This window comes from Bacillus cereus (assembly GCF_002561295.1).
GTDB classification, from domain to species: Bacteria; Bacillota; Bacilli; order Bacillales; family Bacillaceae_G; genus Bacillus_A; species Bacillus_A cereus_S.
Genome location: NZ_NTUG01000036.1, coordinates 1 through 57671, shown reverse-complemented (window position 1 = coordinate 57671; position 57671 = coordinate 1). Strand labels below are relative to the sequence as shown.

The following is a 57671-nucleotide window of genomic DNA, read 5'->3' as shown; positions in this document are numbered from 1 at the left end:
AGCCAAGCAATAAAAGTAGGAGCTCCATTTATTTGCCAAGGCAATGGAGATAGGGCAAACATTATTACTCTATACGGCATCTGTACAATTAATTCTGGTAAACTGTCTGCCGTACCAGAAATATAAGCAGTGTTTCCTGCAGAGTATGAAGCTCTTTCAATTAAGTCCTCAGTGCTTTCTATACTAGAAAATTTCTGAGTAATTACATCTGAAATTGGTGTTAACCATATAAATAAAATCAAGAAAATAGTACCTACTAATTTAATTGGATTTATAGACATCTTACTTTTTTTTACATCATAGACCGAATTAACAATCAAATAAATAATAACTAATCCAATCATCCCAGAATGAAATGCAGAAGCAATTAGACTAAATATTATAGAAAAAATAAAAAAACTATATTTTTTCCTAAAAATAAATAATAGAAAAAAATATAAAGACATTACAAAAGACCATTGAATTGGCATCTCTCTAAGGACAGTTATTGAAAAGATAAATTCTATTGGCCAGATGAATACAAGAAGACTTGAAATATCAGCAATTTTTTTACTTTTAGTAAGTATATATGAAATTTTGTGTGTATACTTGATGGTTAATATTGATATAATTAATATAAAACAGTTTATCAATGCAAGATGTGTACCAAAAATATAATAAATAATTGACATTAATCTACTAAACAAATTTACATCTGGTAATATTAACAAATCATAAAATCCCTTTGATTCAACTAACAAATTTATAGCATGTCTATTATAACCTTCCCAGTCGTTTCCACCCATAGGTAGATTTTTATACTTTGCTTGATAAACTAACATGAGGAATTTAAACAAAAAAATCATAATAAAAATTATTTTTGACTCTTTGTTACTAAACTCTATTAATGTAAACAATACCACTATTAATAATAAACTTATTGGAATTACTAGATTTAAAAAGGGAATCTCCCAAATTATTGATACACCAAAATTAAATAATACTAGTATCGCTATAATAGTAATGCTTTTAATTGAATCTTTAATTTTAAATCTTACATCCATCATTACTATTCACCTGCTGTTTTTAATGATTCTAAATATATTTCTGTCTGAAACTTCACAACGTTATTCATCAAAACTAAACTGTACTTCCTTAATTTTTTTGATATTGAAAACTTAACTAACTCTTTTTTTAGAAATTAAAATTATTTGTTTGCTTGGCAGCGAAGATTTAGTATAAATCTTCGCGATCTTAACCTTATCCCAACTCTCAAATTTCAACTTCTATTAGAGCTGTAATAGTTCAATTTTAACTTCTGATAATCCTAGCATAATTTAAATCTCCCCTAATATATAACCTATTTTTTCATTAAAAATTTATAATCCTTACACTGATTATCAAGCATTATCGATCTATCAAAGTATTTCTCAGTTCTTTTCCTTGCATTTAAGCCTAGCTGATTACATAAATATTTATCTGTCATAACCTGATCCATAATTTTATAAAGTGATTTTTCGTCTCTAGCTTCTGCTAACAAGCAGGATTCCCCATTTTCCATTACTTCTGAAGCACCTGGTATGTTCGTTGTGATGATTGGGCATTCCATAGCTGCAGCTTCTTGTAAAACCATGCCAAAACCTTCTCTATATGTTGGATGTACATAACAGTCAAATGCAGCATAGAATTTAACTAACTCTTTTTGACTTTTACGTCCAGTAAAAATGACATTTTCACTTTTTTTAGCCCATGTAAGTAAATCTAAAGAAACATTTTTATCTATTTCCATATCTCCTATAATAAATAGCTTTGCTCTTGAAATATTGACTATATTTTTAAAAGCAGTTAATATTTCATTTGCTCCCTTATCTCTAGATAATCTACCTACAAAGCCAAAAACAAACTCGTCGTTTATTTTGTACTGCTTTCTTATCTCATCTCGGTATGCTTCTTTCTTTGATAAATCATATAGACTTAAATCAACCCCAATGGTTCCACCTTCACCAATAACTTTCACCTTTTCCTTTATATATAATTTTTCATTTAAGGCAAACTCAAGGTTCTTTTTACTTACAGCACGAATGTCTGTTGACAAAATACATACTATCTTTTCTATTAATCTAAAAATTTTCCTGGAAAAACCACTCATACCAACATACCTTATACCCCACTGACAATATAATCTTCTTGGGGAATGAGCCAAGAAACTTGAAATACTTGCATATAGTGACGCATTAGGTGTAGCATATTGGACTAAATCAAACTTTTCCTTCCTGAATAATAAATACATCTTTAAAATTGCTAATATACCAGAGGCATTAACACCTCTTTTCATTTTGATTGGTATATAATGAATATATTCTGGTAAACTTTGAGCAAAAGCCTCGTCTTCGTCACATATAAATGTAATATCTACATCTTCGTTATCATGAAGGTATTTTGCCGTTTCTAAGACAAATGTTTTAAGAGTAATAGGTACCGTTGTAATAAAACAAACTTTCATCATAACTCACCTACTAACCGTCGTGACCAAATTTATTTTTTGTTCTAAAATTTGATAATTTGTTTCAAATTGTACTTGTGAATAGAGAGATGCTTCTTTTTCTTTTTGGCGGATATTTTTTATCCCCTCTTTAAAAATCTCAGATACCTTATAAGGATCCTCGACTATATTTGCGTCGCAAAAACTTCTTGATAATATTGCCAAACTTGAACCTAATCGATAATGTTCTGTAATGATATACTCTGCCGGAACCGAACCAAATCCAACTCTTGCTATGCCTCCGAACCCATAGACATAATTTTTATCTTGAAGTATTTTACATAAACGTTCTACAGTTCCATCAATAAGAAGTTCAAACATGAATTTCTTTTTATATGCTAAATGTAAATCATTTAATCCAATGTGGACTTCATCAATGCCCTGAGCCTCCAATATTTCTTCTATATTCTCTGCAGCCTCTTTTGTTTCAAGTAAAAGTACAACTTTAGCACGACCATCCACATATTCAATAAACTGTTCTACTTCTTGTTTCGTTTTAAACATTGGTAACATAATTGCATCGGCACCATTTCTAACTACATTTTCAACCTCAATTTTTGAACCTTCAAAAATTGGATTGACGCGAACCAGAAGTTCTGAACTACTTAAAACCGATTTTATTAGACTAACATCATCAATTGAATGCTTTGATTTAACTGTATTCAATCCAGCCTGACGTTCTTCCTTTCCCATGTACTCTAAATCAACCCATATTCGATCAACACCTGCAGCCTCGGCTATTTTTGCTATATCTGGTTTGTTTGTTATATACATTAATGTTAATGGCATTATTTTTCTCCTCTCAACTTTTTAAATAAATCTAATATTTAATATACTAAGCCCACTTTACTTGAAAATTATCCATTAATTCTATAATTTTTTTATACTTTTTGCTGGAACCCCAACGTAAGTTCCTTCCTCTGTTATATCCCTAACCACCACAGCACCCGCACCAACTTTGCAGCCTCTGGTGATGTTTATGTTATTGCTTACTAAGCTACCAATACCTAACCACGATCCATGGCCAACTTTCACTGTTCCAGCTAAATGTGCACCTGGTGATATATGGATATAATCTTCAATTACATTATCATGATCTATTGTAGAACCCGTATTAATGATGCAACCTTTCCCAATTGTAGTACAGCAGTTAATCACAGCCCCAGCCATGACCACAGTACCTTCTCCCAATTCAACTTGTTCTCCAATAACAGCACTCGGATGAATTAAAGTAGGTAAGCTTGCACCCTCAGATTCAAGCTTACTCTGTATTCTTTCTCGTATAGAATTATTACCAATACCTACAAAAAAGTCATAATCATCTACATAGTTAAAAGCATCAGCTGATTTACCAATTACTTCTATGCTCATTGATGATTTGACACTTTCACTATCATCTAGAAAAGCAATGCTCTGCCATTTATTTATTTTTAACGCAATATCAGCAACGACTTTTCCATGGCCACTGGCACCTATTATAAGAAGTCTATTTTTCATAGCTCTACGCTTCCTTTTTTATTTCCTCTAAACGGTTCCATAGTTGCAGCGGTATCTGAATTAATACCTTCTCTAACAAAAACCTTTTTTATAGTTAGAAGGATAATCTTCCAATCTCCAATGAAGCTCACATTATCCACATATTCTACATCCCGATTGAATTTTTCTTCCCAACTAATAGTGTTTCTACCACTAACTTGAGCTAGACCAGATAATCCAGGGCGAACCTCATGACGACGCTTTTGATGCTCATTATATAGTGGCAGATACTGAACTAGCAAAGGTCTAGGTCCAATAATTGACATATCACCTTTAAGAATGTTAAAAAGCTCAGGTAACTCATCCAGTGAAGTAGATCTCAAAAATTTACCGAACCTCGTAAGTCGCACACTATCTGAAAGTAATTCCCCATTCTCATTTCTTTCATCTGTCATTGTCCGAAACTTATACATCATAAAAACTTTCTCATTTAACCCTGGTCTTTCTTGTTTAAATAACACTGGGCTACCCAACTTAAATCTTACAAGGACAGCAACCACCAAAAGAACTGGACTGAGAATTAGAATAGCAATTAAAGATAATGTAAAATCCATCAATCTTTTTACAAAGCTTCTATAGATGCCACCTTTAGAATTTTTCATTATTTCAACCACAATCCTTTAATAATTTCTACTACTCTAGCCAAATCTTCATCTGTCATTTTTGTATCACTTGGTAAACAAATACCATTCTCAAATAGTTTTTCCGATACATCCGTACCAACAAAATTATACTTCTCAAAAAATGGCTGCATATGCATTGGCTTCCAAACTGGTCTTGATTCAATATTCTCGTTCTCAAGAGCTGCCATAACATCAAGAGGCCTTATTCTCCCATTCAACGTCATACTACTTAACCAATAATTAGGTTCATTCCACTCATTACTTGGCATAAACTTGACACCATCCAGTGGACCTAATTCCCTTTTATAGAATTCAAAAATATGATTCTTCTTTGCAACTCTCTGATCTAATACCTTAAGCTGCCCTCTACCAATTCCTGCAACAACATTGCTCATACGATAATTAAAACCTAATTCGCTATGTTGATAATGTCTCGCTTGATCTCTACTCTGAGTAGCCCAGAATCTTACCTTTTCAACACGCTCTTCATTATCCGAAACTAACATACCACCGCCAGAAGTAGTGATAATTTTATTTCCATTAAAAGAAAAAATGCCATAATCTCCAAAAGTACCAGTATGCTTACCTTTGTAATAAGTTCCTAAAGATTCAGCAGCATCTTCTATTAAAGTAACATTATGTTTCTTACAAATTTCAACGATTCTATTCATATCTGCAGAAAGGCCATAAAGGTGTACTACTATTACCGCCTTTACATTTGGATATTTCTCAAAAGCTTCTTCCAATGCTTTAGGGCACATATTCCAAGTCTCATAATCACTATCTATAAAAACAGGAATAGCATTTTGATAAATTATCGGATTAGCCGTAGCTGAGAAAGTAAGTGTTGGACAAAAAACAATATCGCCTTCCCCTACTCCTGTTGCTCTAAGGGCCATATGAATTGCAGCTGTTCCAGATGATAATGCCGCTGCAGTTTTGGAACCAACCTTCGTAGCTAATTCTTTTTCAAAACCATTCACATTTTCCCCAAGAGGCGCAATCCAGTTTGTATCAAATGCTTCCTTAACATATTGCATTTCATAGCCCTCATCACTCATATGTGGTGATGAAAGGAATATTCTTTCTCCCATTTCAAAGACTTCCTTCCACTGAATTAATTTTTAATGCCAACTTTATTATTTGCAATTTCTAATAATCTTTCCCTTATAATTTCTTTGCTTAGTCCCTCAAAATCATCCATAAACTTTTGTAGAATATTCCGATCCATTAAAACAGCTTTTCCAATATGAATTTTAGGGAATATTTGTTCAGGATGAATTTCTCCTTCATTTAAGAGCTCCTCGTACATTTTTTCTCCTGGTCTTAATCCAGTAAACTCAATCCCGATTTCTTCAATAGAATAACCCGAAAGGGTAATAAGATTTTTTGCTAGATCAACAATCTTTACCGGATCCCCCATATCGAGTACAAATAATTCTCCGCCCTTAGCCAAGATACCTGCTTGAATAACTAAACGTGAAGCTTCTGGAATCGTCATAAAATAACGCACCATATCAGGGTGAGTAACTGTTACAGGCCCACCTTTTTGAATTTGCTGCTTAAATAGTGGTATTACACTTCCCCTACTTCCAAGGACGTTCCCAAATCTAACAGCAACAAAACGTGTACTATTACTATTCGCTGCCATATGCTGTACAATCATTTCTGCAAATCGTTTTGTTGCTCCCATTACATTTGGAGGGTTTACTGCTTTATCAGTAGAGACCATTACAAACGTATTTACTTTAAATGTATCAGCTGCTTCCGCGACATTTTTTGTACCAAAAATATTATTTTTAACAGCTTCTTCAGGATTTCGCTCCATTAAAGGTACATGTTTGTGCGCTGCTGCATGGTACACGATATAAGGACGATGTTTCTCCATTATTTCAAATATTTTATGCCTATCCTGTATATCGGCAATTTCTGTCGTAATTTCAACAGTGTCTTTATAAGTAACTCTCATTTCCATTTCAATATTATAAATACTGTTCTCACCATGTCCTAAGAGAACTATTTTTGCTGGCTTGTATTTCATTACTTGACGACAGATTTCTGAACCAATAGACCCTCCAGCACCTGTTACTAAGATTGTTTTATCGGTAATTTTTTCACCGATACCAGTGTCATCCAACTTTACAGGCTCTCGCCCCAATAAATCTTCTACTTGTACATCACGAAGTTCATTCACAGAAATTTTCCCATCAAGAATATCTTCTAACATCGGTACAATTTGTGTTTTGGCATTCGTTTTTGTACATTTTTCAAAAATCCCGTTTACTTCTTTGCGGCCTAATGAAGGAATGGCAATAATGATATGTTCGATTTGAAACTTATCAACAACTTGTTGAATATCTTCTGTTGTTCCTACAACTGGAACATTGTACATTTCTAGCTTTTGTTTTTTTGGGTCATCATCGACAAATGCTACCGCTTCTAAATGTGCCCCGTGATTTTTTTGCAACTGGCGTACAACCATCGTTCCTGCTGAACCAGCGCCAACAATTAATGTACGCGCTTTATCTGTTTTCTTTGAAATATATGTATCGCGGAAAACGCGCCATACGAATCGTGAACCACCAATTAGTAACATATGGAACATCCACGCTATCGCTAAAATACGGAAATAAATATCCTGATTAATCATTTCTTGAACAATTGCAGTAATAATAATTGAAAATGTAACTGCTTTAAAAATATTTTCTAATTCTCCTATACTTGCATACTCCCAAGCTTTCTTATACAACTTATAAAATGCTGCAAAAATATGATGGCTAATAAGCAATGTAATTGAACTAATAATAAGTGTGATTGGAATATTATGTAATGCATCTGGATGAATAAACCAATAACTTAAGTAAACAGAAGTTAATACAATAAAAGAATCTAGTAATACTAAAAATGCGAGTCTTTTTTGATAACTCAAGATACATGTTCCTTCCTTTTATATAATTTAACAATAAGAGTTCTTCCCGCACCTAAAATTTTATAAACCGTACCCTATATTTCTGTATAAAAAGTAGCCGACTTTTCAGTCACATAAAGAGTTCTCTATTTCTATACGTTTAAAGATTCTTTTTGTACAAATTCATCCATATACTTCACAAGTTCATCTTTCAGCTCATCATGCTGAAGCGCTATTTCAATCGTCGTCTGAATAAACCCTAACTTCTCTCCAACGTCATAGCGCTTACCTTCAAAGTCATATGCAAATACACGTTGAATTTCATTTAATCGTTGGATCGCATCTGTTAGCTGAATTTCCCCGCCTGCACCTGTTTGTTGGTTTTCTAAGAACATAAAGATTTCTGGTGTTAATACGTATCGTCCCATAATTGCTAAATTCGATGGAGCTGTTCCTTGCGCTGGTTTTTCCACAAATGTGCTCACTTGGTAGCTGCGTCCTTTTTGTTCAAGTGGATCGATAATGCCGTAGCGATGTGTTTCGTTTTCTGGTACTGTTTGCACACCAATTACTGATGATTTTGTTGTGTTATATTGATCCATTAATTGACGTAAGCAAGGCGTTTCTGCTTGCACAATATCATCACCAAGTAATACCGCAAACGGCTCATTCCCAATGAATTTACGAGCACACCATACTGCATGTCCAAGTCCTTTTGGTTCTTTTTGTCTGATGTAGTGAATGTTGATTTTGGAAGATGCTTGTACTTTTTCAAGCATTTCGTACTTCCCTTTTTCAAGTAAGTTTTGTTCTAACTCAAAGGAGTGATCGAAGTGATCTTCAATTGCACGCTTTCCTTTACCCGTTACGATGATGATATCTTCAATTCCAGATGCAATTGCTTCTTCTACAATGTACTGAATCGTCGGTTTATCAACGATTGGTAACATTTCTTTCGGCATTGCTTTTGTCGCTGGTAAAAATCTTGTCCCCAGTCCAGCGGCTGGAATAATTGCTTTTCTTACTTGTTTCAACTTTTATAGCCCCCTAAATGTATATAATAAAAATTCTAGCTACATCTTCTTGCTTCTTGAAAAGACATAGCTAGAACTTCTAAAAAAATTTATAAAAATAAACGGGCATCTAACCCGACCTCACACCATGCTTCTGACAACAATCGTGTCTAAGGTAGAAATAATCTACCCACAGCATAGCCGAGTGTCTCCATTGATATCGGTTAGGAGGCATCACCGAATGTTTTTCCTTAAAAGAGACCTAATATTTTTTTACGTCGTATTCGTTCTGGCTCTTCTCGGTAAATCATTTTTCCACTTATTAGTTCATATGTATTTTCTTTGAAGTAGTAAAGTGTAGCACCCCCAAATGTCTTCTCTACTTCCTCATACGCGTCTTGTAAGTGAAAAGAGCGCGTCGTTGTGTTATGAGCATCTGATGATATGACATGTGTTAAATGATGTTCTATGAGTTGTAATGAAAATTTTTTTATTTTCTTTCCGAATTTTCCTGTTACGCTTCCAGCGGTAATTTGCGTTAATGCACCTTGATTGACGAGCTTATATAACACCTCGGGGCGTTCGATAATTTCCATATTTCGCTCTGGATGTACAATAATGGGCGTGATTCCTTTTACACGCAGTTCGTATAACATTTTTTCGGCATAGCGCGGGACATGATTTGCTGGAAATTCAATTAATATATATTTATCCGTACGATTCAGCGTAATAATATGTCCCGATTCATAGTCTTCTAATAATTCTCCGTACAACCTGATTTCTTGACCAGGTAAAACGGTTAAATTGATTTCTTCTTCTTTCAATTTATCATTTAACTGCTTTACCTGATGAAGAATGCTCTCTGCTAGATTGATATACATCCCATTTTGATGATGGGGGGTCGCAACAATCGTATGAATTCCTTCTTTACATGCTTCTCTTGCCATTGCAATACTATCCTCAATTGATTGTGCTCCGTCATCAACCCCGGGCAAAATGTGACAATGTAAATCAATCATTCTCATACATCCCCTCTTCATCTATTCTGATTTTTCTCATAATAAGAAGAAAAGATGCCCCCACCTTTCCTCCTTACTTATTTAGTTAGACCCGTAATAGTAATACTCTGATCCATTTTGTTCTTTATCATTTAACACAACGCCAAGAAGTTTACCTTGTGCACTGTCTAATGCTTGTTTTGCTTTCAATGCAGCTTCCTTCTCAGTCGCTCCACTTCGAATCACAAGTACAGAAGCATCACATTGATTCGCCATAATTTGTGCATCTGTAACTGGTAGGATTGGTGATGTATCAAAGACAACAAGATCATATGTGCCGTACGCTTCTGAAAGTAAATCTTTCATTGAGCTTGCTCCAAGTAATTCCGCTGGGTTTGGCGGGATTGGACCACATGGTAAAAAGTCTAAACTTCCAATCTGCGTCTTTTTCACACATGCTTCAAGTGTTTTACTACGCGTTAATACGCTTGTTAAACCAAACATGTTGTCGATTTGCAGCATTTGATGTAATGCTGGTTTACGTAAGTCCGCATCAATAAGTAATACTTTTTTACCTTGCTGTGCAAAGACAACTGCAAGGTTAGCGGCTGTTGTTGTTTTTCCTTCACTTGAATTAGCAGATGTTACGATAAGAGAACGAATCTTCTTATCAACAGATGCAAATTCAATATTTGTTCGAATGTTACGATATTGCTCTGAAACAGATGATTTCGGTTGTTCATAAGCAATAAGCTGACGACGCCCACGGATTGCTTTTTTCTTAAGAACCAATTGTATGCCCCCCTACTCTCTTCGTGCTTGATAAACTACCGCTTGCAGATCCTGTTTCCTCCATACGAGAAACAACTCCAAGAACTGGTACACCAAGTAACTTTTCAATATCTTCTTCTTTTTTCATTGTATTATCCAAGTACTCTAGTAAGAATGCAAGACCGACAGAAGCCATTAATCCAACAACGAATGCAATTGCTACATTTAGCATTTTGTTTGGCTTAATTGGAGCTTGTCCATCCACTACTTCCGCTTTTGATAAGATTGTTACGTTATCAACACTCATAATTTTTGCAATTTCACTTTGGAATACTTCCGCTGTTGTGTTTGCAATATCACGAGCTAACTTTGCATCTTTATCTTGTACCGTAACAGCAATAACTTGTGAGTCTTTTTCATTCGCTACACTAATTTTGCTATTTAATGCCCCAGTTGACATATTCAGTTTTAACTTTTCTTTCACTTGATCTAAAATGACTGGGCTTTTCACAATTACTTTATATGTGTTTGTTAATTGAAGACTTGTTTGTATTTCTCCAGGTTGGAAAACTCCTTCTTGCTTCTTCTGGTTAACAAGAATTTGCGTTGAAGTTTGGTAAATCGGCGTTATAAAGTAGAAACTTACGATTGCGCTTACAAGAGCTGCTCCAATCGTAATTGCGAGGATCATAACGAGACGTTTTCTCAATATAGCAAATAACTCTTTCAAACTTATTGTTTCTTCCATGCCTTCCTCCAGCTTTCAATAATTTGTCATAAAATCTCTTATAAATAAATAAAATGTCAGATTTTCAACTGACAATAAGATTCCATTTAGCTCTAATCATGTTTAGTACTAGATAACTATTTAATATATTACATAACTTACATTAGTATAGCAATAATGGTTGAAAAAATTGTTGGTTAAATTGACAAATATTATACTGCTAAATTCGACATTATTCGACATATATTGTCGTGTATAGGTTTTCATTTACCATATATTGATGATATTTGGATATATTTGTAGATATTAGTGAATATATCATAAAGCGGCTTGTATGTTTATAATACCTTTTTCCGGATAATATTTCCATTATTTATTTTTTTTGTAATTTTATTTTATTATTTTCAGACTTTAATTGATAAATTTTTTAATCAAACATTTGCTAAAAAAAGAGAACCTATCCATCGACAGATTCTCTTACTTTTCTTCTATTTGGTAACGCTAAGCTCATTTTCTACAAGCATCTTCATATAATTCAGAAGATCTTGTTTTAACTCTTCATGTTGCATCGCCATTTCAATTGTTGTTTGAATAAACCCTAGCTTTTCTCCAACATCGTAGCGTTTACCTTCAAAGTCATATGCAAATACACGCTGCGTTTCATTTAAGCGCTGGATAGCATCAGTTAGTTGAATTTCGCCACCGGCCCCAACGTGTTGTTCTTCTAGTAATGCGAAGATTTCTGGAGTTAAGACGTAACGCCCCATAATTGCTAAATTCGATGGAGCTGTTCCTTGCGTTGGTTTCTCCACGAATGTTCTTACTTGATAACGACGATCCTGTTGTTCTAATGGATCAATGATGCCATAACGATGTGTTTCGTTTTCTGGTACCGTTTGTACACCAATTACTGATGCTTTCGTTTTATCATATTCATCCATTAGTTGACGCAAGCAAGGCTTGTCCGCTTGTACAATATCATCTCCAAGTAAAACAGCAAACGGTTCACTACCAATGAACTTACGAGCACACCAAACAGCATGGCCTAAACCCTTTGGTTCTTTTTGACGAATATAGTGTATATTAATTTTTGAAGATTCTTGTACTTTTGCAAGAAGTTCAAATTTCTCTTTTGCTAATAGATTTTCTTCTAATTCAAAAGAATGATCGAAGTGGTCTTCAATTGCACGCTTTCCTTTTCCTGTTACGATAATAATATCTTCAATCCCAGATTCAATTGCCTCTTCAACAATATATTGGATCGTTGGCTTATCGACAATCGGTAACATTTCCTTAGGCATTGCCTTTGTTGCAGGTAAAAATCGTGTACCTAAACCTGCAGCTGGAATTATAGCTTTTCTTACTTTCTTCAACAATAATCATCCTAACTTATAATATTTACTTACAATTATACAATATAATGGCATACTTCTAACTATTTATCATAAAAAAGATAGATGAAAGAAATCCCCCTTCATCTATCTCCATAAATAAACATTATTCATATATCATAATTCAATCTATATTTCATCCTTCACTTATACAATCTATATCACAAAAAGTTTACTCTGCTTCTTTATATACCCAGACATCTTTTAAAATTTCTTTACAACTAACAGCTACACGATCATCAGCCCAAATTAGACTCCCCGCATTAAATATCACAGCCATATTTGGATTATTGTGATAGAAAAACATATCGCCATCTTTAAACTTTCCATTCTCATAACCATGCAAAACTTCAAATAGTTTCACATCAATCATCTCTTTTCTCTATTTTATTTTACACCTCTATATTAAAATTTTTATATTAAAATGCTGTGTTAATGAGATGAATTTATTGTGAACTTCTATACCCTCCTTCCCTTATTAGAATGGAAAAGACACATGATAAGTTCTAAAATATACAGGTCCTCTAAACCAAAAAGATACATACTCAACATAGATATTCTATTTGTAAGGCTGTTTTCCACCTCACTTTCTTACTTCAATTTTTATTTATAGATTCCTTTAGATTTTCTATTGAACTCTTCACATATTTATGCCAATTATTTTATCTTTCCAACAAGATACAACATTTTGCATAAACCAAAAAGAAGATGCTACCTAAATGGTTACTATCAAACCATTTAGGGCATCTTCTTTCGCTATAAACTTAGTTCCCTTTTATTTTAATTCAAGGTGTGCTTTTAACTTTGTTGATAGGTCTTGACGCTCTTGCTCAGGCACAAAGTAATACCAAATACCATCTTCCGCCTTACGTCCATCACCTTTAATTTGGATTTCCTCTGTGTTTTGCATTGCATCTTTGTAGTTCTTTTGCATATCAAACATTTGATCTTGCGTTAAGTTTGTTTTTACGTTCTTTTCAATAGCCTTTAACACATCACCATAGTTCGCAAGAGAAGAAACATTTGCTCCTTTAGCAATAACCGCTTGCAGTACTTGACGTTGACGCATTTGACGACCAAAATCTCCCCTTGGATCTTGCTTTCTCATACGCGTATACTTTAGTGCGTCATCACCTGTTAAATGGATATTTCCTTTTGCAAAATGCGTACCGTCTTGCGTGAATTCTAAATCATTATTCACATCTACACCGCCAACCGCATCAACAATATCCTTAAAGCCTTCCATATTCACTTCAATGTAATAATCGATTGGCATATCTAAGAAGTTCTCTACTGTATCGACAGCCATGTTAATACCGCCAAATGCATACGCATGATTAATTTTATCTTTCTTCCCTTTGCCAACAATCTCTGTATATGTATCACGAGGAATACTTAACAATTTCATTGATTTGTCTTTTGGGTTTAAAGTAATAGCCATTAACGAATCTGAACGTCCTTGGTCACCAGCGCGCTCATCTGCACCCAATAATAAAATGGAAACTGGTTTTGCATCTGCTACTTTTACTTCTTCAGTGCGTTTTTTAGAATGGTCACGATCTAATGGCTGATGCACTTTGTCTAACGTATTTGAAACATTAGAATAAATGTTATAAGCATAAATTCCCCCGCCAATAATACATATACCTACAATTCCTAAAATCCAAAGGAGTATTTTCTTCATTCTCTTAACCTTCTTTCTACCTGTAATAGATTATTTCAATATAAAAGGATTTTTCTATGTATTTCTTAATTTTTTCTTGTCCCAAAACTATTATACGATATATTTGACTTTTTTCCAGTTTTACCTGGATATCATTGGGGTACGAAGCAATAAAAAGGTGAATGAAGTACATCTTCATTCACCTATAAATCAATATTTTCTTGATATCAGATTTACTCTTTCTTATCACCAAGCGCAAATGTAATTTCAGCTTCACAGGCAATCTCACCATTTACAGTAGCAACTGCTTTTCCTTTTCCAATCGGCCCGCGTACACGTGTCATTTCAACTTCTAAACGAAGCTGATCACCTGGGCGCACTTGACGTTTGAAGCGACAGTTATCAATACCAGCAAAGAATGCAAGGCGTCCGCGATTCTCTTCTTTCTTAAGCACAGCAACCGCACCAACTTGCGCTAATGCTTCTACAATTAAGACACCCGGCATTACAGGATAGTCAGGAAAATGTCCATTAAAGTATTCTTCATTTGCTGTTACATTTTTAATTCCAACTGCACGCTTTCCTTCTTCTACTTCTAGAATTTGATCAACGAGTAGAAATGGATAGCGATGCGGGATAATTTCTTTAATTTGCTGTATATCTAACATACTATTCTCTCCTTACACACTAAATTGGTCATACCACCAAAGCACTGTTCTTATTATCCCATTCTCTCCCGTTTTTGTCACGAAAAAACAAAAAAGACGCTTTCTACAGAAAACGTCTTGAAAACCATAAAAAAGATACACCCTTTTTCCTTTACTAATTATCGGTATAACAAAATAATAGCAAATGACACGGAGGTTGGAAAAAGAGTGTATATCAAGTTAGGGAAAGGCAGTATGCTTAAAGCAATACGTACCTTAAGTGTCGTATTCACAAATTATTATAAAGGACAGAAATGAGAAAGAAAAACTGAATATTTTATGGTTTTCCTTGTAATTTCCAAAGTTTTCTTCCGATATCTCTTTTTACCTCACATTATCTTAAATGTATATTTAGAAATTGAGATTACTTTAAAATCATAAGTTTATACTACACTTTTTTATACCCTCATACAAATTCCACTATTAAGATCATACATTAAATGATAGAATTTGAATAATAAGGAAACCGCACTTTTAATACTCGCGAATGACAAAAGAAATCTTAATAATAAGAAAGGAAATAACTAATGGCAAAAGGATCAAACATAGTAGAATTAGACGTACCACTCGAATATACTTGGGACTTTGTTAGTAATATGAATAACTGGGCTCCGCTCGTTAACGGTTACGTCACACATAAAATTATTGATGATCGTCACTCAACTTGGCGTTTACAAGGCGATTTAGGTGTAATAAAGCGTTATATTAACTTACATGTCGAAATTACTGAATGGCAAGCACCTGATAAAATTAGCTTTACCATTGCCTCACCAACAAAAAAATTAATCGGAAATGGATTTTTCCACGCTGAAGCAATCTCACCATCCATAACACGGATAACAAGCGAGCTAGAAATGAAAGCAACCGGAAAGGGCGCTTTCGTTTTTAATAACGCAATGAAACCATTTGTGCCAAGAATGGTAAAGAAGCTTGCTCATGCCGTCGCCAACAAGATAGCGGAACAATGTAATACACATAGTAATACTTAATCATAATATGTTTTCTCACGCATTCCATAAAAAAAAGATTTATCTTTACTCAAAAAGATAAATCTCTAAAAAAGAAACACAATCACTTCTCCACAATCGAGATAGATTGAATCTCGCTATGTGTTTTATCTGAACGTGCCGCAATATAATAACTATTCGTTTCATAGAAGTAGTTATTTTCTTCATTGCTGATTATACTTTCTTTTCCTAATAATTCATTAAGCTTCGCAATAGACATCGAAATATCTTGGAACGTAACCTCTATTACATGATCTTGAGAAATACCAAATTGAATATTCCCATCTTTGACAACTTTTTTTCCTGCTACCGTTTGTAATGGATTTAATGCATTCGGATATGTTGTCTGTAGCTCATTTTCCGTCTTGCCTAAATAAGAAGGTGCATTCTCCAATTGTGCCCCATACACACGTTTTAATAGCGAAAGTAAATCGTCTAATTTCGAATCCTCAATCGTGCTATTTTTAGATGTAAAAGGTACAACATATTGTGCACTCATCCATCCAGTTTCACCACTTAGCAAGTTAACTTGTACCCATTCTGTATTTGCTTCCGTATCCTTTTTGCGATCAGATACAGTAAAGAGATCTCCAAAGTTTGCTACAGCCAAACGTTCACTACTTGTGCTCGCTTCTTTACGAATACTAATTTCATTGCTGTTTACTATATATTTCTCATTTTTAGTAGTCGGCTTAACTGGACTATCCTCATTAGCATTTTTACTTTGGACCGTTTTTTCTACATTTTTATTTCCGCTTTGCGAAGGAATCCACCCTTTATAATAAGAACCAGCTAAAATTCCACAAACTATTAGGGCTATAGCTCCCCCAATCATTACACCAGTCTTCTTTTTAGATTTACTGCGATGTAATTTAAAATTGCGATTTTTTCTTTCCAAACTGGTTGGGTATTCTTGCAATAAACCATGTTGAAATACCTCTGATTGCTCTGCTTGTAGTTGCTTTCTCTCTGTTGGTGTCATTTTATTATACTGATTTAAGAAAGTATGATAGTTTGTAACTACTTCATTCACATCTCCATACTCTCTCACTTGTCCATAATACAACCAAATTGCTTTTGTGCAGAAACTTTTAACCTGATCTAATGAATGACTAATAAAAAAGATTGTTTTCCCATTTTCCTTAAATTCATTCATTTTTTTTAAACATTTATTCGTAAACGTTTGATCACCAACAGATAGAGCTTCATCAATTACTAAGACATCCGGATCAATATTTACAGAAATCGCAAAACCTAACCGGGCTTTCATACCACTAGAATAGGTTTTAACAGGTTGATTCATAAATTTACCTATATCGGCAAATTCAATAACTTTCGGGATAATCTCCTTAATTTTTTCTTCCGTTAGCCCCATCATTAAACCTTTTAATTTAATATTTTCAATCCCATTTAATTGGCCATTTAGTCCTGAGGAAATTGCAATCAATGCAGCTGATCCTTTTATATCAATTTCCCCTTTATTAGGCATTGTAACACCGGCAATTAAATTCGATAAGGTGCTTTTCCCCGAACCATTCAAGCCAACAATTCCAACAATTTCTCCCTTAGGCACTTCAAAAGAAATCTTGTTTAAAGCATAATGAAATTCCCCATCTTCCTGCTTACGAAATAAATCTTTCAGCTTATCAGATGGCTTGTTGTACATTTTATATTTTTTAGTAACGTTTTGAAACTTTACTGTATAATTCATTGAATCATTCACCTTTTATAAGTAGTCAACAAACTGCTTACGAAATTTAACATGAAGTATAGAACCAATAACAAAGAGTACAATTACCATTCCCCAGAAATACAGCGTATAACCTGAGAAAATAATCGAACTTTGCCCGTAGGCCACAGCGCCTCTGTATATTTCTATTATATAATAAAAAGGATTTAGCTTAACAATAAACAGAAATGCTTCTGGCATATTCTCCTTTGGTTCCCAGAATATCGGTGTTAAAAAAAACAACATACGTGTGATAGATTGAATCAATAAATGAATATCCCGCAACATCGTTGATAATGTGGATGTGATAAATCCTAATGCGATTAGAAATATTGTAACAGCAAACATCCCATATAATAAAGTAAAGATATTAATTATATGCCATCCTTGACTAATTAAGGAGATAATCAACATTAATACAACTAATATACAATGTGTATATAGCTGTGAAATTACAACATAAGTTGGAATAACACTTAATGGAAAATTCATTTTGGAAACCGTATTTAAACGACTGTAAATAGAATTAGACCCTCGAGAAATTGATGCACTAATAAAAAACCATGGTATCAATCCGCAAACAAGAAAGACAAAGTAAGGAACGCCATGTACTGGCGCTCCTCCTCGAATTCCTAATCCAAACACTAACCAATATACACCAATTTGTGTAAGTGGATTTAAAAACACCCATAACATCCCTAATAAATTGCCTGCATATGCTTGCTTTAATTCATAAAGGGATAATCTACGAATTAAATAAAAACTTTCAAGGTGTTCTTTCATGATAGTCTTTATAGATTTCATAGAACACTCACTTTTTCCCCTAGCGCTTCATATAAAGTTCCAAAGTTAACGACTTTTATTTCATCAGTTGATACAGCTTGTACACAATTACGAGTATCAAGAACAACAGCCTTCGCCATGTGTGGCGCTAATGCTCCATAATTCATTGTTTTAAATTCATCATGATCTGTTAACACAAGAATTAAATGCGCATCTTTAACAGCTTCTTCTGCAGAATGTAATTCAAAGAAATCAGATTCTACGTGTGGGTCATGTGCTGAAACTGTAATTCCTTCGTTACGGATTAAGTCAATTACATCCATTGCTGGGCTCTCACGCATATCATCTACGTTTCCTTTATATGTCACACCAAATGCAGCTACCTTTGGATTTTCCACACCTGCAAGTAATTTTTTTACTGTTTCAGTCACATAATGTGGCATAGAAACGTTTGTTTCGCGAGACAATTTAATAATATTTGCTAATTCAGGTGCTTTCGCAACGATAAAGTATGGATCAACTGCTAAGCAATGTCCACCTACACCCGGACCTGGGTAATGTAAGTTTACACGTGGATGCTTATTAGCCATTTCAATTACATCTAATACATTAATATCTAATGAGTTACAAACTTTTGTTAACTCGTTTGCAAGCGCGATATTTACATCTCGGAATGTATTTTCCATAAGCTTAGACATTTCCGCCGTTTTTGCATTTGTTTTAATGATTTCACCTTGTACAAATACACCATATACGCGTGCACCAGCTTCTGCACAAGCAGGAGTAACGCCACCAACAATACGGTTGTTATATACTAATTCATGTAAGATTTGTCCTGGAAGAACACGCTCTGGGCAATGAACAAGATAAATATCTTCTCCAACTGTAAAGCCAGCTTCTTCTACTAAAGGTTTTACATAGTCATCCATGCTACGTGGTGCGATTGTAGATTCTACAATAATAACATTACCTTTTTTCACAAATGGTAATACTTGTTTTGTAGCTGTTAAAACATATGTTAAATCACAAGATTTATGTTCGTCATCATGATTTGGTGTTGGAACAGAGATGATAAATGCATCTGCTTCTTCTGGTGTTAAAGATGCACGGAATTTTCCATTCGCAACTACTTCTTTTACAACTTCTCCAAGACCTGGCTCCTCGATATGAATTTCACCATTATTTAGCTTGTCCACTACTTTCGGATGAATGTCTACACCTACTACTTCTGTTCCGTATTTCGCAAACATTGCTGATGTTGGTAATCCAATATAACCTAGACCCATTGTACAAATTTTCATTTTACACTCTCTCCTGTCTTAAATACTAAAATACTGATAGGTTTATTATATTTTCACAGAGTTAGCCGTTTTAGCAAGTCTATTGCCTTTACTATCTCTAATAAATATACAAAAATTATATATTCCAGACTTCTTAACTTCATAATGTAAGTATGGTTGTTTTTCGATTGATTTTCCATACTTATACATATAAAATACCTATTTTAGAGTCAATCCACTTGCCTACAACTCATATTAATATTACTATCTTTTTCTTTCTTTGCAATTACTTAGTGTAATTCTATAGAGTTATTCTCTTCTAATCTTTTTGATTGATATCATCATTTATGGAAAATAATTAAAATTCTTAGTTTGGCAATATACTCCCACTAAACATCCTAAAAAAGTATGTCCATGAATTAAATATGAATAACTACATGATAATACATCTAGAATTACTTCTGCTTTCTCGCATGTTAAGTAAGAAGGAACCTAAGATTTCAAATAATCTAAACTGATTATTCACCTATCGTTGATCCATTATATAGATTCTCGAGTAATTCATCCCATTCTCCTCCTATTTTTTCTATATCAAAATGAGATTGTACATACTCTTTAGCTTGCTGAAATAGTACTTTGTTTGATTTCATACTATTAATATCTAGAATACGATCCACACAAGACTCTATATTATCTTGCAAATAGGTTTTAGGATAAATCGTATCACTACCATCCCACTTTAAAATAATGGGATAAGAACCTGAGGCCATTCCTTCACTTGGAGCTAAATGAAAACTTTCAAAATCACTGGTTGATAAAATAAAGCCAATTTTTTGGAACCATTCATCTACTGGCCCAAAATCTTCAAAAATAACAGCATCTTTCCAAGGAGCTGTTTCAATGCGTTGAAATTGCTCCTCATAGTAGACACGTTCCTCTTCTTTTTTCCAAAGCCAAGGGTAGTCCTGAGGCATTTTTCCTTTTATAAATAGTTTATAACGCGAATCTTGTCCCCATAATTTCTCTAAAATATCAATTGCAAGATCTAATCGCTTTCTCTTCGGGCATATTCCCATAATTCCCAAGTTATAAGATGCGTCCTCTTTCTGCTTGTCTAACTGTTCTGTATGCACAACATTATAGATCATTTTCATCTTTTCACGTGGTAACTTAAACACTCGATAAAACTCTTCATACACGTATGGTGAAATTGCAATAATTGTATCAATGTTTTCCATCATAAACTGTTTAGGATATACAGTATCTACCTCTTGAAGATGCATACGAACTACAAGCTTTTGATGAGGAAGCTTGTGTTCAGAGTACCATACGGCATTCCCAAGTCCCCACTCACAAATAATGATATCTGCCCATTGTAAGCACTCTTCGCTATATGCTTCATTATGTGAATTATGTCCCGTCCATTGATCTATCTTAATCTCGTATTTTCCCAAATCTTTTAGATAATCGATAATTAACTTAGCAAATTTCAAGTCATGTCCAGCAAAAACTACATTTTTCTTTTTCATAGATATCTATCCTTATAATTCAAATTGTTTTACAATATTCTTCAATTTACTATGATTTATACAGCTATAAGCATCCGATAAATAGTTGTACTTATCATTACTATACATTTTTTTCCCATATTTAAAATACGAATTAAAATCTACTTCCGCTTCTAAATTGTCCAAAACATCCGTTAATGCTTCTTTCGTAAACACATCTGCTTTTGCAACTGTACGTGATGGAGATAAAGAATCTACAAATTCATATTCTGAGGAATTATTATGCTCAACAATCGCTTTACTATTTTTCAAACCAAAATATGCGTGCTTTCCAATAAAATCACTATCAGTAAATGTTGTACTTAACATCAAGTCTAATAAGTAATAGCGACCGTAATAATCTTTTTTTGAAAAGTATGCAATATATGGCGCATCAATCCACTCTAAAATATTTTGGTAATTATGCATGTAGCTTCGAACAAATGTCTTCACATTTTCTGTGTTGTACTTAGCAAACAACTCTAAATATCCTTCAAATGTATCAACAAGGACACGTAATTCTTTATTTGTATACTCTTGTCGTTCAAATTGCTCTAAAGCATGAGAAAACTCTTCTTTAGAACGCGCAAAGGCAAGAACCGTTACCTTCGGAAGTTCTTGTGTAACACGCATACCAATTTTTTCTATAATATACTTCAATCTATGCGTATACGTATGTTTACTCAATACTTCCCGTATTCCCAATAATGATTTTTTTCGATATGCTCTCTCATCATTTAATAAAGAATCGAAGGCTTGATTAATTTCACTTTCATCTTCAGAAATATATACTAAATCTCCAAAAATATTTTCAACCCCTTGAGCATATGTGCTTACAACTGGTGTTCCACACGCTAAACCTTCAAACACACGACGTGAAAACATCGTTGGTGATTGTTTTACAGTGTTAACGTTAATCATTACTTTGTACCCTTTGTACGCTTTATCAATCTCATAATATTTTAAACTTCCTTTAATATAATGATCAAATCTTTCTGGGAAACGATGATTTGGCATCAAACCTTTTTTATTTTTCTCGTAATTACGGTCAAAAATGTCTAAGCCATATTTTGCTGCATTATCTAATACACGATCCATATCAATAGAACGTTCTTCATGATGACGATAATACGATCCTGCAAAACATGCCTTATTTTCACGTTTCTCGACGATTTTAATTGGATTATGAATTACTGGTTGTGCAGCAAATGGAAGAGCATATACTCGACTATGTCCAGCTCTCTCCTCATAAAACGGAATCATGTTTTTATCCGTCGTAAAAATATAATCAAATCTTTTTGCAGTCTCAATGAAACGATCAAAATGTACAGGATCTTCTTTATTCCAAAATACCGTAGGAATATTATTTTTATTACACCACTTTAATAAATTAAATAGTGGTTGCATATTCTCCTCACCATAATAACCGACACGTTTATTCCAAGTGCCGCCATTCCCATGCCATGCTGACTCCACCATTAAAAGATCTGGTTTATTGTGACTCAATACTTCTAACCAATTTTCTGGTGTAAACGTAATTAGTTCACACTCTTCTTTATATGATGCCGTTGTAAATTCATCAAAAATAACTGCCATTTTCAAGTCTTTTAACCCTTTTTCTGGTACCATTTCCAAAATACTTGTTTCTTGACTATTAATCCAATTTATCTCTGAATTAACATTTACAACTTCCATTTCCTTCACAGTATATCTATGAATTTTAAATTTACCTAACCCTGAGACACGAAACGCAATTCTAAATTCCTTAACATCTGGGTGCGGACGAATAACAGTTGGCGTATTCAATTTTAATTGTAATACTTGTATTTTTTTATCATTAGAGTACCCCACAAACATAGGCAACACTTCTAGTCCCTCTTCAACATCCGCATCTACATAAAACTCATAGACATGCTTTTGGTGCATTGGCATCAACGAAATATTTGGAAGATCTGTAAACTTATTATTCTTCTCTTTATATGAAAGATAGACCTTATTATCACCAGTTATTTGTGATTCTCCAACAAAAGCTGTACCTTCATTAAATAGTTTCAACTGTTTTCCCGTTTGGAACCAATTTATATAATTTAAATCTATTTCTAAACTATTAGTAATTTTGATTGGCTCCTCGTTAATCCCTATATATAAATTACGGAAGTAACCACTGTTGCTAACTCTTAAAAAACATTTTATATCTGTGGTGTTTTTACTAAACTGAAGAATTGTTTTTCTATTAAATGGAACCTGATATACTTTTTGTTTTTTACCGTATTTATACTCTAAAACAAATAATGTGATTTCTACATCCCCAAATATTTCTGCTCCAGCATAAAATTCATAATAATACTTATCCTTTGGATGAAATAAACTTTTTTCCGGTGCCATATGAATATCAATATCTTCAAAACATGACACATACATAATTTGATTTCCAATTAGTCTTGATTCAAAACTCTCTTGTGCATCATGATATAAAATTTTATTATCTTTATTCCAATTAAATAATGCGTCTTTGTGAAGCTTAAAATAATCTCTATATTCCGAACTTAATCCGGTATCAAATACAATATCTTTATTTGCCCAATAACCACTTCCCGAAATGGCTATATTTTCGATTGAAAATGCTCCCTTTCCAGAAACTCGAATTGCTAGACGCATTGCACTAACATCCTCTGTGATATCAACAATTCTTTTATCATTAAGTTTAATTTGTTCAACTCTTACTCTCTTATCATCTTGATAAAATATTAAAAACAGTTTCACTTCTATCTCACTATCTGCACTGCCCTCAAATGCAACAGCAAGCTTTTGTTTTTGTATTAAAATCGGATTTTTCGGAGTTTCCGCAAAATCTGTATTCCCCTCATTATACGTTAGATATAAGTGCTGCTTTTCTTCTAAATCTACATAAAAGTCCTCTGAATTTCTTCTATATACAATTTCAGATCGGTTCGGAATGTACCAGTTTTTTCCTTTAATTAAATTGAATTTATTTTTACTATTCCCCTCTATTGAATCCCATAATAATACATCTTCTATACTAATAGTATCAATACAGAAACTTCCTTCTCCACTAATTCTCAAGGCAAAGCGAATGCCATCTACCTCTTGAGGAATCAAAATAGATGCATTTGCATTCCATGAAATACTTTGATCAGCTTTCTTCACATTATTTCCATACAAAATAACATGTAACTGCACATCTACTTGCCCCTCTTTTTTACCTTTAATCTCAATTTTATACTCTTTACCAGCTTGCACTCGTATCTGATTATTTTTGGGAGGCATAGTAAAGTTTGTATTCGTTTCAAAATAAGATAAATACGCATAATCTTTCTCCAAAAGACTAGATGTAAACGTATTGGTTTTTTCATCAAATATAATAGGAGCATCAGATTGCTTAAACCACCTGCTAACTGCAATCTCTTCTATCCCTAGTAATTGCATCCACTTATTTGGGCGTTTATTAAGCCATTGACGTTTTTGTTTTACTTCTTGTAGTCTTGATAGTAACTGATTATTCATATTTCACTTGATTCTCCTTTACTTATTCCGTAGAGTAGTTCTTATTTTTTTTCGAATACGCCAATATTTAATTGTACAACGTCCTAAAAAAGAACTATGAAGAGAATGATACTTATGTTGTAACTGTTCATACTTTTTTTTCTCAGTAAAAAGTTCCTTTAATTCCTTTTCACGCAAATTTAGTTGCTCATATAATTCTTGTTTTATTATTACTAGTTCTCTTTCCATATTGGCAACCTGCATCTTTAATCTTTTATTCTCTAAATTCATTTTATTTAGCTCTGCCATATATACCACCTTTTTAAGTATTATTTCTTTTTCTTAACTTACATACTGTTTTTCAATATCAAGAATAACTACTTAAGATGCTACTTCTTTATAAATATCAACGAACGCCTTCTTTTCCACGTTCCAATTATATTTTCCACGAGATGAAAAACAATTCTCTTTCATTCTTTCTCTTTCCTCAGGATGATCTAATAAATAATTTACACCGTCAGCAATTGAAGCAGGATCATGAGAATCCACGCAAACCCCTATATTTTCTTTTTCAACTACACCTTGAATTTCAGGGAATTGACATGCAACCACAGGCACACCACTCATCATATATTCAAATAATTTATTTGAAGAAGCTGAATAATGATTAAAGCAAACATTATTTAATACTTGAAATCCTAAATAAGCATTTTTTGTATAATGCGCTAAGTCCTGCACTGGTACTTTCGGTAAAAATTTCACTCGATCTTCTAATTCCATATCTTGTACCATTTGTTGTAACTCCGGTTTAATACGCCCATCTCCAATAAATGCTACAACACCTCGTTTAAATAGAGGAACTGCCTGTACTAATTTATCCAGACCACGTCCAGTTTGAATCCCGCCTTGATATAAAAGAATCGGTTCATCTCGTGAAATGTTTAACATCCCATGTAAATCTATTGACTTACTCAATTCAGGACGCGAAACAAATGGATAATTATGAATTACCTTTGGGTAAAATCCATATAGATCCTCTGTGTACTTTGCTCTTGTATGATTTTCCATAATCATGACATCACAAAATTTAATGAAAAACTTCTCCATGATCCCATAAATACTACTATTATATCCTGTACGACTTGTCTGTACCTCATGTGAATCATAAATTAACTTTTTTCTTCTCAATATTTTTGCACATATAAATCCTTGTGGTAATGTATTTAAGTCATTCGAGTGATAGATATCATACTTTTTTTTCAAACCCGCTCGAATCATTCTAAACAAAATTGCTCCCCTCACAAATAAAGTAGCAACCTTCCTCTGTGAAAGTAAAAGAGCTAACAATAGTAAACTAACTGTTATTATAGGAAACTTCCAAATCCCTAACATAACGAAGAGGCCAAATGTCGCAATTGTAGCGATATTTTTCAACGCTACTCTTTTGACACGTTTGGCCAATCCAAATACTTTCTGTAATAATGGAACTCTATTCTTCACACGAGTTACAGTAAAGCCTTCTTGGCGTTGTTCCCACATAGGAAGATCTACTTGTTTCCAATCATGGATACAGATTAAATCTACCTCATATCCAGATTCTGCTAATGCTGTACATTCTCTTAATACACGTGCATCATTTGTGAAGTGATTCCACACAAACATGCAAACTTTCTTCTGTGACATCTCTTTCCTCCAGTATTTGTACTAAAGTTTCAATATTTGTTTTCCAACGTAATGTTCGGAATGCGTATTGATAGCCATTCTCCCCTAGTCGATTCTGCAACTGTTTATCCTGTGCCAATTTGATAATGTAATTCCCTAGTTCAGCAACTGTTCTATTTTCAGTAACAAAGCCACACTGTGCTTCTTCAATAACCTCTTTTGCATAACCATCAACATCCGCAACAATTGGTTTTCTCATGCTCATGTAATCCATAACTTTTCCTGGGAGAACTTTTTTAAATACTTCTTTTTCCACTAAGCTCACATAAGCTATATCTGCAGCGGCAATTTCAGCAAGTGTATCTTTACGATTTTGAGGTTTTATCAATTGGATATTTGAAAGATGCTTTGCTTCAATGCTCTCTCCAACATCCTTTCTTTGATAACCATACCCAATAATTTTAAATGAAATATTCTTATACTCTTTTAAATACTCTGCAATTGAAATTAATTTTTTAATATCTTGCGCTAATCCTATATTCCCCGTATAAATAATAGTTAACTGATCACTACTGTTCTTCTTTGGAACAATAGCTAGTTCTTCTTCTGTTAAAGAATTAGGCATAAACGAAATACGATTCGGGGAAATACCTTTAGAAGTAATATAAGAGAAAAAACCTCTACTATTAATAATAATTTCATCCGCTGCATGATACATTTTATACTCTAATTTATAAGCGAATTTTAATATCCATTTTTTATTAAAAAAACCTATGCCTATCAAGGACTCAGGCCACAAATCTCGTACATCTAAAATTAGTTTCGCTTTCATTTTTCTTTTCGCAAACATACCCGCTACAGCAATAAAAATTGATGGTGTGGAAACAAACACATAATCATATTTCTCTTTATCTTTGCATATTGCCAAAATCAATCTAAAGGCAACTTCTATATACAGCATCAACCTTCGAAAAAGGTTCCTTGTATATTTCCTTGTTTTCGGATGAATACGTACCGTATCTTTTTCTATATCCTCATCATACCAATAACTCGAATCTTTATATAAATTACGATTCGGATAACTAGGATCAGAAGTTAATACCGTAACGTCATAACCTCTTTCCTTTAATTCTAAGTATACATTTTTCATCCTGTTAGCAGCGCTACCTATTTCTGGATAAAAGTTTTGCGTTACCATTAAAATTTTTTTCATACTAAACTAATCTCCGCCCACTTATGATGTTAGCAACACTTGAATAATCTCCATTATTTACACCCTAAAAGTAAATATTTTAAAAAATATTTATAAAAAGTAAGATTTATACATATCTAAGGATACTATGAAATATAAATGAGTTAAATACTTTTTTAAACATCCTAAAATCTTTACTTAAAGATATTATTGTGCACATTCAATAAATTCACTTATATAAACATTATAAAGCAATAAAAAATACCTATACAAATTCGGACTAAATACTCACGTTTTGCATAGGTATTATTTAATTTTATTTCAACAAACGTTTCGGCAATTTATCAATATTTTCTAACATAATGCCTGTACCCACCGCAACACAGTGCATTGGGTTTTCAGCGATTAGTACTGGTACTCTTAACTCTTCAGCTAGAAGCATGTCCATACCGTGTAGTAATGCGCCGCCACCTGTTAAAATAACGCCGCGGTCAATGATGTCCGCAGATAGTTCTGGCGGTGTACGCTCTAATACGCCTTTTGCAGCTTGTACAATAATAGCCGCATTTTCTTTTAATGCTTCTGTAATTTCTTCTGAACATACTGTAATTGTACGCGGTAGGCCTGTTACCATGTCACGTCCACGAATTTCAAGTTCTTCACTACGTGCACCTGGGAATACTGTACCAATTTTAACTTTAATATCTTCTGATGTACGTTCCCCGATCAATAGCTTGTACTTACGTTTAATATAGTTTAAGATCTCCATATCAAACTTGTCCCCAGCCATTTTGATAGAGGAGGAGGTAACAATATCACCCATTGAAAGTACGGCAATATCCGTTGTACCTCCGCCAATATCAACAACCATATTTCCGCTCGGTTGGAAGATTTCCATACCAGCACCGACAGCAGCTACTTTTGGTTCTTCTTCTAAGAATACTGTTTTACCACCTGAGCGTTCAGCAGCTTCACGAATTGCTTTTTGTTCTACAGATGTGATATTTGTTGGACAACAAATTAAAATGCGGGGTTTTGAAAAGAAGCTCTTCACGTCCAATTTGTTAATGAAATACTTTAACATTGCTTCTGTAATTTCAAAATCTGCAATTACACCATCTTTAAGCGGACGAATCGCTACAATATTACCAGGTGTACGTCCTACCATACTTCTTGCTTCTTCACCGACTGCTAATACTTTTCCAGTATTACGATCAATTGCTACAACAGACGGTTCATTTAAAACGATTCCTTTACCCTTTACATGAATTAAAACGTTAGCCGTGCCTAGGTCAATTCCGATATCTCTCGCAAACATTCCTGCCTTTTCCTCCTTGATATTCAAAATCAGGTTGTACCCGAATTCTTTTACACCTAATTTCTAATTTTATCATAATTTTAACGGAAACGTAATATTTGAAAAGATAATTATTCTTAAAAACGCCCCGTTATATTCAAGGAATGTTTGCCATATAATACGTTATTGTCGCACAGGCTTTTCTACATCTTCTTTTCTGTATTTCTGCTTTGTCGCTTCCCCGCCCCTTAGATGACGAATCGACTTATGATAATCAAGAATTTCTTTCACTTCATTTGCAAGCTCTGCATTAATTTCTGGTAAACGTTCTGTCAAATCTTTATGGACTGTACTCTTTGATACACCAAACTCCTTTGCGATTACACGCACTGTCTTTCTTGTCTCCACGATATACTTACCAATCTTGATAGTTCTCTCTTTGATGTAATCGTGCACACCACTCGCCTCCCTAAATTGGATGTGAGAAGTGTGAAATGAGACTCGCTGCATATGACTAAGAAGTAAATTCGAGTGCTGTTTGTAAGCGTTAAACATTCTGGGATTTATAATGAAATGATTCACGATTTCTCACCTCAAACACTCTCTTTGCACTGGTTTATACCATTGCATTGGTTTATACCATTGTATTGCCCGCACTACTGATATATGCTACAAGTTGAGTATTTTTTGTGGACTAAAAACAGGATTAATTTTTTTTAAAAAAAACCATGAATTCAATTTAATATCTACACATTAATTCCCTTCTCTTAATAATCTCCTCAAAATTACGATATACTTCTTACAGTTTGTTGACACTTAGAAGTAAATAAAAAAGAATGCCCTAAATATCAAGGGGCATTCCTTCTTATTTATATAAATTATACTCAACTTTATAACCTTATTCTTCTCCTAAATTTGCATCACTAAATAGAATTACTTTTCTAATGTTACTTCACTTGTATATGCGAATTTTTGCTTTTCATTCTTGTCTTTAACATAAGCTTGAACTTTATATTTACCAGGTTCTTTCACCTTATACGTTAAAGAGCTATCAGGTTTATACCATATTTTATCTATTATTTTTCCCCCCTTATAAATATAATATGCATAGGTTAAACCTTCTCCTTTTGCTTTTACATCCACCTTTAATGTTCTTTCATTAACCTTGTCAATCTTCACCTCATTAATTGTTAACGGTATTTCTTTTTTATTTTGCTCTACTTTGCCCTTATTACTTCCCTTAGCTGGTTCATTACCACATCCGGAAATTAATAATGCTGCAGCAAAAAATGGTACAATCAATTTCTTAAACATTGTTTTTCCTCCTCAAAACCATTAGAATCACTAACAAATTATAACAAAAAATCGCTTGTTCTAAAATAAATTATTGGAGTTAGTACAGTTATGTGTATACAACTTAGTTAAGTCCTTACAATGGATTTCAAGGAGGACTTGTCTGACCTGTATTGAGTCGTGAAATTCTATTTTTAAAGAAAAAAAGAAGTATATCGTACAAAATATGTCACGTTTGAACAAGCGAATCCCTAGCAGCATCGGTTATAGAACTCCTTAAACAATAGAAGACCCTGGCTAAAAAAGCAGCTTAGATTTAACTTTTTATGTTCAAAATATTAACTCAAACCTACTATACTAACTCCAATTCAACCATCAAAGATAGATACTTCTATACTAAAAATCTACTTTGATAACCACTGACTTTCTAATTAATTATTTTTAGTTAATACTTTGAGTTGGTTAATAAACTCCTTATAGTATTCATCTTGATAGTGGAATGGTGAAAGTCCCCATATATGAATTTCTGATGAGATTAACTCCTCCACTTCAATCGTTTTAATTCCCTTTAAATTCTCTTCAATCAAACTATAATATTGCATAAGTTTTTCATTATTTTGAGCAATTGTGTCATCATTAAATGCCCTAACTTCTCCATCCTTATCGATATAACTTTCTTTCCAATAAGCTTTATGCAAAATGATTTGATCTAGATTAAAGTGTTTTCTTAGTTCTTCACTAAATAATTGTGCACTTTCCTTCCATTCACTCATTTTCTCTACACTATTTAAAACATTTCCTTTCAAATTAATCTTTGCCTTTACAAATTCATTAGATCTTGTAAAATAACTATCTCCATTCTTCAAAACAGACAAACGTTCATCAATAAAATCGATTAAAAAATAATCAGCAACTTGGTTCTTTACATATTTTCGGAAATCTTTAGTTAAATCACTATAAACCATTCTTTTTTGAAATTGAGATTCAAGATTAATATCTTTTAAAGTTATCTTAATCGGTTCTGAGTATATACTTACCAAAGAAGACCTGGCATAATACTTATTTATTTTAAAAATATTTTCTTCATCATATCTAAAAGCATCCCTAGTAACACAACTTCCTAAAATATCAATTGTTGTCAAACTAATCACCCTTAATCTTTATTTAATCAATGCACATAATTAATGACCATTGTTTATCAATTTATACATTACATTTAACTGTGAATCTTTAATCTCTGACATATTATAACCCCAGTAAGCATGACGTTCAATGTTCCGTACATATTATCTTTCAAAACGCTTCTTACTTGTACTTATCAATTATTTATAGCAACAGCCTCTATAATTTTTTAAAAATAAATTTGATACCATCATATAATTTAACATCATTATTCATAAAGGAGTACTTAATATTGCAATACTAACAAAAACAACGCCTTCATAAAAGGCGTCATTCTTCACGATCACATTCTTCTTCTAATAATTGATGGTGGGGAACTTCTTTCTTACTCGCAATGTAATAATATAAAGTAAATAAAATGAACACTAAAATAAGAGCAATCGACAGCACAAATAAAAATGACAGAGTAATCCCCTCCTTTTCTTAATATATATTCGAGAATTCCGTCCAATTTCCTTGTTATTGCTATATTCCCTCGAAATATGTTTGTATATAAGTCCATTTTGAGGTGGGAGTCTTACTGCCCGTTAGTGCGGGATGAATCGCGGCTATGGAGATAAAAGAAGAGCTCCACTCGTTTTCTCCTTCTGTTTTCACATGGCATGAGGCGAAAAAAAGCACTGACCGTTTCATGATCTTGCCCATCTGAAAAGAATGGTTTGATGTTCGTTTTTTAATTTGTCTTTATATAATGATAAAAAAATCAGCTCTCCTAGGAGAACTGATTTTTTCATTATTATTCTTGTGTAGAAGAAGAGTCGTTCGATGATTCTGTAGAACCATTTGTTGATTTTTCTTCTTTTTTACTTTTTTCATCAGCCGAGCTGTTTGTTGATTTCTCTTCTTTTTGCTGCTTTTCATCAGTTGAACCGCTTGTTGATTTCTCTTCTTTTTGCTGTTTTTCGTCAGTTGAACCGCTTGTTGATTTCTCTTCTTTTTTACCTTTTTCGTCAACTGAGCTATTTGTTGACTTCTCTTCTTTTTTACCTTTTTCGTCAACTGAACCATTTGTTGCTTTTGCTGCTCCTACCTCTGCTTTTACATCTGCTGCAAGTTTGTTAAGGTAACGCTCTGGATTAACAGCTACGTTATCTTTACGTACTTCAAAGTGTACATGAGAACCTGCTTCCTTATTCATTGCGCTTAAACCGGATTTTCCTAATACTTCACCTTGTGCAACTTTTGCACCTTTTTCTACTTTTACACTGCCTAAGCTTTGATAAGATGTTGCAAGACCATTTCCGTTATCCACTGTTACAACATAACCGAGAAGTGCATCTTTTTCCGCTTTTGTTACTGTACCGCTTAAAGCAGCTGTAACATCGAATTCCTTCTCATTTTTCGCAGCAATATCAATTCCTTTATTTGGAGAATATGTGTTGTTATAAAAGACGAGTGCTTGTTCTTGCTCCGCTTCTGCTGCTTTATCCTCATAAAACTTCTTCTTCACAACAACATCTACATTCTTTGCAACTGGCATTTTCACAACTTCTGAAGATTTTGTTACTGGTACTGTTGGATTTTCCGTTTGACTATACGGCGTTGCTTGCTCCTTATTAGGCGCTTTCTTTGGATTCGCTGCCTGGAACCATAAAGCAACTGTTAAGATTACCGCTGCACATGCAATATATAGTGCAGGAAATACCCACCTTTTCTGAAATAAATGAACTACCTTCCGCGACTTTTTATTATTCCTTCCTCGCATTCTATCATCACCTCAGCAATCATTCTGAACAATATTCATTCATCCTATACAACCTATAACTAATTACTTTTCGACAAAATCTGTAAAAATATGTATAGAATTTAAAAAATTTCCGAGGAAATGATAGAAAAAAGAAAAAACCGAGCGGATTGGCTCAGTTTTTTAGTCTAGTTGTTTCTTTTTGTAGACAATTAAAGTAAGAATTAAAGTGATAACAAACCAAATACCGATATTTAAGAAATCACCATTCATATTTGAAAGTGGTTTTCCATCTAATAATTTAACGATCGCTTCCCCAATATGATAGCTCGGGAGATATTCAATGATTTGTTTCACTATCTCATTTTTTACTAACGGTAACATCATCGGCCCCATAAGCATTACCATTAATACAGGCATTCCAATTAAAGATGTTTGTGCAACTGTTTCAGAAAACAATCCGATGATTGTTCCAATCATAATAAAGAGAAACGTCGAAATGATAATTAAGACAATAAGTGCACCAATATTCCCCTGCACCACATCTATCAGAAATAAGTTTACAATTGAGACAATAATTGTGAGCAATGCAGCAATAACACCTTTCCCAAATAACACATCTAATGAAGAAGCAGGCGACAACATCAATACGCGTAATGTATGCTTTTCTTTCTCTTCAGCAATCGTCATTGCCTGTACAAAACCACCAATAAAGATAATCGCTGCTAAAATCGTTAAATTTGCTAGTGCTGTTTTATTAGAACTCCCCATCTGTCCATAAATAAAAGCGAGTACTAACGGTATGGCAGCCATCATTAAAACTTGTGAGTTTTTACCGGCATCCTGCATTTCTTTCCTTACAATCGCTGAAAATCGTCTCATTGAAAATGTCATTATAATCCCCTCCCAGTTACTTCAATAAAGATATCTCCTAGTGTTGGCTCGTAAGAATGAATCGATAATAATTCACCTTTTTTCATCCATTCTGAAATACGTTTCGCCCCTAATTCATCTTTTTGTACGGTTTCTTTTTTCTTATCTTTTAGCACAACTTCAATTTTGTCTTTTGCGTATTGTAGACGAAGATTTTCTGGTGTATCAAGTGCTACAATTTCTCCGCCGCATAAGAAGGCAATGCGATTACAGAGTGTTTCTGCTTCATCCATGTTGTGTGTCGTTAAGAAGATCGTTGTTCCTTCTTTATTTAAGTCCTTTAAGATGTTATGAATATTTTGAACATTAACCGGATCAAGCGCTGATGTCGGTTCATCTAAGAAGAGGATATCTGGTTTGTGCAGAATTGCTCGCGCAAGTGTCACACGCTGCTTCATCCCTTTTGATAATTTTTTGATTGGTGTTTTTTTATCTTCTAATAAGTTCACCTGCGATAGCACTTCATCAATTCGCTCTTTTTTACAATCGTATAAGTCACAAAATAATAGTAAGTTATCATAAACGCTAAGCCTTTCATATAAGCCGCTATTATCTGTTAAAATACCAATTCGTTTATAATCGATGCTGCCTGGTCCTGTAATATCTTTCCCTAGTACCCTTACTCTCCCCACACTATGAAGCAACTGAGAAGTTAAAATTTTTACTGTTGTTGTTTTCCCTGATCCACTTGGACCAAGAAACCCGAAGATCTCTCCTTGCTTCACTTCAATATTTACATTTCGAAGTGCTGTTTTTTCATTAAAGGTTTTCATTACATCTTTCATTTCAATTGCCAATGTCATTTCGTCATCCCCTTTGTTTTTCTTCTATAGATCATTTCGCTTCAGCGACTCGTTTGCCACCTCCGCTTGTTGTATTCGCTTTTCTTGACCTAATCATATGAAAAACAAAGAGGTTACGCAGTAAAATACCGGTAAAAGGAGTATTTTCACCAGTGAATGACTCCTATTTTTTGCTGGATGGAGCATCATTTATAGCCCAATCACACCTTTTAATTCATCCATTCTTCCTTTTGAAAGTGGAATGGAACTTTTTCGTTCATCATCCAAAATTAAGCTAAAGCTATTTCTGGTCCAAGTGATCACTTCTCGTACTCGCTGTAAGTTCACAAGGTAAGAACGATGACACCTGAAGAATCCGAACCCTTTTAACCTTTCTTCTAACTCGCTTAATGTTAACGCACATACAAATTCCCCTTCGCGAACATGAATATGCGTCGTTCCATTTTGCGTTTCAATAAAATGAATTTCCATTGGATCAAGCAAAATGATTTTATCGTTCACTTTTGCTGGAATTCTTTCAAGCTTCATTTGCGGAATCATTCGAACGACATTTTCTGGATCTATCACTTCCTCTTCTTCCTGCTCGATTTCTACTTTTTTAACACCATCTGAATGTAATACATACACATCTTCTGTTAAAGAAAGTGCATCCGATAGAAAGGATGTTGTAATAAAGATGGCCTTTCCTTGTTCTTTCATCTTCATAATTGCTTTTCGAATCATAATGGTGCTCTCTATATCTACATTTTGTTCTGGCTCCTCCAAAATAATTAAATCTGGATTATGAATCATGACCCGGCCAATATGAAGACGGCGTTTTTCAGAAAATGATAGCTTTTCGATTTTGACGTTCATTTTATCTAATAAACCAACATATTGGACAACTTCTTCTATGCTAATATTCGAGTCATACAATCCAGTAAAAAAAGCGAAATATTCTTTCACTTTCAAGCGATTGTATGCTTCATCTTTTAAAAAGCAAAAACCAATGCGCGAGTAAGCTTGCTTTTGAATCGGCTCTCCGTCAAATAAAATACTCCCTGTCGATGCCTCTTCTTCTCCGATTATAATGCGGTGCAACACTTTTGCCGTATGATTGTTACATTGCAGCACAACACATTGCCCTTTTTCAATTTCAAGCTGAATCGCCTGTAACTGATTCGTTTTACCCAATTGTTTTAGCTCCAGTAACGCCATGTTTTCTCCTCCAGGTTGTTTTTTATCTTATTATATCAAACAATTAATGGAAAATTATGATATTTATGTATGAATAAAAAAGAAACATACATATATGGGACGTTTTTCATTTCCTTTTTTTGTAACATAGTGTATTCTAGAAATATATACGGAACATTAGTTCTATTTGTAATTAGGAGAGGTTGTGTCACAGCAGTATAACAACAAGATTGATTGGGTATTAAAACAAAAAAAACTTCTCCAAACAATTTGCTAGAGTATTACATTTGCCTTCCACAAAATACGGTATACTAGAAAGGAAGAAATCTATGGATTGGAGTTCAGTTGATCTTCGTTACTTTGAAAAATTCATTTTTCATGCGATTGGAGAAAAAGGATTTAAAAACCGAGAATGGTTCGGACGTGGTGGCGGGGATAAAGGAAGAGATGTCGTCGCCAAGCATTACATTGAATTACCTTTCAACCTAGGATACGAACAAACTTGGATATTCCAATGTAAACGTGAAAAACGTATGCCACAGCAATCAGAGGTTTTTAACTAAATTGTAAAAGCAAAACAGCACCATCCAGATATATGGGTACTTGTGACGCCCCATAATCCTACTGCAAACTTCTATGATTTTCTACATAATATTGAACAAAGTATAGGTTTTAAGCTATTAGTATTCTCTTTAACTGAAATTCAAGAAATCCTCTATTTCAATAAAGGCTTAAAACATATTTTAGAATATGGACATCTACCAGAAAATGAAGGAGAATCAGGCGATGTATAAATTAGAATATGACTATGATAATCGCATAATTTATAAAACTTCAAACGAAAAAAAAGAAAAAATGAACTTTGAATTTCCAAGCGAACCAATCGTATCTCCTGATGGGCAAAACACTGTATTTATTGATCCACTCGAATGGGAATGCTTAGGCTCACTATACGTATTTAATAATATAATCGGTGAATTCACAACTTTAATTGAACCTGAAAATAACTATATTCCTAAATATGTGAAATGGCTTAATCATGAAAGTCTTGCTGTTATCATTGGCTATGGATTTGGAACGGTATCAATTGGAGGAAATATATACACATACAATGTAACAGATCATGAGAAAACACAAATTACGCATTTTGATTCCAATGTTCAAATTACAAGTTTCGATATTATCGATAACCACAAAATAAAATGTAAAGGTATTAAATATATCGATGACATTCAAAATCAATTTATTGAATTTGAAGAAGTTGTGCAATTATAAAGAGCTCACCCGAAGATCCTTTAAAAACGGATTTTCGGATGAGCTCCTTTTTGTCAAACGAGCGGCATATTCCTGCTATTACTTCTGTTTCACCATATAAGTTTTCAACTGATCACGAAGTGCCCTTTTCAAGAATTTCCCGACAGATGTTTTCGGGATTTCCTCAACAAATAGAATGTCATCCGGCATCCACCATTTTGGGAACTGGTCTTCTAATAATGCATAAAGCTCTTCTTGTCCTACTTTTTGTCCTTCTTTTAAGACAACGCAAGCAACAGGACGTTCTTGCCACTTTTCATGTGGAATGGCAACAACTGATGCTTCTAGTACTTTATCATGCGCCATTAAAGCGTTTTCTAAATCAACTGAGGAAATCCACTCGCCGCCGCTTTTAATTAAATCTTTCGTACGGTCAGCGATTTTAATAAAGCCTTCAGGATCGACTGTGACAATATCTCCAGTATGGAGCCAACCGTCTTTCATCGATTCTTCTGTACGTTCGTCTTTATAATAGCTACCAGCAATCCATGGTCCTCTTAGACACAACTCTCCCATTTCTTCACCGTCCCACTTAATCTCCCCTTCTTGACCAATCACCTTCATTTCAAGACCTGGGAATAAGTAACCTTGCCTTGAGCGTAACTCGTAATATTCTTCTTTCGGTAGATCACGCTGATACGATTTTGGACAGTTAATGACAACAGCTGGACTTGTTTCGGTCATACCATATATTTGCCTAAAAGCAATTCCATAGTTCTCCTCATATGTGCGAATCATACTTCCTGGCGCTGCTGATCCTCCTGACCATATCGTACGAATACTACTAATGTCATACGGATACTTTTCAAGTTCCTGTAATAGGCCAATCCAAATTGTTGGTACACCAGCAGTAATTGTCACCTTCTCACGCTCAATAAGCTGCGCCAAAATTTCTGGTGTAAAGTGCGGTCCTGGTAAAACGAGTTTTGTACCGAACCATGTACCCGCAAAAGGAAGTCCCCATGCATTAACATGGAACATCGGAACGACAGGCATACAAGTATCTACTTCTGATAGATTACCACCGTCTACTAGGCCGAGTGTATAACTATGCAGCGCAATACTACGATGCGTGTACACAACGCCTTTCGGTTTTCCTGTCGTTGCGGAAGTGTAGCACATACCCGCAGGTTCTTTTTCATCTAGGTCTGTTATGAATGGGAATGTCTCATCACCATCTTCGAGTAGTTTGTCGTAATGATATGCTGGTGATAATGTTGTGTGAGGTAGGTCGTGATCATCTGTCATAATAATAAATGCTTTCACATGAGGAATTTCGTGTTGAATACTTTCCAGTACAGGAACCATATCTTCATCAACTAGAATGATTTTATCTTCAGCGTGGTTAATGATATAAGAAATATGATCTGCAGAAAGCCTTAAGTTAATCGTATGTAACACCGCTCCAATTCCTGGAATCGCAAAATATGCTTCCAAATGGCGGTGGTGGTTCCAAGCGATTGTCCCGACTTTATCTCCCTTTTCAATTCCCATTTTACTTAATACACTAGCAAGCCGCCTTGTCCGCTTCGCAACCATTCCGTATGTTAATGTTTGAATACGCGATGCAGTGCGTGAGATAACTTCCTTTTTTGAAAAATATTTCTCCGCTCGTTCCATCATTGCTGGAATGAGGAGTGGTACGTCCATCATCATCGTTCATTCCCCCTGTTATTATTTTACATATATACATACATCTGTATTATAACACAGCAAGACTAGACAAAAGCTTACAATCCTTCTTTTGTTTTCTACAAAAAGCGACATCTCATATTCTAATTTTCATATTTACAAAAAACAACAACCTAATAGATACTTAGGTTGTTGTTTTTGAAAATCTTTTCTCTATTCTGCTTTGTAATCTGCTTTAAGCCTTGAACTTTCTGCCATATTAGATTTCGTAACGGTTACATATAGGCTCCCCATCTTCTCTCCTAGTTGTTGAATATTCACTACTGCCTGTGTGCCTTTCGCAACCTTTACAGTTCCTAATAACTTGCCTTCTATCGCCTTATCATACACCTTGATCACATCATTAATCTGCAAGCCACTTACTGTAATGCTATCCGCTTTCCCTTTATTATTTACGATTTTCACTTGACTTACTTGTAGCGGCTTAGTTGGTACTGGCGTTATTGTTTCTGCTTTAAATGTATGCACAGTTCTACTGCTTTCTTTCATGCCGACTTTCGTAACGGTTACATATACACTGCCCGCTTTCTCTCCTAGCTGTTGAACATTCACTACTGCCTGTGTGCCCTTCGTAACCTTTACAGTTCCTAATAACTTACCTGCTGTTGCCTTATCATACACCTTGATTACATCATTAATCTGCAAGCCACTTACTGTAATGCTATCTGCTTTCCCTTTATTATTTTCAATTTTCACTTGATTTGCTTGTAAAGGATTTGCTGGCTCTCCTTCAAATGTATGCGCACTTCTGTTACTTTCCGATAAACCTAATCTTGTTAACGTTATATGCATATTACCTGCTTTTTCACCGATTTGCTTTACATTGACAACAGCTTCTGTTCCCTGTTTTACTGTCCCAGTTGCCAGTAAAGTTCCTCCCGTTGCCTTATCATATACTTTTACAACATCGCCTTGCTTTAGCTTACTCACCGTTATAATGTCTGCTTTTCCTTTATTGTTTACGATTTTCACTTGACTCGCTTGCAGTGAATCTGTTGGTTCGCCTGCATATTTACTAGCCGTTCGTTCTCCCTCTGCCATTCCTGGCTGCGTCAAAGAGACATATACACTGCCAGATGTAGCCCCGATTTGTGCGATGCTCACATCAATTTGTGATCCTTTGATTACTTTAGCTGTTCCTAACAATTTGCCACCAGTCGCTTTATCATATACTTTGACGATATCATTAACCTTCACACCGCTAACAGATACAACATCTGCTTTCCCTTTATTATTCGTTACTTTTATTTGTTTTTCACTTAATGACAGCGAGCGGTTTAAAATTTGGAATTGATATGGGGTATCCACTGCACCCGTCCACTCTACAACCCTAAGGTAATATTTCCCCTTTTCTAACGTATACGTGCGTTCTTCATTCCCATATGCATTCGTTCCATATTCCGTATAAAAATTCTCCACTTGTCTTTTTTCCCCATTATACAACGATACATACCAAGAGCTTCCTTGAGACCTTGGCATTACAAGGCGTATTGCTTGCTTCTTTTCAACTGAAAATGAATAAAAATCTAAATCTCCACTTTTTTGTAATACCCCTCGGTAATTCATATTTAACTGCACGGGATTGGCAAGCGGGAAATCTCCATTAAATTCCTTTTCAAAATAATTACTTGCTTGAAATTTCACTTGAAATTCATATGGTACATCGACTGCATTTTGTTGATGGTCTATCTGTATATAATACGTTCCTTTTGGCAATCCAATTTGTTTCTCTGCATTCCCTTCCGCGTTCACACCATAATTCGTGTAAAATGTTGTGAAATAGTTTCCATTCTTATCATAAATGTATACATACCAGCTTGCTCCTTGATTCCGCTTCATTGAGAATGTCACATTCCCATCAGCTGGAAGTGTAAACGTATAATGATCATCATCTGAATAGCTTTGCAAAACGCCTTTATACACTTGGTTTAATGACACTTTATTTGCCGATTCTGTTTTATTATTGAATTCTTTTTCAAAATATGGACTCGCTTGAAATTTCACTTGAAATTCATATAGTATATCTGCTGCATTTTGCAGATGGTCTACCTGTATATAATACGTCCCTTTTGGCAATCCAATTTGTTTTTCTTCATTCCCTTTCGCATTCACACCATATTCGGTACTAATTGTTTTGAGATTCTCCCCATTTTGATTATAAATGTACACATACCAGCTCGCTCCTTGATTTCGCTTCATTGAGAACGTCACATTCCCGTCAGCTGGAAGTGTAAATGTATAATAATCATCGTCCGAATAGTTTTGCACGGCACCTTTGTATAATTGGTTTAGCGATATCTTATTTGCTGATTCCTTCGTATTATTGAATTCTTTTTCATATGTATCAGTCGCTGTAAAATTCACACGAAATTTATAATCGTTATCATACCCACTTTGATAATTTTCGATCTTTATATAGTACGTCCCTTTCGGCAAACCCACTTCCCTTTCTTCATTACCACTCGCATTCGTTCCATACTCTGTTGTAAAACTTTCAATTGAATTCCCTTTGCTGTTCATTAGTTCCATATACCAGCTACTACTTTTATGTCTATTCATAGAGAGCTTTACTTTCCCGTCTTTCGACAATTGGAAAGTGTAGTATTTAGCCCCGCCTTTTACATTCCCTGTATAATCGCGATCAAGGGCAATCGAAGTTGCACTTTCTATTCCCGCTAATGCAGGTGTTCCAATACATAAATTTGCTAAAATAAAGATGAAAGCAATAAAAAAAGATAACTTATTCCGACCCTTTAGTACCAAATTACCATCCCCTTTTTCATTCAATAAATTCAGAATATTACATTTCTAAATAACTTTCAATTGCGAATAATCATATTTTAAAGATATTTTTATTCCATTAAAAAAAGCACCTTTAACAGTGCTTTTTCTAGTTCCTCGCCATTAACTTCCCCTCATAGTCATTCAGCGTCTTAATTTCGATACCTTTATAGTAATGAGCAACAATGTCTGTGTAGGATTTCCCCTCTTTCGCCATACCATTTGCACCATACTGACTCATGCCAACGCCATGACCGAATCCTTTCGTTGTGACGATAATGTTGCTTCCTTGTTGTTTCCATGTAAAGTCCGAAGAACGTAAATCTAGTTTTTCTCTCACTTCTTTTCCTGTTAACGTTTTTCCTTGAAACTCTACATCCTTCACTCGTTTTCCTTCTGTACGCTCTTTAATGTCACCGACTTTTCCATCGGTAAGCACCTTTACGCCAAGACGGTTTTGAAAATCATCTACGGTGAAGGTTTGCTCACTTGCAAATTTTGGGGACGCTTGATCCCATGGACTATCCACACTCTTTAAGTAAGGATAATCCCTTCCCCAATAATCAGCGGCATTTTCTGTATAACCATTGCTTGTTGAAAAGAACTGCGCTGTAATTGGATTCCCTTCGTACGTTAAAACTTGTCCGGCTGTTTTAGACACGGCCTCTTCAATCTTCTTCAAATTCTTCTCATAATCCTTGCCCCATGTCTTCTTCAACTCTTCTTTACCTTTATACACTTGATCACTAACCGTATCTGTCACATCTGCATTGTTTTTCTTACTTCCGCTTAACATACGCTGCACAATAAATGTCCTCGCCGCCAATGCCTGCGCCTTTAATGCTTCTACTTCAAAACTCGCATTCATCTCAGAGGCTACTACACCTGTAACATACTCTTCCATTGGCACTGTTTCTATCTTCTTTTGCTGATTACGATATACAGCAACTTGCACAGCGGTATGTACCTTTTCAGGAGCTGGCACATTTTGCACGGCTGGAGGATTTTTGGGCGGCTGACTGACCTTCTCTTTCGCATACGGAATAACAAGTACGGTTGGTACAATAATGACGAGCGCCACTAAGAGCGCCATTGTAATGAAAAATGGCTTTGAAATTTTCATCTTTCTCCCCCGATATGAAATTAGACTCATTTCATTCTTATGGAGCATGACAAGTTTTTAGAACATATCGGCAGGAAGTCCTTCTCATAAAGTGAAACTTTAATCAATGAGGATTTTCTTCATCTCCCACCTATCCTCTTTAGAAAAGCGGAAGNNTCAAAATCGTAGGACGCCCGTGTTCCCGACAAAGAAACGCTTTTTGCCTCATCCGAGGGAGCGAAACGGCTGGAGATTTTAGCCGCTAGAGCTGAATCTTGGAGCGGGATAAAAGTAGAAGGAAAGCTCCTGTTCAAAGAAAAGAATTTTCCAAATATTTTTAATGGAACGTGCATAAGTTAGATGTTTCTTGACTATAACAGTAATAGAAAAAAAAATCGCCCCTATGTCAAAAGACATAGAGACGAATTCAATTAAGCGTGAAGGTCAGAAACTTGTTGCTTCTTTACTTCTTCTACTTTTTCGTTTACACGTTCAATTGTTGCACCTAATGCAGCAAGTTTCTCATGGAAGTTTACATATCCACGATCAAGGTGTTTTAATTCTGTTACACGTGTGTAACCTTCTGATACTAAACCAGCTAGAATTAATGCTGCTGCAGCACGTAAGTCAGTTGCTGCTACTTCTGCACCTTGTAAGTTATTAGGTCCATTCATAATAACAGAACGGCCTTCAATTTTGATGTCTGCGTTCATACGACGGAATTCTTCAACATGCATGAAGCGGTTTTCGAATACCGTTTCTGTGATCATGCTCGTTCCATCAGCATGTAATAACAATGCCATCATTTGTGATTGCATGTCTGTTGGGAAACCAGGATGAGGCATTGTTTTAATATCAACGGCTTTTAGTTTACTTGGGCCGATAACACGTACACCTTCATTTTCCTCGATAACCTTAACACCCATTTCTTCCATCTTCGCTGTAATAGAGCGTAAATGTTCTGGTACAGCATTTTCAATTAAGATGTCTCCACCAGTAATTGCTGCTGCAACCATGAATGTTCCCGCTTCAATACGGTCAGGAATAATAGAATGGTTTGCTCCATATAATTTATCAACGCCTTCGATACGAATCGTTCCAGTTCCAGCTCCGCGTACTTTCGCTCCCATTGCATTTAAGAAGTTAGCTAAGTCAACGATTTCTGGCTCTTTCGCTGCGTTTTCAAGTATTGTTGTCCCTTTTGCTAATGTAGCAGCAGACATAATGTTTTCTGTTGCACCTACGCTTGGGAAGTCTAAGTAAATTTTTGCGCCTTTTAATTCATCTACATAAGCTTCAACAAATCCATTCCCAACTTTTACTTTCGCTCCCATTGCTTCAAAGCCTTTTAAATGTTGGTCAATTGGACGTGAACCAATTGCACATCCACCAGGAAGTGCAATACGCGCACGGCCATTACGTGCTAATAGTGGTCCCATTACTTGAACAGACGCACGCATTTTACGTACATATTCAAATGGTGCTTCAATATTTAACTCCTTTGAAGCATCAATTGTTACTTGGTTATTTTCAAATACGACTTCAGCATTTAAATGACGTAATACCTCATTAATCGTGTATACATCAGACAAAACTGGTACTTCAGATAGTACATTCTTTCCGTCACTCGCTAATAGGGCTGCAGCGATTATTGGTAATACAGCATTTTTTGCGCCCTCAACACGCACTGTGCCGTTTAACCGCTTTCCGCCACGGACGATGATTTTTTCCAATTTATTCCCCTCCGTGTCCTTTTTTCAATATCTATTCAATACTCAGAAGTTATGATCGGTGTGCCAACCACAATGGTATCTTTGTTGTTTGTAGAACGTATTGCTATTTGCACATTGATTTTCTCTCTATTTGTTGAAAGAGCGTCATTCCACTTTTTATTATATGCGGAGACTGACACAAATGCTCTTTCTTCTATCTCTTCGATCGCTCTTGCTGAAAGATCTTTCAAAACCTGATTGGTTTTATTTTGCAAAACACCTTCAATCTTATCATCCAGTACACCTTTAACACAAGTGTAAATTGTAGGTTTTGTACTAAAAATTTTATCCATTTTTTGAATGTTTTTAGGGTCCCATTTTGACCCACTTACTTCAAAAATAATGAAAGTGTTTTCTTTAGTATTTTCCTTACTCCAAGTTACTACTATTCGTTCTTCATGAGAAGAAAATTTTTTGTATGCTGTTGCTTTATATCCGTCATGAGATTGTTCTAATTCCCATTTTTGAATATTCGCTTTTTCTTTCACTTCATTTAACAACTTTTGAAACGTATGTATATTAGAAATGGTTTTTGTTTCTCGTGCTAACCATGACCACTGCTCTATCTCTGTTCCATTCTTTTCAAGAGCTGCGATCATACTCTCCATTTTCTCTTCGTCACTTACGGGTTTTATCTCTTTATACCCCACTAAGAATACGACAATACTTACGACAACAATAAGAATTGTTTTCATGTTTTTCAAGTTTCATCCCCTCCTATCCCCATTGTTAACGGAGATATGAGGTTCTATACACTTACTTTACTAAATACGTTAAACTCTTCGAATACCCTAAATAATCAAGGAAAAAGTTGCTGACAGATGTCCCGATTGCAATCGTAATAAGAATGAGCAAAACCCTTGTCTGCAATACCTTTCCAGATTTCATTAAGCGTTCGATATGGATACCTTGTAAGGCCCACCACGTAATGGTAATAAACAATAAATGCGAAACGATCGCAATCAGTGCTTGTTGCCCTAAAAGTTGCGCCAAAAAAATCGACTCCTTTTGTTTGGCTTACCATCGCTTAGGATACAAAACGATCCCATATAAATGGAAACCACACTTTTCCCCGCCTAAATAGGCAGTATAAAGTTCTCCCTTCAAAAGAAACTGAAGAGATTCTGCGAAAACAGTTCCATCTTAACAACAGACACTTCTATTCCACAATAAAAAGCGTAGAGCGATGACTCTACACTTTTTATTTTTACTATTGTACCACGTTCCCAGTAAAGAAGAAATCTTTCATGAGTGGAAAATATTCATAAAAGAAATTGTAACCAATTGCCGGTAGAATCCCGAGTAATACAGTTGCAATTGCACAAAAGCTAATGACAGCTTTCAAGTTGATTGGTACGTGCACCGGCCCTTCTTCACTACTCTTTCGAAAGAACATTTGCTGTAAAATACGGAAATAATACGCAAATGAGATAACTGTTGTGCCCATCATGATTGATGCGAGTACGTAATGAGCCGGGCTAGCGGTAAAAGCACTTAAAAAAATATTAACCTTTCCGATAAAGCCAGCGGTCCCTGGAATTCCGGCTAAAGATAGAATAAAAATGGTCATCGCCGCTGAGATGAACGGAGAGCGTTTGTATAAACCAGCGAAAATTGTTATATTTTCCTTCCCGCTTTGTAAGATTAATCCGTGGATAATAGCAAAAGCTCCTATGTTCATCAGCATGTATGCCAACATATAGAACCACATACTGTCCATCGTAAATGGCGATAGTGCTACAAGCGGAACGAGTAAGTATCCAGCATGTGCGATTCCCGAATAGGCAAATAGACGCTTCACGCTGTATTGCTTTAATGCTGCGACATTACCAACTACCATTGTAATTCCAGCTAAAACGGCAATATATATGCTCATATTACTAAATACAGATTGCTCACTTCCCTGAATCAATGCAGCGCCGAATACCATCAGGAACACTCTTATCAACATTATAAATCCAGCGATTTTAGAGATTGTCCCAAGGAACGCTGTAACAGGTGCCGCTGCCCCCTCATATACATCTGGTGCCCACATATGAAACGGCACGGTCGCAATTTTAAAGGATAAACCAACAAACAGAAGTAAGAAAGCAAGCGATAGCAAAAGCATGATACTTCCATCCACACCTTGCATAAGAACTTCCTGCATCGCAATTATATTCGTTGCACCCGTAATCCCATATAAATAGCTCATTCCAAAGAGCGTAATAGCCGTTCCAATTCCGCCATTAATAACATATTTCATCGCCGCCTCATTCGAAGCACGGTTTTTCTTTCGAATCCCCACTAAGATGTACGAAGATAGTGATAGTAACTCTAAGCCAATAAAGAGCGTAATAAAGTCAACGCTAGACGCCATGAACATCGCCCCGAGAATGGCCATTAAAAACAAGTAATAGTATTCTCCTTTATCTTGAATTGGCTCTTTCTTATCATCACTCATCGCTATACATAAAACGAGGATTGCTCCCACTAATAGTAATGTTTTAAACCCTTTTGAAAATCCATCTAATACAAATGAGCCGCTTAAAATCTCACCAGCTGGTTCACCATATAGTGTAATTAACGCGATGAGTGATAGTACCACACCACAAATCGCACCGATTCCTACATACTTACGATCAAACTTTAGAAATAAATCAAGAAGCGAGAGAAGGATGGCCACCCCAAGAATGATGAACTCCGGTACCATTAAATGCCAAGATAAACTAAGTAATGTATCCATATCCATCCTATCTCACCCCCAGTATTTTCACTGTGTATTGCAGCGGTGTTCCGAGCAACTCTGGCATAACACCAATTGCGATAATACATGTTAATAAGAGTACAAGCGGAACGTATTCCCAGCCGCGGACATCGTGCTTTCCTTCCAATTCCTTCTTTCCAAATGTGACTTGAAGCGTCGCCCTTAAAACGTATACTGCGGTTAGAATGATACCGAGTGCGCCAACTGTTGCAAGTAACGGTTTCCCTTGAAATAGTCCAAGAAATGCAAGAAACTCACTCACAAATCCAGACATTCCCGGAAGACCAAGCGAAGCCATACTTCCCGCTAATAAGAAACCACTTAACACTGGCACTTGTTTAGCGAGGCCACCGAGCTTCGTAATGTCAGAAGTACCGAAGCGCCGTTCAATCATGCCGAGCAGGAAGAATAGTAGCGCCGCAATTAAGCCATGGGATACGACTTGGAATAGTGCTCCTTTCATACCTGGAGCATTAAGTGCCGCAAGTCCCATTAGTACGATTCCCATATGCGAAATACTGGAGTAAGCAAGAACCTTCCGGAAATCTGTTTGAATCATCGCTAGGAAAGCACCGTATAGTAAGTTAATTACTCCTAAAATCGCTATAAGTGTCGCAAAGTCATGAAACTGCTCTGGAAATAGCCCTTTCCCCAAGCGAACGATTCCGTATGCCCCAATTTTGAGCAGAACACCCGCATGGAGCATCACCACTGCAGGATGTGCCTCTACATGCACATTCACCATCCAGCGATGTAAAGGGAATACAGGTAGCTTAATTGCAAAGGCAATCATGAGAGCAATGAATAATCCAAGCTGCATCGAAGTTGAAATATCACCTAAGAGCGATGCTTCCGCCCCAGTTAAAATATCTTTCAGCGCCGTGATATTTGTTGTACCCGTTTTTGCAAAAAGGATGGAGAAAACGATGAGTAAAATTGCTGATCCAATTCCGTTATAAATTAAATAACTATAAGCAGCTTTTTCACTGTTCAACTTCCCCCACCTTCCGATAAGCAAAAACATCGGTGGTAACGTAATTTCAAAAAAGACGAAGAATAGAAGTAAATTTTCTGCTGCAAAGACACCAAGCATCCCAATTTCAAGCAGTAATAAAAGCATGTAAAAACCTTTTATATTCTTTTGAACGGAAAAGGCAGCAATTGCTGCAAGTGTCGCTAACAATGCCGTAAGTACCATCATGACAAGCGAGAAGCCATCGATGCCAATCTCATAATAAATAGAAAACAACTTTGCATCTCCGTTAGAAAAGCTTCCAAATTGAATCCATTTTACCTTTTCAGCAAAGATCGTTAAACTCTTTCCGGAAGCATATGTACCAGCTAAAACAATTGCGATGCCAAGTGGGAGCATCGTCCCAAACACCCCAAGGCCTCGCACTGCACGCACTTCCGTTTTCGGTATTAACATAAGTAAGAGAATCCCGATAAGCGGGGAAAAAATGAAGAACGATAATAAGAATGCATTCATTGCCAATACCCCCCTGTATATAACAGAATGACAACTAATGCTGCCAAAGAAACAGCCACCGCAGTTCCGTATACTTGTACGTTTCCGTTTTGAAGTTTAGAACCAGCAGTACTTGCTCCTCTCACAATACTTGCGATAAGCTGGGCGATTCCTTCTATAATATATACTTCACATAACCGCAGTACGTGCGCAATTCCTTTGACGAGCGGGAGCACAGTCACATTGTATATTTCATCTACATAATACTTTTCCTTAAGAAGGCTATATAGTACGTTTTCTCGTCCGCCAGCCCAATCTCTAGAGATCGAGCGTTTTCCGTAGATAAGATATGCTAAGAAAATACCTGCACACGAAACGAGTGTCGCAACAATCATAATCCACATCGGACCGTGATTTTGCTCTACTTGAAACGAGATATCTTTTGTGAGCCAGTCCCCAAGAAACGTTCCAAACCACGGCGTATTTACATAACCTGCTACAACTGCAAGAATACCAAGGACAATCATCGGAAATGTCATAACACGAGGGGATTCATGCACATCTTCTTTTTTCGCCTCTCCTGTAAAAACGAGAAAGTATAACCGGAACATATAAAACGCCGTTAAGAATGCCGCAAGAACTGCGAGGACAAACAAAACATAATTGCCATGCATCCACGTCGCCGCCAAAATTTCATCCTTACTAAAAAATCCTGAGAAAAGCGGAACACCACTAATTGCTAACGTACCGATTAAGAAGAGCGTCCCTGTCACCTTCATTTTTCTCTGCAATCCGCCCATTTCATTAATGTTTTGCGTATGCACTGCATGAATGACGCTTCCTGCCGCTAAGAAAAGTAGCGCTTTAAAGAAAGCATGTGTTGTTAAATGAAAGACACCTGCCACATACCCTGCCGAGCCAAGCGCAAGCATCATATAGCCGAGCTGGCTAACTGTTGAATAGGCAAGGACTCTTTTAATGTCCGTCTGCACAAGGCCGATGGATGCTGCGAAGATTGCCGTAAAAGCACCGACAATCGCAACTGTTTGCATCGCTACAGGACTTGCCGAGAAAAGTGGAAACATCGTTGCCACTAAATATACACCTGCCGCGACCATCGTTGCCGCATGAATGAGTGCCGATACAGGTGTTGGCCCTTCCATCGCATCCGGTAGCCACGTATGAAGCGGAAATTGGCCTGATTTTCCCATCGCACCAATAAAAATCAAAATGGCCGTGAGCGTTACCATAGTTGGTGATATATCTCCTGTCTTCATCGCTTGAAAGATAGCGTCGTACTCAAAACTACCAGCTTGCCAGAAAAGTAAAATCATCCCGATAAATAAGCCCACATCTCCAATACGCGTCATAATAAACGCTTTTTTCGCTGCAGCCTTTGCTTCTTCTTTAAAGAAATAGAACCCAATTAGTAAAAATGAGCCAAGCCCAACTAATTCCCAAAATATATAAAGCTGTAATAAATTCGTTGAAATGACAAGCCCAAGCATCGCAAATGTAAAGAATCCTAAATACGCATAAAAGGTTGGCAACCTCTCATCGCCATGCATATACCCTTTTGAATACACATGCACGAGAAAACTAACGAGTGTCACAATAAACAGCATTAAAGCATTTAATGCGTTAATCTCAAAACCAAACGAAAGATCTACATCTCCAATCCTTAGCCATAACCACTGATGCTTTACTGTCTCTGATGACAGCCGTTCTATTAATACAATCGCCGCACCCACAAAGGAAAGAAATGTGAGGAAGATACCAAGTAAGCTGCTTCCTTCCCTCAACTTCCCCCCAAACACAACGAGCAAAAAAAACGAAGCAAGCGGGAAAAGCGGTATGAGCCATGCATAATCGATCATTGTTTCCTTCCCCCTTTTCGGTCACAATTAACCTTTCAGCGAATCCATTTCATCTACGTTAACTGTCGCATGCTTACGATATAACGCAATTAAAATTGCAAGTCCAACCGCTGCCTCAGCTGCCGCAACGGACATCGTAAACAGTGAAAAAATCTGTCCTGTTAAATTTGGAAAAAAGCCTAATTTACTAAAAGCGACTAGATTTAAGTTCGCCGCATTTAACATCAGTTCAATACAAATTAACACAATGACCGTATTCCGCTTTGTTAAAGCCCCGAATAAACCGATGCAAAACAGAATAATTGCAAGAGCCAAATAGGCGGAAGCTGGAACACTACTCATTGGAATCCCCCTCTTCCTCATCCTTCTTCGCAAGTACAATTGCCCCAACAAGCGCAACGAGTAAAATAACCGATGTTAATTCAAATGGAATGACATATTTCGAATACAAGAGTGTACCAATTTGAAGTGTATTTTGTTCATGCAGCGGTAAGCTTCCTTGTACATTTTGATTTGTAAAATCTATATTATTAACAGCAAAGTACATCACCCCGCCAAATGCTACTACTGCGAGGAAGATGAGCAACTTACGAAAACTAAAACTAGATTCACTTTCAGCGTCATGTTTGGTTAACATAATGCCGAAAATCATAATAATCGTAATCGCCCCGGAATAAATCAAAATTTGCGCGACCCCAACAAATTCTGCCGATAAGAGAAAGTACAATCCCGCAATGCTCAGAAACGTAAACACAAGGGCGAGCATCATATGCATGACTTTTGTTAAGTTCAGCATTAGAATACCGCCAATAATCGCCGTTAAGGACAAGATAAAAAATGCTACTAACTCGCCGCTCATGCTTTATTCTCCTTTCTGACGTTCTCATCATTTTCATCTAACCACTGTAAATTTTTAAACAAATCATCACGCGTATACTCCGCTAACTCGAAATTGTTTGTCATAACAATAGCCTCTGTTGGGCAAACCTCTGTACATAAATCACAAAGAATGCAAATTTCAAAGTTAATATCATACGTATCAATGATTTTCCCTTTTTTCGTAGGATCTGGATGTTTTTTCCCCGTCAATTGAATACAGTCAGTGGGGCAAATATTGGAACATTGATTACAAACAATGCATTTTTCTGGATAAAATTTTTGAATCCCTCTGAAGCGATCTGGTAGTGGCAATGGTTGATTGGGATAATCGTAGGTTACTTTTTTCTTACTTAAATTGCTAAGCGTGTACTTTAATCCTTTAAATAGTCCTTTCATATCTTAGTGGCACCCCCTTTTAGATTAGAAGAACAACTCCTTAATCAATGCCGTTAAGAAAATATTTGCAAGTGCGATTGGTAATAATACTTTCCAGCCAAACTCCATCAATTGATCCCCCCTAATACGCGGGAATGTAACGCGGAACCAAATTAAGAGAAAGACTACCGCACTAAATTTCAAGGCAAACCATACAGCTCCAGGAATAAAGTCAAGGAACATAACTGGGTTCCATCCACCTAGGAAGAGCACTGTAATGAGCGAAGCCATTCCAAAGAAATATACGTATTCAGAAAGCATAAAGAACGCCCAGCGAAACCCTGAATATTCCGTATGATATCCCGAGACAAGTTCTGATTCCGCTTCTGGTAAGTCAAACGGTGTCCGGTTGAGCTCTGCAACTGCTGCGATTAAAAAAATCACAAAACCGATTGGCTGCGCGAAAATATACCAAACCTTCTCCTGCGCTGCTACAATTTCATTTAAATTTAAGCTACCAGCTAATAAAACGACGCCAATTACGCTCATCACAAGCGGAATTTCATAAGAGATCATTTGCGCCGCCGCACGCATCCCGCCTAGAAGTGAGTATTTATTATTCGATGCCCAGCCCCCGGTCACAACACCAATCGTCGTAATCCCTGATACAGCGATATAATAAAGCAATCCTACTCCAATATCTGCGAACTGAAATTTATCCGTAAACGGAATAACAGCAAGCACCATAAAGGCTGGTGCGAATGCGATAATAGGTGCCAATATAAATAGCGGCTTATCTGCAGCTTTCGGAATGCTATCTTCTTTTAATAAAAGTTTTAAAACGTCAGCAACAGTTTGCAGCAAACCGAATCTGCCGCCGACCTGATTCGGACCAATCCTCCCTTGCATAAATCCCATCACTTTTCGTTCTGCTAAAATTCCATATGTAACAAATCCAAGGACGGCAAATAGCAGAAGGACCGCTAACCCAAAAAAAATGAAAAAATTCGTCCAACTCGCCGATGACTCTAAGAGGCGCTCCATCATCACCCATCAACCTCCCCAAGTACAATATCAACGCCACCTAAAATCGTAATTAAGTTCGCGATATTTTCACCCTTCAAAAGCTTTGGTAAAATTTGCAGGTTATAAAAAGATGGTCTGCGGAACTTTAAGCGATATGGTTCTTTCTTTCCTTCACTCGCAATGTAACAACCGATTTCTCCGCGCGGTGACTCGATGCGGACAAATGCCTCGCCCTTTGGTGCTTTAATAATTTTCGGTACTTTTGCTAGTACTGGCCCTTCTGACGGAAATTGCTCAGCTGCTTGCTCAATAATTTTGAGGGATTCCTCAATTTCCTCCATCCGGCAAACGTAACGGTCCCAAGCATCGCCCACGCTTCCTACCGGAACATCAAAATCAAAGCGATCATAAATCGAGTATGGCTCATCCTTACGAAGGTCCCACTTCACGCCTGTGCAGCGTAAATTCGCTCCGCTCAGTGAATAAGAAAGCGCATCTTCCGCGCTATATATACCGACGCCCTTCACACGATTCAAGAAAATTTCATTTCCGCTCACAAGGTCGTGATAGCCCTTCAATTGCTCTCTCATATACGGAACAAATTCACGAACCTTTAGAATCCATCCATCTGGAGCATCCCACTTTACACCGCCTACCCTCATATAGTTAAACGTTAGCCGCGCCCCGCAAAGCTCATTTAAGAAATTAATAATCATCTCTCGCTCCCGGAATGCATATAAAAATGGGCTAACCGCTCCAATATCAAGGAGATTCGTTCCCCACCAAACGAGATGACTCGCAACACGGCCAAGCTCCATTGCAAGCACTCGTAAATATTCGGCCCGCTCTGGAATTTCAAGGTCCATCATTGTCTCAACAGCGTGGCAGATAACATAGTTATTCGTCATCGCCGATAAATAGTCCATCCGGTCTGTGTAAGGGATAATTTGTGTATATTGTAAGCTCTCTGCAATTTTCTCTGTTCCGCGGTGTAAATAACCAATGACAGGTGTAGCCTCCTTAATAATTTCCCCATCAATTTTAATAACAAGCCTGAATACACCATGCGTACTCGGATGCTGTGGTCCTACATTTAAAAGCATTTCTTCTGTACGGATCATAACGCTACACCTCCACATCGAGTGGTTCGTAATCTTTGCGAAGCGGATGCCCTGCCCAATCATCTGGCATTAAAATACGCGTTAAATTCGGATGTCCTTCAAAAACAACACCAAGCAAATCATACGCTTCTCTCTCCGGCCAATTCGCCCCGTTCCATAGCGGCGCAATTGACGCTACCCGTGGTGCTTCCCTGTCCAGTTTCACTTTCACTGCCACAGATTGTTTCTTACTATATGAAAATAAATGAACATACACTTCCATATGTGTAACAAAATCCGTCGCATGTAGCTCTGACATATAGTCAAAGGCAAGTCCTTCATGAACTCGCAATACTTCCATCACCTCATAGTAGTTCTCAAGCTTAATAACAAGCGTTGGCACATCCTTTGAAAGTCTATTAATATAGTAATCTTCTAACGAATGCTCACCCATTTTCTCCTGAATAATTCTCACATAAGCATCCAAATATGGCTGATTCGGCGATGGCTCCTCCTGCTTCGGCACCTCTTCTTTCTTGCTTACAGCACCTTTCGCTTTGGCAGCAGCCGCTGCCTTGGCTTTCGCCACCGCAATTGCCTTCGCCTTTTCATCGTCAGCTGGTGCTCCACCTTCTGACGCTTTCTGCTTTGCTAGCGCAGCTGCTTTTGCTTTTGCCGCTGCAACTGCTTTGGCCTTCGCTTTCGCTTTTTCCTCTTCCGATATCTCGCTACCTTCTGATGCCTTTTGCTTCACTAGTGCGGCTGCTTTTGCTTTCGCCGCTGCAACTGCTTTGGCCTTCACTTTCGCTTTTTCCTCTTCCGATATCGCTTCGCCTTCTGACTCTTTCTGCTTTGCTAGCGCAGCTGCTTTTGCTGCTTCTGCAGCATGGCGTTTCGCTTCTTGTATATTTATCTCCGCACTTTTTGGTAGCGCTTTCTCTTTTTCTTCTTCTTGTGCCCCACTGGACAATTCCGCTTCATGTTTAGCAGCAAGTCTTTTCCGCGCTTCTTCTCTCGCATGCCTTGCAGCCTCTTTTTTTAGATCCTCAATCTCTTTATTTGGATCACTCATCTATTCGTCACCTGCTTTCCGGTCTTTGCTTCGTAACGAATCTTCTCTTTTAATTTATTAATCCCATAAATTAAAGCAGCCGGGTTTGGGGGACAACCTGGAATATACACATCTACTGGTACAATTTGGTCTACTCCTTTCACAACAGCATAAGAGTTTACATACGGACCACCAGCTGTTGCACACGACCCCATCGCAATAACCCATTTCGGCTCCGGCATTTGATCGTATAAACGACGTACAATTGGCGCCATTTTCTTCGTAACTGTTCCTGAGACAATCATGACATCGGATTGCCTCGGGGATGTCCGAAAAAATGACCCAAATCGATCTAAATCATAATGAGATGAGCCAACTCCCATCATTTCAATCGCGCAGCATGCAAGTCCAAATGTCATCGGCCATAAAGAATTACTACGCGCCCAACCCTTTATTTGTTCAAGTGTTGTAAAAAAGATATTCCTCTCTAGCTCCGCTCGTTCCTGTGGATGTAACTCTTCGAAATTTATAGCCATTGTAACACCTTCTTTTTCCAAGCATACGCCAAACCAACAAGCAGCATAATGACAAAGATCAGCATTTCAACAAGTGCGAACAACCCAAGCTTGTCATACGCGACAGCCCACGGATACAAAAATACGGTCTCCACATCAAAAATGACAAACAGCAATGCAAAAATATAATAACGAGCATGAAAACGAACATTTGCATCATGATATGGCTCAATCCCACTTTCATACGTCGTCGCCTTCGCTGCGCTTGGTTTATGTGGGCGTAGCAGCTTGCCTAACGTAAGAGCCACCACCGGTAGTAATATACCTAATAGTAAAAAGATCCCAACAATCATATAACTATTTTCATATACGTTCGCCACTCTGAAATCCTCCCCCCTTAAATTAGGAACAAGTTCACTTAGTAAACAATATGTCTAACCCGCATCATTTATTATTTTTAAATTTTTCTAAATAATGCGACTATTATTTTCATTATAACAAACTTCAAATTCCTATGTCGATATATTGGGAAAAAGAAAAACCAAGTAACTAGAGAATGAATTCCCCCTACGTTACTTGGTGCACAGCAATCGTAACTCATTTCATTCTCACAAAAAAACTAGCATGAATGATTCATTTCATGCTAGTCGCTTTTTTAAAAAGTAGTGTCTTCTTTTTTATCCCGCATTAACGGGCAGTAAGACCCCCACCTCAAGATTCAAAGGGAAACTAGGAAGATAGGCGGGGGATCAACTGCCCGTAAAGGCCCGATTGGTTCAACTAATAATCAGTGGGGGGTGAACCTCCCCACTGATTAAAGTTTCACTTTATAATATTTCTTTGAAATTTCCTCATAGAACGCTGCAGATGTCGTGTAGAAATATGGAACTAACCATAAGAAACCAATTCCGAAAGTAACGACACTTAATATAAACCAACCTAAATTTAGGTGTACACTATCTTTCTTCCGATATATTTTGATAAAAATGTGCTGTTGTTGTACTAATATACGGACAGAACCAAAGGAGCCCCAGCCCGAAAGGAATTATCGCTAGTATTCCCCAACCAATGAAGCTAAGCCATAAAAGGAATAAATCCATTTTATGTCCTTTCATTATTTTTTTACTTTCTTTCATCGCTTGTAAAACACCATATTCCGGATTGTCTATCATCACATAATAAGTCATCGCATATGAAAAATACGCAATCGTAATGACAATAAATGAAACAATTAATAAAACAAAAAATGCAATTGCAGATCCTTCCCCCGCACCCCTTGTCTCATCTCCTAACAAACCAACAATAATTATTAGAACGAAAGGAATCCATACCCCAGAATATAAAGAAATTAAAAACATTGCCTTTGCAGCATTCATCATTCTTCTAAAACCACGGAAACCTTCGAATAAAGCATCTATAGTAGCATCTTTTCTCTTGCTAATGTTTAAAAATACATTCGTGTAGCCATATGCTGTAATACCATATGTTCCAAGATTCATAAGCAACATAAGTCCATATAAAATAACAAATGTAACAATAAAACCAATTGTCACTGTTTGCTCTTCAAATAAATTGATAGAACTACCAAGCGACATAAATAACAGAGCAAAAGGAATAATGACAATAAAAGTTGCAACCATTGACATAATATAACTTAAAATAACATATAAGAGCGTTGAACCTACACCAAGTCCCCATTTCCCCTTTAATGATTGTAAAGCTTCTCGTTTCATTTCACCAATCACTTTCTCATCCCCTTTTCTAATCAAAGCTGTAAAATAATTATTGTCTATATGTTTCCTTTAGATAGAATCGAAATAATTATACCATTTTTGGAAAAATTTATTTTCATAATTATATTAATCCAAAGAATCAACAATACCTTGAAAAGAGAGATTGCTACCTATAAAGTGAAACTTTAATCCGTGGGGGTTTTCTTCATCCCCCACGGATTATTAGCCCTCACCAATCGGGCTTTTACGGGCAGTTGATACACCACCTAACTTCTTTGCTTTCGCTGAATTTTGAGGTAGGGGTCTTACT

The 57671-nt window shown here is 36.0% G+C and carries 53 protein-coding genes and 1 pseudogene (1 of these 54 running past the window's edge); 3 read left to right on the top strand and 51 right to left on the bottom strand.

Annotated elements, in window-relative coordinates; all coding sequences use genetic code 11:
• The 15 genes from CN373_RS19250 to fabZ all read right to left on the bottom strand — a co-directional run.
• A protein-coding gene (locus tag CN373_RS19250) for a hypothetical protein (protein WP_133116041.1) crosses the window boundary here: on the bottom strand, positions 1-1046 show its 5' portion. The gene continues 253 nt to the left of window position 1, outside the view; only the first 1046 of its 1299 coding nucleotides appear in the window; its start codon is at positions 1044-1046; its stop codon lies off the left edge, out of view.
• Between the two features lie 293 nt (positions 1047-1339).
• Positions 1340-2482: a glycosyltransferase gene (locus CN373_RS19245; protein ID WP_205753380.1), complete on the bottom strand. Its 1143-nt coding sequence runs from the start codon at positions 2480-2482 to the stop codon at positions 1340-1342.
• A 6-nt stretch (positions 2483-2488) separates the two neighbouring features.
• Positions 2489-3310, bottom strand: a complete 822-nt coding sequence (locus CN373_RS19240) for an aldolase/citrate lyase family protein (protein ID WP_098359939.1) — start codon at positions 3308-3310, stop codon at positions 2489-2491.
• Between the two features lie 81 nt (positions 3311-3391).
• Positions 3392-4018: an acetyltransferase gene (locus CN373_RS19235; protein WP_098359938.1), complete on the bottom strand. Its 627-nt coding sequence runs from the start codon at positions 4016-4018 to the stop codon at positions 3392-3394.
• Complete coding sequence (locus CN373_RS19230) at positions 4015-4659, bottom strand: sugar transferase (RefSeq protein WP_098359937.1); 645 nt, start codon at positions 4657-4659, stop codon at positions 4015-4017. The genes CN373_RS19235 and CN373_RS19230 overlap by 4 nt, the downstream gene beginning before the upstream one ends.
• On the bottom strand, positions 4659-5774 hold the full coding sequence (locus CN373_RS19225; protein WP_098359936.1) for a DegT/DnrJ/EryC1/StrS family aminotransferase: 1116 nt from the start codon (positions 5772-5774) through the stop codon (positions 4659-4661). Before CN373_RS19225 ends, CN373_RS19230 begins: the two co-directional genes overlap by 1 nt.
• A 23-nt stretch (positions 5775-5797) precedes the next feature.
• The gene (locus CN373_RS19220) at positions 5798-7609 is read right to left on the bottom strand and encodes a polysaccharide biosynthesis protein (protein ID WP_098359935.1); all 1812 of its coding nucleotides are present in this window, start codon (positions 7607-7609) and stop codon (positions 5798-5800) included.
• A 131-nt stretch (positions 7610-7740) separates the two neighbouring features.
• Positions 7741-8622, bottom strand: coding sequence for a UTP--glucose-1-phosphate uridylyltransferase GalU (gene galU / locus CN373_RS19215; protein ID WP_098359934.1), 882 nt, complete (start codon positions 8620-8622; stop codon positions 7741-7743).
• Between the two features lie 230 nt (positions 8623-8852).
• Positions 8853-9620: a tyrosine-protein phosphatase gene (locus CN373_RS19210; protein ID WP_098359933.1), complete on the bottom strand. Its 768-nt coding sequence runs from the start codon at positions 9618-9620 to the stop codon at positions 8853-8855.
• Positions 9621-9701: 81 nt separating this feature from the next.
• Positions 9702-10391, bottom strand: a complete 690-nt coding sequence (locus CN373_RS19205) for a CpsD/CapB family tyrosine-protein kinase (RefSeq protein WP_098359932.1) — start codon at positions 10389-10391, stop codon at positions 9702-9704.
• Positions 10381-11118 (bottom strand): YveK family protein, encoded by a 738-nt coding sequence (locus CN373_RS19200; RefSeq protein ID WP_098359931.1) that lies wholly within the window; start codon positions 11116-11118, stop codon positions 10381-10383. The genes CN373_RS19205 and CN373_RS19200 overlap by 11 nt, the downstream gene beginning before the upstream one ends.
• A 467-nt stretch (positions 11119-11585) precedes the next feature.
• Positions 11586-12470 (bottom strand): UTP--glucose-1-phosphate uridylyltransferase GalU, encoded by an 885-nt coding sequence (gene galU, locus CN373_RS19195; protein ID WP_098359930.1) that lies wholly within the window; start codon positions 12468-12470, stop codon positions 11586-11588.
• Between the two features lie 190 nt (positions 12471-12660).
• On the bottom strand, positions 12661-12861 hold the full coding sequence (locus CN373_RS19190) for a hypothetical protein (protein ID WP_098359929.1): 201 nt from the start codon (positions 12859-12861) through the stop codon (positions 12661-12663).
• Between the two features lie 402 nt (positions 12862-13263).
• Positions 13264-14199 (bottom strand): LytR family transcriptional regulator, encoded by a 936-nt coding sequence (locus CN373_RS19185; RefSeq protein ID WP_276307612.1) that lies wholly within the window; start codon positions 14197-14199, stop codon positions 13264-13266.
• Positions 14200-14384: 185 nt separating this feature from the next.
• Positions 14385-14819, bottom strand: a complete 435-nt coding sequence (fabZ, locus tag CN373_RS19180) for a 3-hydroxyacyl-ACP dehydratase FabZ (RefSeq protein WP_000884322.1) — start codon at positions 14817-14819, stop codon at positions 14385-14387.
• Positions 14820-15385: 566 nt separating this feature from the next.
• Between fabZ and CN373_RS19175 the strand changes: the two genes are divergently transcribed.
• Positions 15386-15847 carry an SRPBCC family protein gene (locus CN373_RS19175; RefSeq protein ID WP_098359927.1) on the top strand — a complete coding sequence of 154 codons (462 nt, stop codon included), beginning with the start codon at positions 15386-15388 and terminating at the stop codon, positions 15845-15847.
• An 82-nt stretch (positions 15848-15929) separates the two neighbouring features.
• Here CN373_RS19175 and tagH read toward each other — a convergent pair whose 3' ends face one another.
• The 17 genes from tagH to CN373_RS19090 form a co-directional block, all read right to left on the bottom strand.
• Positions 15930-17576, bottom strand: coding sequence for a teichoic acids export ABC transporter ATP-binding subunit TagH (gene tagH / locus CN373_RS19170; RefSeq protein WP_098359926.1), 1647 nt, complete (start codon positions 17574-17576; stop codon positions 15930-15932).
• A gap of 15 nt (positions 17577-17591) precedes the next feature.
• The gene (locus tag CN373_RS19165) at positions 17592-18398 is read right to left on the bottom strand and encodes an ABC transporter permease (protein ID WP_098359925.1); all 807 of its coding nucleotides are present in this window, start codon (positions 18396-18398) and stop codon (positions 17592-17594) included.
• The gene (locus tag CN373_RS19160; RefSeq protein WP_098359924.1) at positions 18395-19678 is read right to left on the bottom strand and encodes a nucleotide sugar dehydrogenase; all 1284 of its coding nucleotides are present in this window, start codon (positions 19676-19678) and stop codon (positions 18395-18397) included. Before CN373_RS19160 ends, CN373_RS19165 begins: the two co-directional genes overlap by 4 nt.
• 497 nt (positions 19679-20175) lie before the next feature.
• Positions 20176-21186 carry a glycosyltransferase gene (locus tag CN373_RS19155; protein ID WP_098359923.1) on the bottom strand — a complete coding sequence of 337 codons (1011 nt, stop codon included), beginning with the start codon at positions 21184-21186 and terminating at the stop codon, positions 20176-20178.
• A 12-nt stretch (positions 21187-21198) separates the two neighbouring features.
• Entirely contained in the window at positions 21199-24729 is a 3531-nt protein-coding gene (locus CN373_RS19150) for a CgeB family protein (RefSeq protein ID WP_098359922.1), read from the bottom strand.
• A gap of 18 nt (positions 24730-24747) precedes the next feature.
• Complete coding sequence (locus CN373_RS19145) at positions 24748-25017, bottom strand: hypothetical protein (RefSeq protein ID WP_098359921.1); 270 nt, start codon at positions 25015-25017, stop codon at positions 24748-24750.
• A 72-nt stretch (positions 25018-25089) separates the two neighbouring features.
• Entirely contained in the window at positions 25090-26391 is a 1302-nt protein-coding gene (locus tag CN373_RS19140; protein ID WP_098359920.1) for a glycosyltransferase, read from the bottom strand.
• Positions 26342-27583 (bottom strand): glycosyltransferase family 4 protein, encoded by a 1242-nt coding sequence (locus tag CN373_RS19135; RefSeq protein WP_098359919.1) that lies wholly within the window; start codon positions 27581-27583, stop codon positions 26342-26344. The genes CN373_RS19140 and CN373_RS19135 overlap by 50 nt, the downstream gene beginning before the upstream one ends.
• Before the next feature lie 295 nt (positions 27584-27878).
• The gene (locus CN373_RS19130; RefSeq protein ID WP_000457988.1) at positions 27879-28880 is read right to left on the bottom strand and encodes a rod shape-determining protein; all 1002 of its coding nucleotides are present in this window, start codon (positions 28878-28880) and stop codon (positions 27879-27881) included.
• 162 nt (positions 28881-29042) lie between these two features.
• Entirely contained in the window at positions 29043-29315 is a 273-nt protein-coding gene (gene spoIIID, locus CN373_RS19125) for a sporulation transcriptional regulator SpoIIID (protein ID WP_000544009.1), read from the bottom strand.
• A 477-nt stretch (positions 29316-29792) separates the two neighbouring features.
• The gene (locus tag CN373_RS19120; protein WP_098359918.1) at positions 29793-30173 is read right to left on the bottom strand and encodes a triple tyrosine motif-containing protein; all 381 of its coding nucleotides are present in this window, start codon (positions 30171-30173) and stop codon (positions 29793-29795) included.
• Between the two features lie 410 nt (positions 30174-30583).
• The gene (locus CN373_RS19115) at positions 30584-31303 is read right to left on the bottom strand and encodes a DUF6270 domain-containing protein (protein ID WP_240519117.1); all 720 of its coding nucleotides are present in this window, start codon (positions 31301-31303) and stop codon (positions 30584-30586) included.
• A 301-nt stretch (positions 31304-31604) separates the two neighbouring features.
• Positions 31605-31739: a hypothetical protein gene (locus CN373_RS19110; protein WP_033664399.1), complete on the bottom strand. Its 135-nt coding sequence runs from the start codon at positions 31737-31739 to the stop codon at positions 31605-31607.
• A gap of 331 nt (positions 31740-32070) precedes the next feature.
• Entirely contained in the window at positions 32071-33039 is a 969-nt protein-coding gene (locus tag CN373_RS19105) for a M23 family metallopeptidase (RefSeq protein ID WP_098359916.1), read from the bottom strand.
• 162 nt (positions 33040-33201) lie between these two features.
• The gene (locus CN373_RS19100; RefSeq protein ID WP_098359915.1) at positions 33202-33912 is read right to left on the bottom strand and encodes an ABC transporter permease; all 711 of its coding nucleotides are present in this window, start codon (positions 33910-33912) and stop codon (positions 33202-33204) included.
• Complete coding sequence (locus CN373_RS19095; protein WP_098359914.1) at positions 33912-34754, bottom strand: ABC transporter ATP-binding protein; 843 nt, start codon at positions 34752-34754, stop codon at positions 33912-33914. The genes CN373_RS19100 and CN373_RS19095 overlap by 1 nt, the downstream gene beginning before the upstream one ends.
• 189 nt (positions 34755-34943) lie before the next feature.
• Positions 34944-35951: a LytTR family transcriptional regulator DNA-binding domain-containing protein gene (locus CN373_RS19090; RefSeq protein ID WP_098359913.1), complete on the bottom strand. Its 1008-nt coding sequence runs from the start codon at positions 35949-35951 to the stop codon at positions 34944-34946.
• 308 nt (positions 35952-36259) lie between these two features.
• On the opposite strand from CN373_RS19090, the gene CN373_RS25925 reads away from it, so the two are divergent.
• Both CN373_RS25925 and CN373_RS19080 read left to right on the top strand, forming a co-directional pair.
• A complete protein-coding gene (locus CN373_RS25925; protein ID WP_235676724.1) occupies positions 36260-36493 on the top strand; it encodes a restriction endonuclease in 234 nt (77 codons plus the stop codon).
• A 223-nt stretch (positions 36494-36716) separates the two neighbouring features.
• Positions 36717-37205, top strand: a complete 489-nt coding sequence (locus CN373_RS19080; protein ID WP_235676726.1) for a DUF4652 domain-containing protein — start codon at positions 36717-36719, stop codon at positions 37203-37205.
• A gap of 78 nt (positions 37206-37283) precedes the next feature.
• Here the strand turns inward: CN373_RS19080 and CN373_RS19075 are convergent, their stop codons facing one another.
• From CN373_RS19075 to CN373_RS18985, 19 genes and pseudogenes are all read right to left on the bottom strand, one after another.
• Positions 37284-38900, bottom strand: a complete 1617-nt coding sequence (locus CN373_RS19075) for a long-chain fatty acid--CoA ligase (protein WP_000979806.1) — start codon at positions 38898-38900, stop codon at positions 37284-37286.
• Positions 38901-39089: 189 nt separating this feature from the next.
• Positions 39090-41699 (bottom strand): pre-peptidase C-terminal domain-containing protein, encoded by a 2610-nt coding sequence (locus CN373_RS19070; RefSeq protein WP_098359912.1) that lies wholly within the window; start codon positions 41697-41699, stop codon positions 39090-39092.
• Between the two features lie 127 nt (positions 41700-41826).
• Entirely contained in the window at positions 41827-42840 is a 1014-nt protein-coding gene (gene spoIID, locus CN373_RS19065) for a stage II sporulation protein D (RefSeq protein ID WP_000703339.1), read from the bottom strand.
• Between the two features lie 410 nt (positions 42841-43250).
• A complete protein-coding gene (gene murA / locus CN373_RS19060; RefSeq protein WP_000411261.1) occupies positions 43251-44552 on the bottom strand; it encodes a UDP-N-acetylglucosamine 1-carboxyvinyltransferase in 1302 nt (433 codons plus the stop codon).
• A 35-nt stretch (positions 44553-44587) separates the two neighbouring features.
• The gene (locus tag CN373_RS19055; RefSeq protein ID WP_002058545.1) at positions 44588-45286 is read right to left on the bottom strand and encodes a YwmB family TATA-box binding protein; all 699 of its coding nucleotides are present in this window, start codon (positions 45284-45286) and stop codon (positions 44588-44590) included.
• 61 nt (positions 45287-45347) lie between these two features.
• On the bottom strand, positions 45348-45584 hold the full coding sequence (locus CN373_RS19050; protein ID WP_000057889.1) for a DUF1146 family protein: 237 nt from the start codon (positions 45582-45584) through the stop codon (positions 45348-45350).
• A gap of 217 nt (positions 45585-45801) precedes the next feature.
• A complete protein-coding gene (nuoN, locus tag CN373_RS19045; protein ID WP_033664845.1) occupies positions 45802-47316 on the bottom strand; it encodes an NADH-quinone oxidoreductase subunit NuoN in 1515 nt (504 codons plus the stop codon).
• 7 nt (positions 47317-47323) lie between these two features.
• Positions 47324-48826, bottom strand: a complete 1503-nt coding sequence (locus CN373_RS19040) for an NADH-quinone oxidoreductase subunit M (protein WP_098359911.1) — start codon at positions 48824-48826, stop codon at positions 47324-47326.
• Positions 48823-50682, bottom strand: a complete 1860-nt coding sequence (gene nuoL / locus CN373_RS19035; RefSeq protein WP_000568186.1) for an NADH-quinone oxidoreductase subunit L — start codon at positions 50680-50682, stop codon at positions 48823-48825. Before nuoL ends, CN373_RS19040 begins: the two co-directional genes overlap by 4 nt.
• 27 nt (positions 50683-50709) lie before the next feature.
• Positions 50710-51024, bottom strand: coding sequence for an NADH-quinone oxidoreductase subunit NuoK (nuoK, locus tag CN373_RS19030; RefSeq protein ID WP_000100074.1), 315 nt, complete (start codon positions 51022-51024; stop codon positions 50710-50712).
• Positions 51017-51541 carry an NADH-quinone oxidoreductase subunit J gene (locus tag CN373_RS19025; protein ID WP_000012387.1) on the bottom strand — a complete coding sequence of 175 codons (525 nt, stop codon included), beginning with the start codon at positions 51539-51541 and terminating at the stop codon, positions 51017-51019. The genes nuoK and CN373_RS19025 overlap by 8 nt, the downstream gene beginning before the upstream one ends.
• Positions 51538-51957 carry an NADH-quinone oxidoreductase subunit NuoI gene (gene nuoI, locus CN373_RS19020; RefSeq protein ID WP_042981023.1) on the bottom strand — a complete coding sequence of 140 codons (420 nt, stop codon included), beginning with the start codon at positions 51955-51957 and terminating at the stop codon, positions 51538-51540. Before nuoI ends, CN373_RS19025 begins: the two co-directional genes overlap by 4 nt.
• A 24-nt stretch (positions 51958-51981) precedes the next feature.
• Positions 51982-52983, bottom strand: a complete 1002-nt coding sequence (gene nuoH / locus CN373_RS19015; RefSeq protein WP_098359910.1) for an NADH-quinone oxidoreductase subunit NuoH — start codon at positions 52981-52983, stop codon at positions 51982-51984.
• On the bottom strand, positions 52983-54083 hold the full coding sequence (gene nuoD, locus CN373_RS19010; protein ID WP_098359909.1) for an NADH-quinone oxidoreductase subunit NuoD: 1101 nt from the start codon (positions 54081-54083) through the stop codon (positions 52983-52985). The genes nuoH and nuoD overlap by 1 nt, the downstream gene beginning before the upstream one ends.
• Before the next feature lie 4 nt (positions 54084-54087).
• Entirely contained in the window at positions 54088-55134 is a 1047-nt protein-coding gene (locus tag CN373_RS19005; RefSeq protein ID WP_098359908.1) for an NADH-quinone oxidoreductase subunit C, read from the bottom strand.
• Positions 55131-55649, bottom strand: coding sequence for an NADH-quinone oxidoreductase subunit NuoB (nuoB, locus tag CN373_RS19000; RefSeq protein ID WP_000996672.1), 519 nt, complete (start codon positions 55647-55649; stop codon positions 55131-55133). Before nuoB ends, CN373_RS19005 begins: the two co-directional genes overlap by 4 nt.
• The gene (locus tag CN373_RS18995) at positions 55640-56008 is read right to left on the bottom strand and encodes an NADH-quinone oxidoreductase subunit A (RefSeq protein WP_000024631.1); all 369 of its coding nucleotides are present in this window, start codon (positions 56006-56008) and stop codon (positions 55640-55642) included. The genes nuoB and CN373_RS18995 overlap by 10 nt, the downstream gene beginning before the upstream one ends.
• Positions 56009-56442: 434 nt before the next feature.
• Positions 56443-56571 (bottom strand): annotated as a pseudogene (locus CN373_RS26060) (DUF975 family protein); the annotation flags it as partial.
• 13 nt (positions 56572-56584) lie between these two features.
• On the bottom strand, positions 56585-57373 hold the full coding sequence (locus CN373_RS18985) for a DUF975 family protein (RefSeq protein WP_098359907.1): 789 nt from the start codon (positions 57371-57373) through the stop codon (positions 56585-56587).
• Positions 57374-57671: the final 298 nt, after the last annotated feature.

Excerpts from the sequence above, each read along its gene's own strand:
- nuoB (WP_000996672.1), bottom strand. The coding sequence starts at position 55,649 with ATGGCTATAAATTTCGAAGAGTTACATCCACAGGAACGAGCGGAGCTA.
- CN373_RS19190 (WP_098359929.1), bottom strand. The coding sequence starts at position 12,861 with ATGATTGATGTGAAACTATTTGAAGTTTTGCATGGTTATGAGAATGGA.
- spoIID (WP_000703339.1), bottom strand. The coding sequence starts at position 42,840 with ATGAAAATTTCAAAGCCATTTTTCATTACAATGGCGCTCTTAGTGGCG.
- nuoD (WP_098359909.1), bottom strand. The coding sequence starts at position 54,083 with ATGATCCGTACAGAAGAAATGCTTTTAAATGTAGGACCACAGCATCCG.
- CN373_RS19155 (WP_098359923.1), bottom strand. The coding sequence starts at position 21,186 with ATGAAAAAGAAAAATGTAGTTTTTGCTGGACATGACTTGAAATTTGCT.
- CN373_RS25925 (WP_235676724.1), top strand. The coding sequence starts at position 36,260 with ATGGATTGGAGTTCAGTTGATCTTCGTTACTTTGAAAAATTCATTTTT.
- nuoK (WP_000100074.1), bottom strand. The coding sequence starts at position 51,024 with ATGAGTAGTGTTCCAGCTTCCGCCTATTTGGCTCTTGCAATTATTCTG.
- nuoI (WP_042981023.1), bottom strand. The coding sequence starts at position 51,957 with ATGAAAGGACTATTTAAAGGATTAAAGTACACGCTTAGCAATTTAAGT.
- nuoH (WP_098359910.1), bottom strand. The coding sequence starts at position 52,983 with ATGATGGAGCGCCTCTTAGAGTCATCGGCGAGTTGGACGAATTTTTTC.
- CN373_RS19200 (WP_098359931.1), bottom strand. The coding sequence starts at position 11,118 with ATGGAAGAAACAATAAGTTTGAAAGAGTTATTTGCTATATTGAGAAAA.
- nuoN (WP_033664845.1), bottom strand. The coding sequence starts at position 47,316 with ATGGATACATTACTTAGTTTATCTTGGCATTTAATGGTACCGGAGTTC.
- nuoL (WP_000568186.1), bottom strand. The coding sequence starts at position 50,682 with ATGATCGATTATGCATGGCTCATACCGCTTTTCCCGCTTGCTTCGTTT.
- fabZ (WP_000884322.1), bottom strand. The coding sequence starts at position 14,819 with ATGTTAGATATACAGCAAATTAAAGAAATTATCCCGCATCGCTATCCA.
- CN373_RS19165 (WP_098359925.1), bottom strand. The coding sequence starts at position 18,398 with ATGAAATCTATAAAGACTATCATGAAAGAACACCTTGAAAGTTTTTAT.
- CN373_RS19055 (WP_002058545.1), bottom strand. The coding sequence starts at position 45,286 with ATGAAAACAATTCTTATTGTTGTCGTAAGTATTGTCGTATTCTTAGTG.
- CN373_RS19120 (WP_098359918.1), bottom strand. The coding sequence starts at position 30,173 with ATGTTTAAGAAATTGATTGTACCATTTTTTGCTGCAGCATTATTAATT.
- CN373_RS19175 (WP_098359927.1), top strand. The coding sequence starts at position 15,386 with ATGGCAAAAGGATCAAACATAGTAGAATTAGACGTACCACTCGAATAT.
- CN373_RS19075 (WP_000979806.1), bottom strand. The coding sequence starts at position 38,900 with ATGATGATGGACGTACCACTCCTCATTCCAGCAATGATGGAACGAGCG.
- CN373_RS19135 (WP_098359919.1), bottom strand. The coding sequence starts at position 27,583 with ATGAAAAAAATTTTAATGGTAACGCAAAACTTTTATCCAGAAATAGGT.
- tagH (WP_098359926.1), bottom strand. The coding sequence starts at position 17,576 with ATGAATTATACAGTAAAGTTTCAAAACGTTACTAAAAAATATAAAATG.
- CN373_RS19095 (WP_098359914.1), bottom strand. The coding sequence starts at position 34,754 with ATGACATTGGCAATTGAAATGAAAGATGTAATGAAAACCTTTAATGAA.
- CN373_RS19240 (WP_098359939.1), bottom strand. The coding sequence starts at position 3,310 with ATGCCATTAACATTAATGTATATAACAAACAAACCAGATATAGCAAAA.
- CN373_RS19005 (WP_098359908.1), bottom strand. The coding sequence starts at position 55,134 with ATGAGTGATCCAAATAAAGAGATTGAGGATCTAAAAAAAGAGGCTGCA.
- CN373_RS19080 (WP_235676726.1), top strand. The coding sequence starts at position 36,717 with ATGTATAAATTAGAATATGACTATGATAATCGCATAATTTATAAAACT.
- CN373_RS19245 (WP_205753380.1), bottom strand. The coding sequence starts at position 2,482 with ATGAAAGTTTGTTTTATTACAACGGTACCTATTACTCTTAAAACATTT.
- CN373_RS19230 (WP_098359937.1), bottom strand. The coding sequence starts at position 4,659 with ATGAAAAATTCTAAAGGTGGCATCTATAGAAGCTTTGTAAAAAGATTG.
- CN373_RS19100 (WP_098359915.1), bottom strand. The coding sequence starts at position 33,912 with ATGACATTTTCAATGAGACGATTTTCAGCGATTGTAAGGAAAGAAATG.
- CN373_RS19145 (WP_098359921.1), bottom strand. The coding sequence starts at position 25,017 with ATGGCAGAGCTAAATAAAATGAATTTAGAGAATAAAAGATTAAAGATG.
- CN373_RS19040 (WP_098359911.1), bottom strand. The coding sequence starts at position 48,826 with ATGAATGCATTCTTATTATCGTTCTTCATTTTTTCCCCGCTTATCGGG.
- CN373_RS19235 (WP_098359938.1), bottom strand. The coding sequence starts at position 4,018 with ATGAAAAATAGACTTCTTATAATAGGTGCCAGTGGCCATGGAAAAGTC.
- CN373_RS19150 (WP_098359922.1), bottom strand. The coding sequence starts at position 24,729 with ATGAATAATCAGTTACTATCAAGACTACAAGAAGTAAAACAAAAACGT.
- CN373_RS19105 (WP_098359916.1), bottom strand. The coding sequence starts at position 33,039 with ATGCGAGGAAGGAATAATAAAAAGTCGCGGAAGGTAGTTCATTTATTT.
- CN373_RS19140 (WP_098359920.1), bottom strand. The coding sequence starts at position 26,391 with ATGTCACAGAAGAAAGTTTGCATGTTTGTGTGGAATCACTTCACAAAT.
- CN373_RS19225 (WP_098359936.1), bottom strand. The coding sequence starts at position 5,774 with ATGGGAGAAAGAATATTCCTTTCATCACCACATATGAGTGATGAGGGC.
- CN373_RS19210 (WP_098359933.1), bottom strand. The coding sequence starts at position 9,620 with ATGATTGATTTACATTGTCACATTTTGCCCGGGGTTGATGACGGAGCA.
- CN373_RS19090 (WP_098359913.1), bottom strand. The coding sequence starts at position 35,951 with ATGGCGTTACTGGAGCTAAAACAATTGGGTAAAACGAATCAGTTACAG.
- CN373_RS19130 (WP_000457988.1), bottom strand. The coding sequence starts at position 28,880 with ATGTTTGCGAGAGATATCGGAATTGACCTAGGCACGGCTAACGTTTTA.
- CN373_RS19025 (WP_000012387.1), bottom strand. The coding sequence starts at position 51,541 with ATGAGCGGCGAGTTAGTAGCATTTTTTATCTTGTCCTTAACGGCGATT.
- CN373_RS19160 (WP_098359924.1), bottom strand. The coding sequence starts at position 19,678 with ATGAAAATTTGTACAATGGGTCTAGGTTATATTGGATTACCAACATCA.